This window comes from Rosistilla ulvae, from assembly GCF_007741475.1.
In the GTDB taxonomy this organism is placed as follows: Bacteria; Planctomycetota; Planctomycetia; order Pirellulales; family Pirellulaceae; genus Rosistilla; species Rosistilla ulvae.
In genome coordinates this window covers 2,422,204-2,479,874 of record NZ_CP036261.1, presented here as the reverse complement: position 1 = coordinate 2,479,874, position 57,671 = coordinate 2,422,204, and the positions used below count along the sequence as shown (strand labels likewise).

General features: G+C 58.2%; 47 protein-coding genes (1 of these 47 running past the window's edge). 25 read left to right on the top strand and 22 right to left on the bottom strand.

Annotated features, from left to right (window positions below):
- Nucleotides 1-382: 382 nt before the first annotated feature.
- The 6 genes from EC9_RS08925 to EC9_RS08900 all read left to right on the top strand — a co-directional run bounded on the left by EC9_RS08925 (nt 383) and on the right by EC9_RS08900 (nt 8,665).
- On the top strand, nt 383-2,344 hold the full coding sequence (locus EC9_RS08925; RefSeq protein WP_145344207.1) for a CHASE4 domain-containing protein: 1,962 nt from the start codon (nt 383-385) through the stop codon (nt 2,342-2,344).
- A 2-nt stretch (nt 2,345-2,346) separates the two neighbouring features.
- Nucleotides 2,347-4,374 (top strand): putative bifunctional diguanylate cyclase/phosphodiesterase, encoded by a 2,028-nt coding sequence (locus EC9_RS08920; protein WP_145344205.1) that lies wholly within the window; start codon nt 2,347-2,349, stop codon nt 4,372-4,374.
- 225 nt (nt 4,375-4,599) lie between these two features.
- Complete coding sequence (locus tag EC9_RS08915; protein ID WP_218934686.1) at nt 4,600-6,765, top strand: LamG-like jellyroll fold domain-containing protein; 2,166 nt, start codon at nt 4,600-4,602, stop codon at nt 6,763-6,765.
- 109 nt (nt 6,766-6,874) lie between these two features.
- The gene (gene proC, locus EC9_RS08910; RefSeq protein ID WP_145344201.1) at nt 6,875-7,690 is read left to right on the top strand and encodes a pyrroline-5-carboxylate reductase; all 816 of its coding nucleotides are present in this window, start codon (nt 6,875-6,877) and stop codon (nt 7,688-7,690) included.
- 90 nt (nt 7,691-7,780) lie between these two features.
- Complete coding sequence (locus EC9_RS08905) at nt 7,781-8,023, top strand: hypothetical protein (protein ID WP_145120092.1); 243 nt, start codon at nt 7,781-7,783, stop codon at nt 8,021-8,023.
- Between the two features lie 78 nt (nt 8,024-8,101).
- On the top strand, nt 8,102-8,665 hold the full coding sequence (locus tag EC9_RS08900; protein ID WP_145120090.1) for an elongation factor P: 564 nt from the start codon (nt 8,102-8,104) through the stop codon (nt 8,663-8,665).
- Between the two features lie 9 nt (nt 8,666-8,674).
- Here EC9_RS08900 and EC9_RS08895 read toward each other — a convergent pair whose 3' ends face one another.
- A complete protein-coding gene (locus EC9_RS08895; RefSeq protein ID WP_145344199.1) occupies nt 8,675-10,348 on the bottom strand; it encodes an alpha/beta hydrolase in 1,674 nt (557 codons plus the stop codon).
- A 483-nt stretch (nt 10,349-10,831) separates the two neighbouring features.
- Between EC9_RS08895 and EC9_RS08890 the strand changes: the two genes are divergently transcribed.
- Nucleotides 10,832-11,356, top strand: coding sequence for a gamma carbonic anhydrase family protein (locus EC9_RS08890; protein ID WP_145344196.1), 525 nt, complete (start codon nt 10,832-10,834; stop codon nt 11,354-11,356).
- 4 nt (nt 11,357-11,360) lie between these two features.
- On the opposite strand, the gene EC9_RS08885 is transcribed toward EC9_RS08890, so the two are convergent.
- Together EC9_RS08885 and EC9_RS08880 are read right to left on the bottom strand one after the other, a co-directional pair.
- The gene (locus tag EC9_RS08885; protein ID WP_218934685.1) at nt 11,361-14,324 is read right to left on the bottom strand and encodes a PVC-type heme-binding CxxCH protein; all 2,964 of its coding nucleotides are present in this window, start codon (nt 14,322-14,324) and stop codon (nt 11,361-11,363) included.
- Between the two features lie 61 nt (nt 14,325-14,385).
- Entirely contained in the window at nt 14,386-14,889 is a 504-nt protein-coding gene (locus EC9_RS08880) for a hypothetical protein (protein WP_145344192.1), read from the bottom strand.
- A gap of 461 nt (nt 14,890-15,350) precedes the next feature.
- On the opposite strand from EC9_RS08880, the gene EC9_RS08875 reads away from it, so the two are divergent.
- From EC9_RS08875 to EC9_RS08860, 4 genes are all read left to right on the top strand, one after another.
- Nucleotides 15,351-16,337 carry an HD-GYP domain-containing protein gene (locus EC9_RS08875; RefSeq protein ID WP_246106033.1) on the top strand — a complete coding sequence of 329 codons (987 nt, stop codon included), beginning with the start codon at nt 15,351-15,353 and terminating at the stop codon, nt 16,335-16,337.
- Nucleotides 16,298-16,741 (top strand): hypothetical protein, encoded by a 444-nt coding sequence (locus tag EC9_RS08870; RefSeq protein ID WP_145344190.1) that lies wholly within the window; start codon nt 16,298-16,300, stop codon nt 16,739-16,741. The genes EC9_RS08875 and EC9_RS08870 overlap by 40 nt, the downstream gene beginning before the upstream one ends.
- A 221-nt stretch (nt 16,742-16,962) precedes the next feature.
- Nucleotides 16,963-18,138, top strand: a complete 1,176-nt coding sequence (locus EC9_RS08865) for a GTPase family protein (protein ID WP_145344188.1) — start codon at nt 16,963-16,965, stop codon at nt 18,136-18,138.
- On the top strand, nt 18,135-19,724 hold the full coding sequence (locus tag EC9_RS08860; RefSeq protein ID WP_145344186.1) for a GTPase family protein: 1,590 nt from the start codon (nt 18,135-18,137) through the stop codon (nt 19,722-19,724). Before EC9_RS08865 ends, EC9_RS08860 begins: the two co-directional genes overlap by 4 nt.
- A 51-nt stretch (nt 19,725-19,775) precedes the next feature.
- Here the strand turns inward: EC9_RS08860 and EC9_RS08855 are convergent, their stop codons facing one another.
- The gene (locus EC9_RS08855) at nt 19,776-21,755 is read right to left on the bottom strand and encodes a DNA methyltransferase (protein WP_246106032.1); all 1,980 of its coding nucleotides are present in this window, start codon (nt 21,753-21,755) and stop codon (nt 19,776-19,778) included.
- A gap of 410 nt (nt 21,756-22,165) precedes the next feature.
- Between EC9_RS08855 and EC9_RS08850 the strand changes: the two genes are divergently transcribed.
- The 4 genes from EC9_RS08850 to EC9_RS08835 all read left to right on the top strand — a co-directional run bounded on the left by EC9_RS08850 (nt 22,166) and on the right by EC9_RS08835 (nt 28,049).
- A complete protein-coding gene (locus EC9_RS08850) occupies nt 22,166-22,474 on the top strand; it encodes a hypothetical protein (protein WP_145093946.1) in 309 nt (102 codons plus the stop codon).
- 799 nt (nt 22,475-23,273) lie between these two features.
- Nucleotides 23,274-24,380, top strand: a complete 1,107-nt coding sequence (locus EC9_RS08845) for a glycosyltransferase family 4 protein (protein WP_145344182.1) — start codon at nt 23,274-23,276, stop codon at nt 24,378-24,380.
- A gap of 152 nt (nt 24,381-24,532) precedes the next feature.
- On the top strand, nt 24,533-26,728 hold the full coding sequence (locus tag EC9_RS08840; protein ID WP_145344180.1) for an amylo-alpha-1,6-glucosidase: 2,196 nt from the start codon (nt 24,533-24,535) through the stop codon (nt 26,726-26,728).
- A gap of 188 nt (nt 26,729-26,916) precedes the next feature.
- Nucleotides 26,917-28,049 (top strand): IS630 family transposase gene (locus EC9_RS08835; RefSeq protein WP_145124286.1). Its coding sequence is split into 2 segments (ribosomal slippage): nt 26,917-27,352 and nt 27,352-28,049, totalling 1,134 coding nucleotides; the frame shifts between segments, so codons are not numbered across the junction.
- Nucleotides 28,050-28,347: 298 nt separating this feature from the next.
- Here EC9_RS08835 and EC9_RS08830 read toward each other — a convergent pair.
- From EC9_RS08830 to EC9_RS08820, 3 genes are all read right to left on the bottom strand, one after another.
- A complete protein-coding gene (locus tag EC9_RS08830; protein ID WP_246106031.1) occupies nt 28,348-28,662 on the bottom strand; it encodes a hypothetical protein in 315 nt (104 codons plus the stop codon).
- A 35-nt stretch (nt 28,663-28,697) separates the two neighbouring features.
- On the bottom strand, nt 28,698-28,997 hold the full coding sequence (locus EC9_RS08825; protein WP_145344178.1) for a hypothetical protein: 300 nt from the start codon (nt 28,995-28,997) through the stop codon (nt 28,698-28,700).
- Nucleotides 28,998-29,314: 317 nt separating this feature from the next.
- Nucleotides 29,315-29,983 (bottom strand): DUF2293 domain-containing protein, encoded by a 669-nt coding sequence (locus EC9_RS08820; RefSeq protein ID WP_145344175.1) that lies wholly within the window; start codon nt 29,981-29,983, stop codon nt 29,315-29,317.
- Nucleotides 29,984-30,127: 144 nt separating this feature from the next.
- Here EC9_RS08820 and EC9_RS08815 point away from each other — a divergent pair, with 144 nt between their 5' ends.
- Complete coding sequence (locus EC9_RS08815; protein ID WP_145344173.1) at nt 30,128-30,913, top strand: 3-keto-disaccharide hydrolase; 786 nt, start codon at nt 30,128-30,130, stop codon at nt 30,911-30,913.
- A 132-nt stretch (nt 30,914-31,045) separates the two neighbouring features.
- Here the strand turns inward: EC9_RS08815 and EC9_RS08810 are convergent, their stop codons facing one another.
- A complete protein-coding gene (locus EC9_RS08810; RefSeq protein ID WP_145344171.1) occupies nt 31,046-31,855 on the bottom strand; it encodes a ParA family protein in 810 nt (269 codons plus the stop codon).
- A gap of 629 nt (nt 31,856-32,484) precedes the next feature.
- Here EC9_RS08810 and EC9_RS08805 point away from each other — a divergent pair.
- Complete coding sequence (locus EC9_RS08805) at nt 32,485-33,885, top strand: DEAD/DEAH box helicase (protein WP_145344169.1); 1,401 nt, start codon at nt 32,485-32,487, stop codon at nt 33,883-33,885.
- Nucleotides 33,882-35,003, top strand: coding sequence for a bifunctional diaminohydroxyphosphoribosylaminopyrimidine deaminase/5-amino-6-(5-phosphoribosylamino)uracil reductase RibD (ribD, locus tag EC9_RS08800; RefSeq protein ID WP_145344166.1), 1,122 nt, complete (start codon nt 33,882-33,884; stop codon nt 35,001-35,003). The genes EC9_RS08805 and ribD overlap by 4 nt, the downstream gene beginning before the upstream one ends.
- Before the next feature lie 193 nt (nt 35,004-35,196).
- On the opposite strand, the gene EC9_RS08795 is transcribed toward ribD, so the two are convergent.
- The 4 genes from EC9_RS08795 to efp form a co-directional block, all read right to left on the bottom strand.
- Nucleotides 35,197-36,531, bottom strand: coding sequence for a L,D-transpeptidase family protein (locus EC9_RS08795; RefSeq protein WP_145344164.1), 1,335 nt, complete (start codon nt 36,529-36,531; stop codon nt 35,197-35,199).
- A 188-nt stretch (nt 36,532-36,719) separates the two neighbouring features.
- Entirely contained in the window at nt 36,720-37,730 is a 1,011-nt protein-coding gene (locus EC9_RS08790; RefSeq protein ID WP_145344162.1) for a DNA polymerase III subunit, read from the bottom strand.
- A gap of 45 nt (nt 37,731-37,775) precedes the next feature.
- Entirely contained in the window at nt 37,776-38,390 is a 615-nt protein-coding gene (gene tmk / locus EC9_RS08785) for a dTMP kinase (protein ID WP_145344160.1), read from the bottom strand.
- A gap of 116 nt (nt 38,391-38,506) precedes the next feature.
- On the bottom strand, nt 38,507-39,076 hold the full coding sequence (gene efp, locus EC9_RS08780; protein ID WP_246106030.1) for an elongation factor P: 570 nt from the start codon (nt 39,074-39,076) through the stop codon (nt 38,507-38,509).
- A 122-nt stretch (nt 39,077-39,198) separates the two neighbouring features.
- Between efp and epmB the strand changes: the two genes are divergently transcribed.
- Entirely contained in the window at nt 39,199-40,230 is a 1,032-nt protein-coding gene (gene epmB / locus EC9_RS08775) for an EF-P beta-lysylation protein EpmB (protein ID WP_145344156.1), read from the top strand.
- A gap of 137 nt (nt 40,231-40,367) precedes the next feature.
- On the opposite strand, the gene typA is transcribed toward epmB, so the two are convergent.
- Complete coding sequence (typA, locus tag EC9_RS08770; protein WP_145344153.1) at nt 40,368-42,188, bottom strand: translational GTPase TypA; 1,821 nt, start codon at nt 42,186-42,188, stop codon at nt 40,368-40,370.
- Between the two features lie 550 nt (nt 42,189-42,738).
- On the opposite strand from typA, the gene greA reads away from it, so the two are divergent.
- The 3 genes from greA to EC9_RS08755 are packed head-to-tail and all read left to right on the top strand — an operon-like array spanning nt 42,739 to nt 45,432.
- Nucleotides 42,739-43,218 (top strand): transcription elongation factor GreA, encoded by a 480-nt coding sequence (gene greA / locus EC9_RS08765; protein WP_145344151.1) that lies wholly within the window; start codon nt 42,739-42,741, stop codon nt 43,216-43,218.
- Nucleotides 43,202-43,909, top strand: coding sequence for a hypothetical protein (locus EC9_RS08760; protein ID WP_145344149.1), 708 nt, complete (start codon nt 43,202-43,204; stop codon nt 43,907-43,909). The genes greA and EC9_RS08760 overlap by 17 nt, the downstream gene beginning before the upstream one ends.
- Nucleotides 43,910-43,917: 8 nt before the next feature.
- Entirely contained in the window at nt 43,918-45,432 is a 1,515-nt protein-coding gene (locus EC9_RS08755) for a serine/threonine-protein kinase (protein ID WP_145344147.1), read from the top strand.
- 46 nt (nt 45,433-45,478) lie between these two features.
- On the opposite strand, the gene EC9_RS08750 is transcribed toward EC9_RS08755, so the two are convergent.
- The 7 genes from EC9_RS08750 to EC9_RS08720 form a co-directional block, all read right to left on the bottom strand.
- Nucleotides 45,479-45,910 carry a hypothetical protein gene (locus tag EC9_RS08750; protein ID WP_145344145.1) on the bottom strand — a complete coding sequence of 144 codons (432 nt, stop codon included), beginning with the start codon at nt 45,908-45,910 and terminating at the stop codon, nt 45,479-45,481.
- Nucleotides 45,911-46,066: 156 nt separating this feature from the next.
- A complete protein-coding gene (locus EC9_RS08745; RefSeq protein ID WP_145344143.1) occupies nt 46,067-46,354 on the bottom strand; it encodes a hypothetical protein in 288 nt (95 codons plus the stop codon).
- Nucleotides 46,355-46,600: 246 nt separating this feature from the next.
- Nucleotides 46,601-46,906 (bottom strand): hypothetical protein, encoded by a 306-nt coding sequence (locus EC9_RS08740; RefSeq protein WP_145344141.1) that lies wholly within the window; start codon nt 46,904-46,906, stop codon nt 46,601-46,603.
- A gap of 257 nt (nt 46,907-47,163) precedes the next feature.
- Nucleotides 47,164-48,543: a DUF1501 domain-containing protein gene (locus tag EC9_RS08735; protein WP_218934684.1), complete on the bottom strand. Its 1,380-nt coding sequence runs from the start codon at nt 48,541-48,543 to the stop codon at nt 47,164-47,166.
- 309 nt (nt 48,544-48,852) lie between these two features.
- Nucleotides 48,853-50,478, bottom strand: coding sequence for a sigma-70 family RNA polymerase sigma factor (locus EC9_RS08730; RefSeq protein WP_145344138.1), 1,626 nt, complete (start codon nt 50,476-50,478; stop codon nt 48,853-48,855).
- 322 nt (nt 50,479-50,800) lie between these two features.
- Entirely contained in the window at nt 50,801-51,142 is a 342-nt protein-coding gene (locus EC9_RS08725) for a phosphoribosyltransferase (RefSeq protein ID WP_145344136.1), read from the bottom strand.
- Between the two features lie 118 nt (nt 51,143-51,260).
- Nucleotides 51,261-52,520, bottom strand: coding sequence for a 3-hydroxyacyl-CoA dehydrogenase family protein (locus tag EC9_RS08720; protein WP_218934683.1), 1,260 nt, complete (start codon nt 52,518-52,520; stop codon nt 51,261-51,263).
- Nucleotides 52,521-52,660: 140 nt separating this feature from the next.
- Here EC9_RS08720 and EC9_RS08715 point away from each other — a divergent pair, with 140 nt between their 5' ends.
- The 3 genes from EC9_RS08715 (at nt 52,661) to EC9_RS08705 (ending at nt 55,575) form a co-directional block, all read left to right on the top strand.
- Nucleotides 52,661-53,713: an acyl-CoA desaturase gene (locus EC9_RS08715; RefSeq protein WP_145344133.1), complete on the top strand. Its 1,053-nt coding sequence runs from the start codon at nt 52,661-52,663 to the stop codon at nt 53,711-53,713.
- A 220-nt stretch (nt 53,714-53,933) separates the two neighbouring features.
- The gene (locus EC9_RS08710; RefSeq protein ID WP_145344131.1) at nt 53,934-55,196 is read left to right on the top strand and encodes a beta-ketoacyl-[acyl-carrier-protein] synthase family protein; all 1,263 of its coding nucleotides are present in this window, start codon (nt 53,934-53,936) and stop codon (nt 55,194-55,196) included.
- A 196-nt stretch (nt 55,197-55,392) separates the two neighbouring features.
- Nucleotides 55,393-55,575 (top strand): hypothetical protein, encoded by a 183-nt coding sequence (locus EC9_RS08705; protein ID WP_145344129.1) that lies wholly within the window; start codon nt 55,393-55,395, stop codon nt 55,573-55,575.
- A 150-nt stretch (nt 55,576-55,725) separates the two neighbouring features.
- On the opposite strand, the gene EC9_RS08700 is transcribed toward EC9_RS08705, so the two are convergent.
- Together EC9_RS08700 and EC9_RS08695 are read right to left on the bottom strand one after the other, a co-directional pair.
- Nucleotides 55,726-56,934, bottom strand: a complete 1,209-nt coding sequence (locus EC9_RS08700; protein ID WP_145344127.1) for a hypothetical protein — start codon at nt 56,932-56,934, stop codon at nt 55,726-55,728.
- Nucleotides 56,935-57,310: 376 nt separating this feature from the next.
- On the bottom strand, nt 57,311-57,671 hold the 3' end of the coding sequence (locus EC9_RS08695) for a 3-dehydroquinate synthase (protein ID WP_246106029.1). It continues 791 nt past the right edge of the window; only the last 361 of its 1,152 coding nucleotides appear in the window; its start codon lies off the right edge, out of view — the gene reads right to left on this strand; the stop codon is at nt 57,311-57,313.

Here is a 57,671-nt window from a genome sequence, read left to right as displayed (position 1 = left end):
CGATTAAAGCAGAAGCTTAGAAAAGACGCAAACGGCGGCTGCGATTGCTGCAGGGCGAATCAGTGTTTGGGTTTAGGAGAATACGCCGACACGCGATAGCGCGGCGTTGTCCAAGGGAACCGGACGCTAGGCGTGCGCCGGCGGATCCCCAACGGAAGACCGATTGGCCCAGGCTGCGGCGGTCGGTTTGGAACGATCGTGCGGCTTGCAACGGCTCGCTTCGGTAGGGGGCTTTTGAAAGCCGGAAATTGCTTTGAAACCGACCGGCACGCAAGCGTTTGAGGCCTAGTCTTCGGAGGGTCGGAGTAAACCAACGCCGGGTATCCCCTTGGAAGGGAACGAAACCTGAAGCGCCAAGCGACTGCCTGATGGGCCTCCAGAAATGAATCTGCGTCTAAAAATCTTGCTAAGTCTGATCGCTGTGTTTTCGTTGTATGTCGTGATCGACGCAACGATTCAGCAGTTGGTGGTATTCCCACGGTTCGTCTCGCTGGAACAACGCGAAGCGACGCAGAACCTGCAACGCTGCCACCAGGCGATCCAAAGCGACATCGAACATCTCGACTTTTTTGTCCACGATTTGGCCTCCTGGGATGATCTGCATCGTTTTGCTGTCGACCCGACGCGGCAAGTGGGTTCGGAGAAGTACGTCGATTCGATGTTTCGCGACACCGATCTCAATCTATTGGCAGTGATCGACAACGATGGCAACGTCATCCACCGCAGCTTTTGCAAGGCCGACAGCGAGAAATCACTCGCTTCGGATGTCTTCCCCACCGACCAATGGCCCTTGCCCCATCCACTGTTGCAGCACGCCGACGATTCGAAATCCCCCAAGGATCGCAAGATCGGGGGCTTATTAATGACTCAATACGGCCCGATCCAAGTGGCTTCACGGCCCATCTTGCGAACCGGCGGGAAACTACCGATCCATGGCACCTTGGTGATGGGGCGTTTCTTGGATTCGAAAGCCGTTCAATCGGTCGCGAATCAGATCTCGGTCGACTTTACCGTTTCGCCGATGCTCGCGGAGACAGATTCCCCCATCGCCGCAAACGACATCGCCGGGGCGAACAAGACCGAACTGCCACGCCACGTCACAGCGATGCGCCCCCAGCAAGCTCGCGATGTCCCCGTCGTCATCACCGAGCTGGACGAAGCTCGGCTGTCGGTTGAATCGATCCTACTGGATCTCAAGGGGGAACCCATTCTACGCACCCACGCGATGGTCTATCGGAACATCTCGCAAACCGGACGCGTCGCGATGCAATATGCTCTCGGTTCGCTGTTGGTTGCCGCGTTTGTGGTGTTGACGATCTTGCTGCTGTTGTTGCAAAGCATTGTGATCTCACCGTTGACCCATCTTTCGGATCGCGCTAGCCATATCGGCGAGACCGGCGATCTGTCGGTCCGCGTCAACGTCCGCCGATCGGATGAATTTGGCAACCTCGCTAGGCACTTTAACGGCATGGTCGACAACTTGGCCGATACGCAGAGTCGCTTGATCGATCTGTCGCGTCAGGCGGGGATGTCGGATGTCGCAACCGGTGTATTGCACAACGTTGGCAACGTGATGACCAACGTGAACGTATTGTCCAGTTCGATGTCCAATCGGCTGGAGCGATCGAAGTTGTTGGGGCTGAAAAAATCGGTCGATCTGTTGCGAGAGAACGAACATCAGATGAACGACTTTTTGCTCACCGACCCACGCGGTCAAAAACTGCCGAAATACATCTGCCAGGTCACCGACCACTTGGAAACCGAACACCTCGAGATTTTGCAGCAATTGCAATCGATGTCGACCAACCTGCAGCATGCCGGCCAAATCCTGGAATCCCAACAGAAACTGGCAACCGGGGCGCAAGTGATCGAATCGGTTCGCCCCAACAAGCTGATCAGCGATGCGATCGGCATGTTGCAAGCTTCGCTAGACAGCCACGATGTGGTCCTTAAGGTTCACTGCGAGAACCTGCCCGAAGTGCGGATGGATCGTGGAAAAGTGATCCAGGTGTTGGTCAACTTGATCGCCAACGCGAAGGATGCCATCAAAGATATCGACGCGCGGAATCGCGAAATCGCGATCAACGTGTTCGAATCCGAAAACGAAGAACTTTGCATCGAGGTAGTCGATCACGGGTGTGGGATTTCGGCAACAAACATCGACAAAATCTTTTCGAGTGGATTTACGACCAAACCGTTGGGGCATGGACACGGTTTGCATTATTGCGCAAACGCGGCAAAGCAGATGAAGGGTTCTTTGACCGCCCACAGCGAAGGGGCTGGACTGGGGTCGACCTTCATACTGTCGCTGCCAATAAAAAACTCTGTCCCAGAGGCAGTCTAAACATGAACAACGAGTCTGCAAACCGGCCGGGTCGCATCCTGTTGGTCGATGATCAGCAATCGATTCACGATGCTTACCGGACCGTGCTGTTGAGCAACGACACCCAGAGTTCGGAGCTGGATGATCTGGAAGCTGAACTGTTTGGCGATGCCCCCACAGCGCCGGCATCCACCGGCACGACGGGGTTGATGACGTTTGAATTGACGCACGCGTTGCAAGGCGTCCAGGCGGTCGAATTGACGTCTCAAGCGATCGCGGCGAACAACCCGTTCGAAGTCGCCTTTGTCGACATGCGGATGCCTCCTGGGATCGACGGCCTAGAAACGATCGTCCGGCTGTGGCAGGTCGATCCGTCGCTGCAAGTGATCATCTGCACCGCGTTTTCCGATTACTCCTGGCCGCAGATCATCGAACGGTTAGGACATCGCGATAACCTGCTGTTTGTCAAAAAGCCTTTCGCCAGCGAAGAGGTGCTGCAACTGGCGATGGCGATGACGCAAAAGCATCGCACGAGCGTGGCCAGCCAACTGCGGCTGCAACAATTACAAAACGCCAACGACAAGTTGCAGGAAGAGATCGGCCAACGCAAGACGGCCGAAAGCGAGTTGCAGCACGCCGCGACGCACGACCATTTGACCAAGTTGCCCAATCGCAATTACCTGAAGAACATTCTGGCGGAGCAGTTTCGTCGTCGCGAACAGAACAGCGACAAGTGCGACGCGCTGATCTTTCTGGACCTGGACAACTTTAAATTGATCAACGACAGCCTCGGGCATATCGTTGGCGATGAATTGTTGGTGCAGATCGCTCAACGTCTGCAAGATTCGCTCACTTCGATTTGTAACGACGCGGCGACGGACCTCGAGCACGATTCGCACACGCCCCACAGCTTGGTCGCTCGACTCGGCGGCGACGAATTTGTCGTCTTCTTGGCCAATGTGGAAACCGAAGCGTTGGCGATCCGGTTCGCCGAAACAATTCGCGACGATCTGATCAACTCCTACGTCCTGACGAACCAAGAATTGAGCGTGGGAACCAGCCTGGGAATCGCGTTCGCCAACGCCGATGTGACGACTCCCGAAGATCTGATGCGGAATGCAGATCTAGCGATGTACCGCGCCAAATTCTCGGGCAAACGCTGCTTGGCGGTCTTCGATCGCAACATGCATTCGTCGGTCCTGAAGCAATTGGAGATGGAAGCATCGCTCCGCACCGTGCTGCAAGAGGAAGCCTTGCGGATGGTCTATCAACCGATCTTCAGCGTAAAAGACGGAACGGTAACGGGCGTCGAATCGCTGCTTCGTTGGCACCATCCCGAACACGGATTGATCAGCCCAGCCGAGTTCATTCCCGTCGCCGAAGAAACCGGATTGATCGTGCCGATCGGTCGCTGGGTGCTCGAGGAAGCTTGCCGAACGGTCAAACGATTGAACCGCGTGGCAGGACAACGCCCGATTTCGGTCAGCGTGAACGTTTCCAAACGACAGATCATCGACCCCGGATTTGTGTTGATGCTCGACAAGATCCTGAAAAGTTTCGATGTCTCTGGAAAGTTGCTGAATCTCGAGATCACCGAATCGTTGATCATGGAGAACCCCGAACACATCGTCGATCGTCTACATGAAATCCGCAACTTGGGCGTCGAACTGCACATGGACGACTTTGGCACCGGACACTCTTCGCTCAGCTGTCTGCATCGGTTTCCGATCGACGTCCTCAAGATCGATCGCTCGTTTGTATCGACGATGGAATCCAACGTCGACTACGAGTCGATCATTCACGCGATCATCACGTTGGCCCACAATTTGGGCGTCACCGTAACGGCCGAAGGAATCGAAACGCAGCGACAACTGCGACGGCTGCGCGATCTGGAATGCGACCTGGGCCAGGGGTACTACTTTTCAGAACCCAAAAGCCTCGATGAAGTGATCGGGCTGATGCTGCGTCTGGAACAATCGGCAGCGTCAGACCGCACCGCGCTCACCTCGTCGCAACTCACCGCGGGCCGCTCCGATCTGGAAACCTGCTGAACACGGTTGCGATAGCGGTCCACAGCGAGACTGCTGTGGCAACGATCTCGCCACAGAATAGCACGGCGGGAAATCTCTCTGCGCGAAATCGCCGCGTCCCGGGCGTAGATCGAACGAAGCGAAGTGGAAAAACATTTGCATTGACGGCGTTGGATGGGTAAAAACGGGCTGCCCTCCAACCGTCCTGCCTTTGCAATCCCTCCACTTTCTCGCTTCGGTAATCTAATGAGACCACTCTCTGTTTGTGTTTATGGCATCTTGACGATCCTGCTGGCCCTGCCTGCTTCGGCCGATCTGCGCGTGGGCGCGGTGGTCGTCGACGTGACCCCGCCCGACATGCCCGTGATCGTCAATGGCGGAATGTTGTCGCGAACGGTCAATCAAGTAAAAACGGCGGTCAACGCCCGCGCGATGGTCTTGGACGATGGCCAGGAACGGATTGCGATCGTGGTGGTCGACAGCTGCATGGTGCCACGTTTTCTGTTGGACGACGCCAAGGCGTTGGCATCTCAGCGAACCCAGATCAAGCCCGACCGGATGATGATTTCCGCCACCCACACCCACACCGCTCCTTCGGCGATGGGGGCTTTGGGAACCGATGCCGATCCACGCTACGTCCCCTATCTGCGAGAAAAGCTAGCCGAAGCGATCGCCAAGGCCGAGGCCAACCTGGCCCCCGCGCACGTCGGTTGGGGAACCGTCGATGCCGATAAATTCACGGCATTGCGACGTTGGATTCGTCGTCCCGACCGAATCGATAACGATCCCTTTGGCAACCCCACCATCCGTGCCAACATGCACGCCGCCCGCGTTCCCGAAAACGTGACAGGTCCGTCGGGTCCCGAAGATCCCGAGGTCACGTTGATCTCGTTCACATCGCCCGAAGGTCGTCCGATCGCCGTCCTGGCCAACTTTTCGATGCACTACTTTGGCGACTCCCAGATCAGCGCCGACTACTTCGGCCTGTTGTGCAATGCGTTCCAAGATCGCGTCGCGCAGTCGGAAACGACGGCCAAGGAAGAATCACCCAAACAAGACAACGCAACGACACCGTCGATGGTCGCGATGTTGTCGCATGGATGCAGCGGCGATATCTGGCGCCGCGACTACACCGCCGGCCCCGATGGCAATTACAACCCAACGCTGGAAACCTACACGACCGAATTGTTGGACCTCATTTACGGAGCATACGAAAAGATCGAGCACAAACCTGTCGATTCGATCGCGATGGCCGAAACCCGTCTGCCGATGATGTACCGGCTGCCCGATGCCCAACGCTTGCAGTGGGCCCAGCAGATCGTCGATTCGCTGGAAGGCGAATTGCCCAAAACGACCCAAGAGGTCTACGCTCGCGAGCAGGTGAAGTTGCACGAATTACAGTCGACCGACGTGGTCGTCCAGGGGATTCGAATCGGCGACATCGGGATCTCGACAACGCCTAACGAAACCTACGCGCTGACCGGTTTGAAGTTGAAGTTGCAAAGTCCGTTTGCCAAACAGATGGTGATCGAATTGGCCAACGGCGGCGACGGCTATATCCCGCCGCCCGAACAGCATCACTTGGGCGGATACAACACTTGGCCAGCGCGTTCGGCCGGTTTGGAAGTCCAGGCGGAACCGAAGATTGCCGAAGCGAATCTGCAGTTGTTGGAACAGTTGGCGGGCAAACCGCGACGTCCGTTTGTGCAGACCGCTGGAGAGCTGACCCAAGCGATTCAGGCAGCCGATCCATTTGCGTTTTATCGACTGGATCATATGGGCGGATCGATCGCGATCGACAGCTCGAAGCATCACCGCGACGCCAGCGTCTCGCCGGGCTACGCGTTGTTTCTCGAAGGGCCTGCGCAGCCAGGTGTCTGCGAAGCCGATGAGGTCAACCGCGCGATCCACCTTGCGGGCGGCCGGCTGCAAACGCGGCTGCCGAGCGGCCAAGCCGACTACAGCGTGGCGATGTGGATCTGGAACGGGATGCCCAACGATGGCCGCGAGACAACCGGCTGGATCGTCTCCCGCGATCGCCCCTATCAAACGAGTTCGTTCGGCGAGCATCTGGGGATCGGCGGCACCGCGACCGATCCTGGCAAGTTGATCTTCGTCAACGGCGACAGCAAGCCGGTGACGGGGCAGACGACGCTTGAACGTTGGAGCTGGAATCATGTCGTGATGACTCGCAGCGGCGACAAGGTGCGGGTCTATCTGAACGGATCGAAGCAGCCCGAGATCGAGACCACCGCAGCGGCGGCTGGCGTTTCGCAAGTCGGTGAACTGTTCATCGGGGGCCGCAGCGACAACGATTCGAATTTTGAAGGCCGCATCGACGAGGTCGCCATCTTCGATCGGGCGCTCGAGCCGGCGCAGCTTGAAACGCTGCTGGTCGAACCGATCCAATAGCTGGATCAAGGGGTGTTGAGTCGGTTGCCGAGGAACCGGTACGCTATAGGCGCGTCCTGGAATGTACCGGTCCGCGACCTACTTGCACTCTCTTAAAAGTTCACGATCCATGGAAAGTACCAAACCGCAACTTGCACTGATCGGTGGCGGAAAGATGGGGCGGGCGTTGGTCCAGGGAATGATCGACGCAGGTTTCACGACAGCCGACCGGGTCACCGTGGGAGATCGGAACACCGATTCGCAGGCTTGGTGGAAACAGAACGTTCCGCAGGCCAAGGTCACCGCCGACAGCAAGACCGCTGTGGAAGCAGCCGATGTCGTCCTGTTGGCGATCAAGCCGCACGGCGTTCCGGCGGTCGTTGCGGAATTAAAACGAACAGCCCGCAAGTCGCTGCTGATCTCGGTCGCGGCGGGGATTCAATTGGGGACGCTGGTCCGCCAATTCGGCTGCAGCCGCGTAGTCCGCGTGATGCCCAACACTCCTTCTCTGGTTGGTGCCGGTGCCAGCGCCTACTGCTGTGGCGACGATGTCAGCAGTGAAGACGCAGCCTATGTCGACGGAATGCTCTCCTCGGTCGGCAAAGCGTTCCGCGTTGACGACAAATTGATGGATGCGGTCACCGGAGTCAGCGGCAGCGGGCCGGCCTATGTCTGCATGATCATCGAAGCCTTGGCCGATGGCGGCGTGTTGTCGGGGTTACCACGCGACCTGGCGATGCAGCTGGCGACGCAGACGGTGCTAGGAACCGCAACCCTTATCCAACAGACCGGCTCGCACCCCGCAGTCCTCAAAGACGCTGTCGCCAGTCCCGGCGGGACCACGATCGCCGGGATCGCCGCCTTGGAGCGCGGTGGACTGCGAAACACCTTGATCTCCGCTGTCCAAGCCGCCGCCCTTCGCGGTGAAGAACTGGGCAAAGGCTGATCGCAATTTTTTTGTCTCGCAATCGACTCTGGCGGCTTGCTGAACCCCGTTCGGTTACGCGATATTCTTGTTTTTGGGAGTGTTACAGTCATGAATAATTCAATCACCATCTTGATCGACGACAAACATGTTCCGCTGTATCGGATCATGTGGGTCGCTGACACGCCGCACTTTTGTGGCGAAGAGGACTGCACCCGCGAAGGCCAATACGAAGTCCGCCTCGAATTGGACGAATCGGTTTGGGCTTCGCGAGCCGAGCGCGACAGCGTCCTCGAATCGATCAACGGCTCGCGCGATGGCGTCGATCCCGGTGAGGAAGACGGCCCCTGGTAGCCCCCAGCCGCGAAGACCGCCTTCGCTGGCGAATCGCGTTTTTGTCCCCAGCTCCTCTCTCCCTTTCGTCAGCAGAACATGCAAGCAAAAGAAATCAAAACCGGTACGGTCGTCGTTTACAATGGCGATCCTTTGTTGATTCTGGGGATTCAGGTGCAGACGCCATCGGCGCGGGGAGCGGCAACGCTGTACAAGTTTCGCGGCCGCAATCTGGTCAGCCGGCAGAAGGTCGATCTCACACTCAAGGGGACCGACGCGTTGGAGATGGCCGATTTCCACAAACGCGATGTCCAGGTGATGTATCGCGACGCCGAACAGATCCATCTGATGGATACCGAAAACTATAACCAGTACGCAATGAACCTGGATGATGTCGGCGACCAATTGCTCTACTTGTCCGAAGGACTCGAAGGGATCCGCGCTCTGATCTACAACGACGGTCCGGTCGGCTTGGAATTGCCCGCGTCGGTCGAGATGGATATCACCCAGTGCGATCCAGCGGTCAAAGGCAATTCAGCCACCTCGCGCAGCAAACCGGCAACCTTGGAGACCGGGTTGGTGATCCAAGTTCCCGAGTACATCAAAGACGGGGAACGGATCAAAGTCGATACTCGGACCGGCGAGTTCCTGTCGCGAGCTTAAGTATCCGCGTTAACGGCCCGTTGCACCTTGTTGCTGGGCCAACTGCCAATAGACCAGCTCGCCAGCTTCGCGCGCGATCAACATCGCGCGCTGCGGCGCTGGCAGACGTTGGCGGACGAGTTCATACAGATCGCGAAGCATCGTTTCGTTATCGCCGTAGTAGCTGTGGCCCAGCAGACTTAGATCGATTCCGCTGACGTCGATCGTTTCGATCCCCTCGACCACCACGATCTGATCGCCACTCTCTCCCGCTCGCGGATGGCCGTGGACTTTCTTGCTGGCGATCAACGCTTGATCATCGCTCGACGCATACAGCGTCACTTGGTTGGCAACGCGCAACAGCGGCGGAACCAGATCGCGGCGGAACCGATCGGCATCGACATCGGGAGCGGCCAGCACGACCCGATCGAATGGAGCTGCGGCGTCATCATTCAACTCCCAACCGATCTGCTGCATCACCGCAGTCATCGGGCGATTCCCCATGCTGTGAGCGACCACGTTGACGCTTTTCGCACCACTCTCCTGCACCAATTCCAGCAGGAATTCTTTTAAGTGGGCGATCGTCCATTCGGAGTTGTTTTCGTCGACGGTGTATCCGACCAACGACGCTTGACTGGGCCAGCTGTAACAGACGGGAACTCCTTCAAAAGGAAGATCGACGGCGATCTGAGCAGTCCGTTGCACAGCGGATTCGAAATCGACGTTGTATCCGTGGATGAAGACCAGTAGGTCGCTCTCGGGTGCGCTGGCGACGCGATCGGACAACCGCTGACGAAAGTCTTCCTGTGCGAGTTCGGTGGCACTGGTCAGCACCATGTGTTTGGTTTGATCTTCGCGCAGCTCGAATCGCAGCAGGCTGGGGCGTTCGACCAGCCCGCGTTGGTGCGTGTCGGGCACGGTGACTTCGCAGATCCCGCGGACCAACGTTCCCCGATCACCGTTGTAGGTGACCCCTTGTTTCTCGATATTCGCTTGCCCCATCGCGATCCAGCCGGTCGCCAACACGCCCAGAAAACAAGAGGCCAGCATCGCGACCGTACCGACACGCGCTTGCCCAGTGATCAATTTGAAGAGTCCATACAGGGCGACGACGACCGCCAAACCTGCCAACATCATGAACGCCGACTTCTGTCCGCTGATCTGATACGACGATAAGGGCACTTCGGTCCGCATCCGATCGGTCGCATAAAAGACCTCGACTGTCGCAAAACCGGCCTCGGCATCGTGCTCCGCTCCCGCCGGCAGCCGCTGCAGATGGGCGCCTGTTTCGGGAGCCACCTGCTCGGCTGGGGCTGCGGAATATTCGATCCGTTGTGCCTGAGACGTAACGACGTCCGAACTAGCGGCTGCCGAACCCGCTCTGGGAACGCTCATCGCTTGCGGTTGCGGAGCCTTTGTCATCGTGGGCGCCTTGGCCGAAGGAGCGAACTTCGGCAGCGATTCGGCTCGCGTGATTTGTGGTGGGTCCAATGGAGCAGGTGACGGTGCGGGCAGACCTTGCGAATCAGCGGAAGACCGCATCGCAGCCGCATCCGCCTCGGGGTTCTCGTAGTTTTCATACCGCAGCGGCGTCTCTTCGGCCGCGCGCTCAGAGCATCCGTTGGCGATCGCAAACAATCCGATCATCGCGAGGGCGAAAGCTCGGGAACCGGTGGGCTGTCGGAAGATGTGAGAGCGCAACATCGGCGGAAGTTCTCTGGGCTCGAATCGGATACAAAACTGTCTCCCTCTCCTATAGCAACCCAACGGAGGAGAGGTCGACTGCAAATCGAGGTTGGTCGCCTTTCGCTCCGCGAAAGAACGCCCCCCAAACGCACTTTCGCAGAGCGAAAGGCGACAATCCCCATACCAGCACGAAGCGCTAGCGAGTGATCGCGCACCGCTCCCTCAACCGGTAGGAACACTCGCCCGCGCGTCGTGCTAGTAACGCTAGCGTCCCAACGTTGATCGTCTTTCGCTCCGCGAAAGAACGCACCACAAACGCACTTTCGCAGAGCGAAAGGCGACTAAAAGAAAGAACACTCGCTTGCGCGTCGTGCTAGCATTGCTAGCGTCGCGACTACGCAAGTCCCTTTCATACCGGTCCCCGATTTGAGCTACTGAGGTACAATCGCGGTCGCATCGACTCCGCACCACGAAACTTCACTCTTCAGGAACCATCCACTCATGGCGATCTATCGACTTGGCGACCGCACCCCCGAACTAACTCCCGACTGTTTTATTGCCGAGGAGGCGACGGTGATCGGGCGCGTTGCGATCGGTGCCGAGGCGAGCGTTTGGCCGGGAGCGGTTTTGCGAGGCGACATCGAATTGATCGACATCGGCCCCCGCAGCAGCGTCCAAGATGGGACGGTGATGCACACCGACCCGGGCTGCCCGTTGACCGTCGGCGAAGGCGTCACGATCGGACACCAAGCGACGCTGCACGGTTGCACGATCGAAGACGGAGCATTGATCGGGATGCAAGCGATCGTGCTCAACCGCGCCGTGATCGGCCGCAATTCGCTGGTCGGCGCCGGCGCTCTGATCACCGAAGGGAAAACCTTTCCCGAAAACTCGCTGATCCTCGGTGCTCCGGCGAAGCGAGTCCGAGAACTTACCGAAGACGAGATCGAAAATCTAGCCAAGACCGCCGAGCGCTACGTCTGTCGAGCTCGCGATTATCGCGAGAACCTGGTCCGGATCGGATAAACAGCTACGGCACCGCATGTCGTTGTTGCAGGTATCCGATCAGATCGCGGACATCCGCCTCGGTCATCGGATCCAACAGCCCGCTAGGCATGATCGATACGGGCGATTCGGTTTGTAGATCGATATCGTCGCGCAAGATCGTGCTGCGATCGTTGACCGTGCGAATGGTGATCGATTGGTCGTCGGACGATTCCACCAATCCGGTGATCACGCGACCGTCGATCAATTGCAACACCTGCATCCGATAGTCTTTGGCGACCGCCGCGCTGGGATCGACGATATTCTCCAACAGATAATCGAGGTTGCTGCGTTGGGCGCCGGTGATGTCCGGCCCGATGTCACCTCCGCTGCCGAAGAACTTGTGGCACGTGGCGCAGTTCTTGGTGAACAACTCGCGGCCCCGCGTCGTGTCGGCAGTGGCAATCAATTCAGCGGTCAGCCATTTTTTGTAGCTGGCGATCTGTTTTTGCCGATCTTCCCCCGCCGGACGCGCTTTGCCCCACAAGCGGTCCAAGTCCGCGGAGACTTGGTTGTTATTGAGTGAACGCAATTGGCGAGCGGTAAAGGCAGTCAGATCGCGAGCGGAGATCTGTTTGTCGTCGATAGCCGCCATTAGATCGCTAGCCCACGTGGCGCGCGACGCAAGCGTCTGCAAAACATCCTGTTGTTCGATCGGTTCCCATTTTGGATAGGCTGCGATCAATCTCGCCGCTGTCGTTTCGTTGGCATATCGGGCCAACCCACGAATCGCCGCGCGACGGACTGTAGGGTCATCGAGCAAGGAGAGCAGATCGGTATCCAAACCGGCAGCGCCACGCGCGACCAACGCTTCGATCGCTTGATTGCGATCGACCGCCGCAGCCTGTCGATCGATGGCGACGCGTCGCAACAGCGCGATCGCACCGGGATCGTTTAAGGCCAACGCGACCCGCGTCGCCAGCGACCGCACGTCGCCGCTGTCGCTGGTTTGAAACGATGCGTAGGCGTCGGGCCAATTCGCTGGCAACGCAAGCTTGCGTCCGCGCATCCCTTCCAACAAACCATCCAGCACGTTGGCGGCCACGGCGGCGTCGATCAGTTTCTCCGAAATCCGATCGATCAGCAGCGGAACGCCCGGTTCGGCGAGCGACGACGATGCGATCCGCCGAGCGATGTTGATCCGCAATCGCGGGATTTCAGCTTTTGTTGCCAGCCGGACGTAGCGTGCCAGATCGTCGTCGATCAACGGTTCGGTGGCGTACCATAACATCAACGGTAGATTCTGATCGCTGGCGTCTTCGGATCGCCGTGCCAACGCTTCGACCAGTTCCCAACGCTTCGCTAGCGGCATCCGCTGCAGCGCGCTGGTGATCGATAACCGGACCAACGGCGAGTCACCGGACGCCGCCAGTTCGAGCATCGCTGCCAGCGCTGCGGTGGGCGGTTGGTGATCTTCGCACAACAGCGTGATCGCCCACGACCGGATCGCTTCCTCGGGATCGTCCAGCAATTCGGTCAACCATTCGTCCGACGCGCCATCGGTGACGTGCAGTGCCCAGAGCGCCCGCAATCGCTTCGGTGCCGCGGTTTGCGAAAGAAACATCTGATGTAATTCGCGATGGACCTTCCGCATATCCGCTCCACTGGCAGCCCGTTCCTGCAACCGCCGCCGGGCATGGCGAACGTGCCAGTCGTTATCGTGCAACTGAGCCTCGACCAATTGGTCGTCGGAATAACGCGCTAGATCGACGCGAGGGATCGTCTCCTGCTTGTAGGTGATTCGAAAGATTCGGCCCGTTTGCCGCTGAGTGTTCCGCACGCTGTGGCATTCCCCGGTGTCGCTCCAATCGCTGACATAGATCTCTCCCGCAGCGCCATACGCCAACGTGACTCCCATAAACCAAGGGTCTTGCGAACGCATCAGGTCGGGACCGTGGGAAGCGATGTAGCCCGAACCGCTGCGTCGCGGGATGTCGTTGTTAATCCGGCGGCCATGCAGATTGTTCGTCATCAACGTGTTGCGGTAGGGGGCGGGCAACGCGTCGCCCAGATAGATGATCGTGCCGCAATGCGCGTGTCCGCCGCCGGCGGCATCTTCGTCGGCCGAACCGATCCCGCGACGAACATCGCTGATCCCGACATAGTGCAGATGGTCGGCGATCGTATCGATTCGCTGATACGCATGCTGGCTCGATTTGCGGCCCCGCCACGGTTCGTAATGAGCTCCTTGGATCACTTGAAACAGATGCGGATTGACACAGTTGCAGATGAACGCATGCCCCAGATCGTTCCAATCGATGCCCCATGGATTGGTTGTCCCGTCGGCATACGCTTCCCAGCGATGCTGCACCGGATGGTATCGATAGACGCCGCCGTCGAACCGTTGACGATCGGCTTCGGCGGTTCCCGGTCGACCGATCATCGACCAATTGGTTCGCCCGTGCGTGCCATACAGCCAACCATCGGGGCCCCAGGCGAAACCGTTTGCCAGATTGTGGGCGTTGGCGTGGTTGCCAAACCCATCCAGGATCACCTGCGGCGGCCCATCGGGTATGTCGTCGGCGTTGCGATCGGGAATGAACAACATCGACGGCGGAGACATCACCCAAACGCCACCGAATCCAACTTCGATGCCAGTGACGTAGTTCAGCCCTTCGTAAAAGAGAGTCCGCCGATCGTGTCGGCCATCCCCGTCACTGTCCTCAAGGATCACGATCCGGTCGCTCTTGCCGGTCCCATGCACCGGATAGGCATACGCTTCGGCGCCCCACAACCGATTGCGGTCGTCGATGCAAAAACCGATAGGTTGCTGGACAGCGGGTTCACCCGCGAACAATTCCACTTGGAAATCGGGAGGAACCTGCATCGTCTGGGCCGCCTCGCCCGCTGGCAGCGGACGGTCGGCTTCCTGGGAGACCAACGTGGAGGCGGATAGCAGCACAAAGAGGACGAACAGACCGGGCAATCCGATAGGTGATCGCAATAGCATGGATATCGATGGGGTTGAACGAAGCGGCGGCGCGGGTGGGAATCGAAGCGGCGATGGGTGATTAAACCGGCAACGACTCGATTCGCTGAGAACGCAAGGCGAACGTTTGCCCAAGTTCATCCAGCGATCGTGCAAACGCGCCGATCGCGTCGAGACTCGGCGAATCGTTGTTGGCTAAAGCTGTCGAGATCTGCTCGATCGCGTTGCCATTTTGCAACAACTTGTTTTCCAACTCAGCGAGACGACTCAGCTGAACGTCATCGCACGGGCAAGCATCGAAAAAGGGGCTGCTGTTGTCGGGAGTTGCTCGAATGGTTCGTAGCGTTTGATCGGTCCGCGACTTCAGTCGTTCGCCGGCGGCCAAACTGCTGAGAATCCCGCGATCGACCTGACGCGCCAGATGCCGGTCGAGTCTTTCCATGGAGGATTGCAGCATCTCGGCCAACTTATCGCGGAACAACTGGTCGCTCTCACGTCGATACTGCACGTCTCGGTATCCTCGGAAACAGGGAATCTGATCCGGCGAGCCACTGAGGTCGCTGATGGGAGTGGTATCGTGATTCATGTCGCTGCGTCGTGGCCATCCTTTTCCGGTAAGCAAAAGCGCGATGGTCCCTCACAAAACTTCCTTCCAGCATAACCTATTTCCGCGTCGCTTGTGCCGGGGCGAAACCGCGGATGCTGCAACGATCAGGGCGATTGCTTTCGCTCACACCGAACCGTCCAAAAGGACGGGTACGCACGTCTCGCATAGGAAAACTTTGACAAGTATTGAAGGCGTGCTAGGTTTGAGTGAGCCGAAGTTAGGACGGAGAGACATTTTTCGGTTCGGTAATCGAATCGGTAACGTAGCGACAGTCGCGTGCCAAAAGCAACGGCGAGTCTCCGCGATGCCAACGGCGCACCCGAGGCTATTGAAATGAACCAATACAATACTTGCAATCCGCACGAGCCCCTGGTGTCCGCTTCGACTCGATTCAATCCGTTCCCCTCCATGCTCCAGAGCGCACATCGGGAGCGAGACTCATGGCGATAACATTGCAGGGATCCGAAGTGATGGATGACCTCGTTTCTGGGTATATTCCGATCAGCGTTTCGACGCTGGTTCCGTCGTCGGTTGTAGGGATCGAGCTGTTTCAAGAGGAACGAGACGAACATCGGTATGTTCTGTATCGGGGAAGTGATTATCCGCTGGAACAAATCGATTTGGTCAAATTGCGCAGCCGTGGTGTCAACAAACTCTATATTCGCAAGGCCGAACAGTCGTCGTACCAGACCTATCTGCGCAAGATGATCGACGATCCCGGGGACAACGTCCCCGTCTCGGCTCGCGCGGGAGCGTTAAACGAAGTTGTCCGCGACCTGTTAGAGTCGGCGTTTAAATCGGGAGATCCCGACGCGTCGGTCGACACCGCGACCTATCTGGGCGAACAAACCGCAAACATCGTCTGCAACGATCAATTCGCCAGCGTCGATCTGTTCCGCGTGTTGCACCACGATTACGCCACCTTCACCCATTCGGCGAACGTTGCGTTCTACGCGGGAATGCTGGCGGCGGAAATCGGTTTCAGCCAGGAAGAGGTCGCACTGATCTCCTCCGGTGGCCTGATCCACGACCTCGGCAAGCTGCAAATTCCCGACAAAATTCTGTGCAAGCCGGGGCGGCTGACCGAACTGGAGTTTCGCGAGATCAAGAAACACCCCGTTACCGGATTTCGCCAACTGGCCCACCGCGAAGATCTGACCGTGGGACAGTTGATGATGGTCTACCAGCATCACGAACGCGTCGATGGTGGCGGTTATCCCGTCGGGCTTTGTGGCGATGAGATCCATCCCTGGGCCAAAGTCTGCGCCGTGGTCGACGTGTTCGAAGCGTTGACCAGCAACCGTCCCTATCGAACCCCCATGCCCAAACGTCGCGCGATCGAATTGTTGGAACACGAACGGGATGGATACGAACAGGAATTCTTGGAATGCTGGAAAAAAATTACAAACAGACTCTGGCGGAGCTGATCGAGACGGTCCATTGGGACATCGAACTCACCGAAGGGGACGAAGCGTTTTTTAGCGAAAACGGTACCACATCGCCGTGCGCTTATGAGTCGCGGTCGTCGCCGCGGATGCGGGCTCGCGGTCGGGGGATCTTGTACTACGAAGAGGCTCTCCGCGCCTTTCCTCGCTCCTCCGATCCGCTGGGAATCTATACCATGGATTTTTCCAAGGTCGGAATCGGCTTCGTCGCCTCTCGGCAATTTCTCCCCGAAGAGATCGTGCGGATCGTATTGCCGACGTTTTGGGCCCGGTTGAGGATCACCCGATGTCAACGCAACAACGCCCAACGCTACGATTCCGGTGGCGTTCTGATCTCTTGGCACGAACCGAGTCCCGACGCTTTTGAATCGCTGCTGGTCTCCTGATTCGGACCTTCACGCCGCATCGGCCCACCGTGGCGAAAGTCCACGCTCGAACGACGCCGCTCCGTTTTGCACCAAAAGCTCGGAGAAGTGGTGTAGCGTGGGGTGCTGGCGGTCGCCACAACTGTCACAATTGTCGATGGAGGTTCCCGCCGACCAATCCAACGGTCGCGGAGCTGTTTACGATCACCTTCGGTTCGACCATTGGACTCCCCTGAAATTCGATGAGCTCAGTTTGGCAGCGTTGGCGGAACAAGCTTCCGCAATCCGAAAGTGAATACCAGCAACAGATCGATCCGCTGCGGGCCGCCGCCCCAATCCCCGTGCTGTGGTTGTTTGGTAAGACCGGCAGCGGCAAAAGCTCGGTGATCCATTCGTTGACCGGCGCCGAACAGGCGACGATCGGCGAGGGCTTTCGGCCCGAAACCAAGTCGTCGCAGCGGTTTGATTTTCCCGATCCGGTCGAACCTTTGCTGACCTTCTTGGATACGCGCGGTTTGGGCGAAGCGGATTACGATCCCGCTGCCGACATCGCAAAATACAGCGAATCGACTCAGTTGATGATCGTGACGGTTCGGGTCGCCGACCACGCGTTGGCTGATATCTTGCAACCGCTCCGCCAGATTCGCAAATCGACACCCGAGCGCCCGGTTCTTCTGTTGCTGACCTGCCTGCACGAAGCGACCGGCGAGATCGATCTGTCCGAAGGCGTCGATCCGTTTGCCACCGAACATCCAAACCACGAATCGCCGTCGCCGATCCCCGACGCGTTGCAAACCCTGATCGATCGCAAGACCGAACAATTTGCGGGGCTCTACGACCAGATGGTCCCCGTCGATCTGACGCGGCTGGAAGACGGGTTCGCCGATCCCGATTTTGGCGGACCGCGGTTGCGGCAAGCGATCCTGCAATACCTGCCGCACGCCTACCGCCAGGCGCTGCTGTCGTTGGGAATGGAAGACCAAGGGCATCGCAGCAAGCGTCAGCGACGGGCCCGTTGGCAGGTGTTGGCGTCGAGCAGTTTGGCCGCGACGGCCGGCGCGGTCCCGGTTCCGTGGGTTGATATCCCGGTCGTGCTGGCGATCCAGTCGCATCTGGCGATGCGGCTGGGGAAGATCTACGAACAAGAACTGACGGCGTCGCACTGGGCCGCGCTCAGCAGCGCCGCTGGTTCGCGAATCGCCACACGGATGGCGCTGCGTGAAGTTCTCAAATTGATTCCGTGGGTCGGCATGGCCGCGGGAGCCGCCAGCGCGTTTGCTTTCACGTACGCGTTGGGGATGTCGTGGGATTGGTACTTCGCCAACCTGCGCGATGGTCGCACGCCCAGCACCGACAAACTGCGTGAGATCTTTGCCGACGAATTGCAACGTGGTCACGAACTGTGGACGGCAAAATGAAGTTTCTGCGTTTGCTGCGTCCTCGTGCCATCGTGTTGGTTGTGCTGTGGCTTCTCCCCGTGGCGACCTATCTCGTCGTCGGCACCCTGGCGGTCTATCGCGCCGGTTGGTTGGCATGCCTCGCTTGGGTGCTGCCCGTGATGGGAGCGGCTGCCTGGATCGTGGGGCGGTTGTGGAAGCCGCGGCGGTTATCCGAATCGGCGACCGGTGTGCCGTTGACCGCTCCCGAATTTTGGACGCCTCAAGATACTGCGGCGATCGCGGTCGTCGAGCAGTTTCGCAGCGAGCTGCCCGAGATGAACCGGTTGACCATCGCCGATACCAACCGCTATCTGGAAGATGCCCAATCGATGGCCAAGCGGCTGGCAGGGCATTATCACCAGGGTAGCTCGTCGGGCGAATTACATCGGCTGACGCTAGTCGAAGTGCTGGCGGTCGTGCATCTGGCGGTGGAGGACATGGAAGCTTGGGTGCTGGAAAACGTGCCGTTGAGCAATGTCGCGACGGTCGGGCAATTGCAGACCCTGCCTGGAATCGCCCGCGCGGTGGAATTGGGACGGATCGCCAGTTTCTGGACCACGACGATTGCCAACCCGGCCAAACTGCTGACCTATCCGCTGTGGCGTCAGGCGGGGCAGATCGGTCTGGATCTGCAAGACGAACTGATCGGCGTCTTCTACCAAGCCTATCTGCGGCGGGTCGGATATTATCTGATCGAAATGTACAGCGGCCGGTTGAAGGGAGGCTCGCGACGCTACCGCCAACAATTTGGGACGCTGGCATCGGCGATGCACCACAGCGGCGGCGACGTCCAAGCGTTCCAACAACTCGAAAACGTCAGCACCACGATCGCGGTGATCGGGCAGGTCAAAGCGGGCAAGTCGAGTTTGATCAATGCGCTGATGCAAGACCATGTCGCCGCGACCAGTCTCCTGCCCGAGACGCGTGCGGTCGCCCGGTTTGAATATAAATTGCCCGGCGTGAACAACTCGATCACCCTGTTGGACACCCCCGGCTACAGCGAAGCCGATGTCGATCGACAGCAAGCGAAAGAGATTCGAACAGCGGCCGAAGCGGCCGATATCGTGCTGTTGGTGATGGCAGCGAATTCAGCCGCGCGACGCAGCGATGTGCAAGCGATCTCGGAATTGACCAAACACTATCGCAACAAACCCCATCTAAAACCGCCAACGATCATCGCCGTGCTGACGCATGTCGATCGCTTGCGGCCAGTCCGCGAATGGTCGCCTCCGTACGATTGGACGACGCCCACCTGTTTGAAAGAGGAATCGATGGCCCAAGCTGTCGCCTACTGTCGCGAGCTGTTTGGCGACGCGATCGCCCAGACCGTTTGCGTCTATACCGGCGACCAGCATCCCAATCAGGAGAGCGTCGCCGACAACTTGGTCCCCGCGTTGCTCGGTAACCTGGACCACGGGCATGCCGCCGCGATCCTGAAGGCGTTCTACAAACAACTCAGCGCCAATCGCATCGATCAGCTCCGCGGGCAATTCACCAGTCTGTTGAAGTCGGTCGGCCGCACCCTGTTCGATTCGGCCGTCGGCGATCGCCCCCCCAAACCGTAATCGGGGCGAGCCGGAAACCTCTCCGATGCAAGCAGGATCAAGCGGCAACCATTAAAACAGAAACAGTTCCGGTTGCCGCACTTTGGGTGGCGTCTCGACCGGCTTGGGACTTTCGGTCGCCACGGGATCCGTTGCCAACGGCTTCGATTCGGCTGGGGTTTCACTTTCCGGCCGTTTTTCGCTTTGCTGGGCCTTGGGTGGAACTCGCTTCGCAGCTCCCTTCTTCTTCGTTTGCCGTTTCTTCGTCGGCTTCGTTTCCGCAGGCGTCGTCTCGGCAGCCACTTTCTTCTTCGTCGTCACCTTAGCGACCGCCGACTTTTTCACCGTCCGTTTCTTCACCGCAGCTTTTTTGGGAGCGGACGTTTTCACAGGCTTTGCCTCGGCCGCGACCTTCTTTGGCGCCACCTTGGCGGCGGACGACTTTTTCGCCGTCCGCTTCTTTACCGCAACCTTCTTCACAGCCACCTTCTTGGTCGGTGGCGTTTGGGGCGCTGCCCCCTTCGACTTCTTCACCGCAGCGGTCGCCGTTTTCGTCGCTCGCTTCTTTACGGCAGCCTTTTTGGTCGGAACCGATTTGGGAGCGGGCGTCTTCTTCGCCTTTGCGGTGGCCGACTTTTTCGCTCCCCGCTTCGTCGCCGTTGCTTTTGAAATCGGCTCGGTCGGCGTCACCGCGGTCGATGCGACGGCTTTCTTCGCCTTTGCCTTCACCGTAGCGGACTTCTTCACGACGGCGGTCTTCTTAACGGCGACGTTCTTAACGGCAACCTTCTTCTTTGTCGGACTCTTCTTCTTCGCCGAACGCTTCGTGGTCGCGGGCGGTTCTGTCGGCGCCCCCTTGGCGGCGACCTTTTTCGTCTTCACCTTCTTGGTGGCCGACTTGGGAACGGCCCCTTTCTTGGACGTCGCGCGCTTGGTCGCTGCTTTTTTCGTAGGCGTCGCCTTGGCCGCGACCTTCTTCGACTTCGACTTCGCGCCCGTCGACTTAGTCACCTTCACAGCCTCCGCCGCGGCCTGCTTGGTTCGAGCTTTCTTCGCAGCGACTTTCTTGGCCTGCTTTTGGGTCGCTTTCTTTTTGGCGACAGCGGTCTTCTTTTTAGATGCCGCCGCCGATTTCACCTTCGGCTTTCCGTTGGTCTGCGGTTGGCTATTGGATGCGCCGCGATGGCGTTTGCCGTTGGCAGTGTTGGGAACACTGGTCAGCGGGTTTTCGACACCACTCAACGAATCGCCAATTTGCGTCTCGTCGAGCCGTCGAGCGATTCGAGTGGCATATTCCTCAGATAGCTCCGCCCCCAACCACTGCCGCCCCAGCTTCTTGGCGACGACCAGCGTGGTGCCGCTACCGGCAAACGGATCCAGTACCGTGTCGCCAGGGTTGGAGCAGGCGCGGACGATTCGGCCCAACAGCTGTTCGGGCATTTGGCAGCCGTGGAAACCTTGGCGTTCCTTAAAGGTTCCCGCCACGCGGGGGAAGTACCACGTATCGCCATCGCTTTGAAAGCCCTCGGGGAGATCCTGAGGTCTCAAAACCCAAGTGTTATCGGGCAGGCGGCCCTTGGGATTAGCGCGACCATCGCCATAGACCAACTGCCGCGCCGACGGGACGCGGATCGCCGGATCGTCGGAATTAAACGTGAACGAATTGGGATCTTTGACAAAGTGGAACAGATGGGTGTGCGAGCGGCTGAAGCCATTCTTGCAGTTCACGCCAAAGGTGTAGTACCAGATCACCCAGCTGCGGCAGACGAAACCGAGTTCGCGCGTCGCGCGGACCTTCAGTTCCGCCGCGTATTCGTCGCCGATCGCCAACCAAAAGGTGCCGTTGGGGCGGAGCGCACGATGCACCCCTGCCATCCATTGCTGGCACCAATCGAGATAATCAGCATCGTCTTGGCGATCGTCGTAGACGTCGTATTTGTAACCGATGTTGAACGGTGGATCGGCGAAACAGAGGTCGATCGTCCCCGCTTCGATCTCCGCCAGCTTTTCGACACAATCGCCTTGATGCAATTGATTTATTTCCAGTGCCACAGAGTCTCCCTGGTTTGCACGTTTCTGATTGGTTTGTTGATGTTTCATGGTCTTCCGAGCGGGGGGCGATGATCGATTCGCCTCATGGGATACGCTCGGTTCCGCAGCACGTTGGTTATCGTAACCGATGATTTCGAGGCATCAACAGCGTGCCCGCAGGCAGGTCGATGCTGGCGAAGCTCGCCCGCGCCCCCCACCGTTGGGGAGGGTCCGGTATCGCGGGTCTCGACATGCCAGACCGGTTTTGCGTGGAATGACGCCACAGAACAATCGAGTCATTGTATTTGCTAGCGTCGGCCGATGAATAGAAAGTGACGGTTGAAATCGCGTTTTAAATTCTCCCTTTCCATGAGCGCGTCGCAGGTCGTCACCCCTTCCTTCCATCCCAGCGAAACCGCTAAGGAGGCGTCATGGCCCATAAAGACACATTTCGAATCGTAACACGTGCCAGCGATGGCAATTTACAAATCCGCGACTTTCCCAACGCCGATCCGATTTTGCACATGCATTCTCAGATCGGGATCGACGACTGCAGCACCGATCTGGGGCTTCGCGGGATGCCCGTTTTCCGTGGCCTGGTCGGCCCGATCCCCGAGGGGAAAAACGTGGTCCGTTACGAATCGCCCGAAGTCTTTGAGTCGTTGACGAAGGAATGGGGAGCGGAGAAGAAGAAACGCCGCACCCGGCTGCGAACCGCCGCGCCAACACCAGCCAAATAGGTTCCCATTTAGCGCATCACACTTTGCAGCACTTCGTTTGTACTTCGACGCGGTTTGGAACTTCCACCGTGCTAGGCCAGCATCGTTCTGCCACGTCGAATTACAAGTGTCTCCGACGACATACCACCCTCCCATAGCAATATGTCGTCGTCGAGCGAAAAGAGACCGCCGAGTTAGCTCGGCGGTCTCTTTTTTTGCGCGCGTCCTGCGATCGTCGCGGCTGAGCAACGGCCGGCATGCAACGCTTTTCTTCACGCCGGGTTGCTTGGCCCCAACATCGACGCAAATCCCAGTCCCCGCTGGCGACGTTCCATTCCGCAATCTGCCTGGCAAGCGTCACCGCGGGCACGTCGTTCAATGTGATTGGACTCGGCCTCTCTCACGAGTTGTATGCCTGGTGGTTGCACCACGCCCCTTCTAGCGAGGCATCGTCGTGTTACCCCGCAGGAAGCAAACGTTCTCGCTTTCGGGGTGTAGGTGAAATATATCGTGAATAACGGCGGTCGGTTCCCGTATAATAAGGCCGAACGCCGCATACAAGACTGGTGGCCCGCTCTCGCAACGATCATCGATGCGAATCGGGTTGAGCCGTGTCGCTGCTGTTGACCGGTTCGTCGGGATATCGCCATTGGATGGCGTCGCGCTACTTTGGCACGCCCGTTGCAAACTGCGGTTGCGATCTGATTTTCGATTGTTTGACGTGAGCCGGAGAGAGGATGTTGATCGCATACCGGTCACCGCCTCTCTTACGCTGGTCGCTAAACGAGCTTTCCAAGGACTCTGATAAGGGAACCAATCAATGAGAATTGCTCAGGTCGCTCCACTGACGGAAACCGTTCCGCCGAAAACCTACGGTGGTATTGAACGGGTCGTCCACTACTTGACTGAAGAACTGGTTCGACAAGGGCATGACGTGACCTTGTTCGCCAGCGGCGACTCGCGAACCACCGCCGACCATGTGGCCGTCGTTAGAGAATCGCTGCGATGCAGTCGGGTGCCTCAAGATCCTATCGTTTGGCATCAGCGACAATTGAATCAGGTGCTGCAGATGGCGGACAAATTCGACATCATCCATTTCCACACCGGCTTCAGCCACTTCGACTCGATGCGATACCTGAGCACGCCCCACGTAACGACCCTGCACGGTCGGCTCGACCTGCCCGAATTCCAATCTGTCTTGGAGGAATTCCCCGACATTCCGGTCGTTTCGATCAGCGATTCCCAGCGGCATCCGATCCGGATCGCAAACTGGGTCGACACGGTCTACAACGGCACCCCGGGGGAGAACTACATGTATCAACCGATCCCCGAACCAAGCGAGTACTTTGCGTTCCTCGGCCGCTTCTCTCCCGAAAAGGGTCCCGAACGAGCGATCGAAATCGCCAGGCGGTTGGGCGTCAAGCTGAAGATGGCGGCGAAGATCGACAAAGTGGATGTGGAATATTTTGCGGAACGCATCGAACCGCAATTAACCGATCCCTTGATCGAGTACATCGGGGAGGTCGATGAGGCAGGAAAAAACAAATTGTTAGGAGGAGCCAAAGCGTTGTTGTTCCCGATCGATTGGCCCGAACCGTTTGGATTGGTGATGACGGAGTCGATGGCGTGCGGAACGCCGGTGATCGCATTCCGAAACGGCAGCGTCGACGAAGTGATGAAGGATGGCGTCAGTGGCTACATCGTCGAAAGCGTCGATGAAGCCGTGGCGGCCGCCGCGAACATCGACAAGATCAGCCGCCGCCGCTGTCGACTTTATTTCCAGGAACGATTTGACGTCGAACCGATGACCAAGGGCTATCTTGCCGTCTACGAAAAATTACTCGCGCTGCAACCAACGATCCCGATCCCATCGCGGCCTGGCATCGTCAATCCGGGCGATCAACCGTTGACGATGGAAACGGCATAGCGAACGCCTCGACCGCTGACCTGATACGCGTCCAGGAATCTTCTGGTTGGTTCGCGTCTTGGAAATCGAGTGCGTTCCTATTCATGTTTTCCTGGCCTCTCTTCGTGAGATGATTCAATGGTTTTCTACCCTCACTGCAATGCGAGATCACAATGAAGACGCCTCCGCCAGCGAAAGTCGAAAAGGGGACCACCGATTGGGACGTTCAAGCCCAAACCAATCGCGCTCCGGCCGACATTCAAGTTCTCAAACAAGGGGACACGTTTGCGATCTTCGACCGACTGGGGGAAATCGGTACGGCGGGTGAATCGGAACAGGGGCTGTATCATCTCGGCACGCGTTTCCTTTCCAATTGGGAACTGTTGATCAACAGCAAGCGACCGCTGCTGCTGAATTCGACGATGAAAGAGGACAACAGTTCGCTGGTCGTCCAGATGACGACACCGGAGCTGCCTCAAACCGGCCACGTGCTGCCGCAGGGAACGTTGCATGTTTTCCGCAGCATGCTGCTCGACGGCGGCGGATTCTATGAACATCTGCAGCTGAAGAATTATTCTCGCTGTCCGATCGAACTGACCGTCGAGTATCGTTTCGATGCCGATTTCCGCGACATCTTCGAAGTGCGAGGGGAACGCCGCGAGAAGCGGGGCGAATTCCTGGCCCCCGAGATTGTCGACTCGATCGTCAAGCTGGCGTACCGCGGACTGGACGATCAAAAGCGGCACGTCAGTCTCGCGTTCGAAGGGCAGATTGAATCGATCGATCGTCACCGCTGCATCCTGCGCGTGCGGCTCGATGGCGGTGCCGAGACGACGTTGCACGCGATGGCGGAATGTCGGACGGAGAAACCGGGGCATGTCAAAAAGCCGGAAACGCCCCCTCGCAACCACGCCGAAGCCGTCGCCGGTTGGACATCGCGAATCCGAGAAACCGAATCCGAACGAACCGAGATTTTTACGTCCAACGAAGAGTTCAACGGTTGGTTGAATCGCAGTAATGCCGACCTAGACATGTTGATTTCCGACACGATCTATGGGCGGTATCCGCATGCCGGTGTCCCCTGGTTCGCCACGCCGTTTGGTCGCGACGGGATCATCACCGCGTTAGAGACGCTGTGGGTACGGCCCAAGTTGTCGCGCGGCGTGTTGAGCTTTCTGGCGGCGACTCAGGCGACGGAGGTCGATCCCAATGTGGAAGCCGAACCGGGAAAGATCGTTCACGAGATGCGTGATGGCGAGATGGCGACTCTCGGGGAAGTGCCATTCAAACGCTACTACGGAACCGTCGATGCGACACCATTGTTCGTCGTACTCGCCGGCCAATACTTCCGCCGCACCGGGGATCGCGAATTCATCGAATTCATCTGGCACAACATCCGCCGTGCCGTCAACTGGATCGACGAGTATGGGGATGTCGACGGAGACGGTTTCGTCGAATATCAATCGCATAACGGTCGTGGCCTCACGCACCAGTGTTGGAAAGACAGCAACGATTCCATATTTCACAGCGACGGCCGAGCCGCCGGCGGCGCGATCGCGGCCAGCGAGGTGCAGGGCTATGTCTACGACGCAAAACTGCTGGCGGCGGAGCTTGCCGATGTCATGGACGATGGCGTTTGGGCTGACGAACTGAGACGCCAAGCGGCAGAATTGAAACTCAAGTTCAACGACGCGTTTTGGGTCAATTCACTTGGCACCTACGCGATCGCATTGGACGGCGACAAGCAACCGTGCGAGGTGCGAAACAGCAACGCGGGACATCTTTTGTTCAGCGGGATCGTCGACGAAGCTCATGCCGCTTCGGTCGCCGCGACATTGATCGATCCGCGAACGTTCAACGGTTGGGGCATTCGCACGATCAGCGACGGCGAGGTCCGGTTCAACCCGATGTCGTATCACAACGGTTCGGTCTGGCCGCACGACACCGCGATCTGTGCCGCCGGCCTGGCACGCTATGGTTTCCGCAACGAGTGCGCTCGTGTGACCGCAGGCCTGTTCGACGCCTCGCTATTTAACGACCTGCATCGTCTGCCCGAACTATTCTGCGGCTTCGATCGAATGCCAGGTCACGCACCGACGTTGTATCCGGTCGCCTGTTCACCGCAAGCCTGGGCAACCGGAGCGGTCTTCCTGCTACTGCAGAGTATCCTTGGTCTTGAGTTTTCGCCCACCAAGCCACAGATCCGATTCGAGAATCCCCGTCTTCCCGACTTCCTGAACTGGGTGCGAATTCAAAATCTGCGCGTCGGTGATGGCGTGGTCGACCTCGCCTTTCACCGCCACCCTCGCGATGTCGGCATGAATGTCGAACGCAAAGAAGGAGACGTGCAGATCGTCGTGATCGGTTGATCCCACAGGGATCGCAAAAGCAACGTCGCAGCGGAACTCGTCGTAGCGGAACTCGTCAACCGGCCGTCAACGGCCTGTCGATATAAGTGGTCTAGTGCTTTGTCAGGCTTAGGAATTGGGGTTTCCTAAATTGGAAGAATCCGGGAGTTTGTAGGTCGATTGCCCCACGAGTCACGGAGGATTCGATGATTAAGAAGTATATCGTTCGGCTTTCGGATACAGAACGGGAAGAACTGAAGGCGATTGTAAAGAAGCTGAAAGGCTCCTCGCAGAAGGTACGGCGGGCGCTGATCCTTCTCAAAGCTGACACGGAAGGACCTGGCTGGACCGACGCCAAAATCGCGGAAGCTTTGGCGTGTCGGATTCAGACCGTGGAGAATCTTCGCAAACGTTTGGTGACCGAAGGGTTCGATACGGCGCTGCACGGGAAACCGCGTTTGAGCGCCCCGCGAGAGAAGACGCTTGACGGAAAGCAAGAAGCGAAAGTGATCGCCTTGCGGTTGGGGAAACCTCCCAAAGGGTTCGCGAGTTGGTCGCTGCGTCTGTTGGCAGACCACGTGGTAGAACTGGGGATCGTGGACTCGATCAGCTACGAAACCGTTCGCCAAACGCTTAAAAAAACGGCATGACCAATCGCAAGATCCAGTATTGGGTGATTCCACCCGACGCCGACTCCGAATTTGTAGCGTGCATGGAAGAAGTCCTAGATACCTACGAAGAACCGTATGATTCGGACTATCCCGTGGTGTGCATGGACGAACAGCCGGTCCAGCTTCACAAAGAGACGCGAACGCCGATCCCGGCGACCCGCAATCATGCTCGACGCGTCGATTACGAGTATGAACGGTGCGGAACCGCCAGCGTGTTCATGTTCACCGAGCCGCTGGCCGGATGGAGAGAAGTCACCGTGCGTCCAAAGCGAACCAAGGTCGATTGGGCCATCGAAATGGAGGCACTGCTGACGACACGCTACAAAAAGGCGAAGAAGATCATCCTGGTATGTGACAATCTCAATACCCACACCAAAGGCGCCTTCTACGAGGCCTTTAAGCCAGAAAAAGCCCGTGCCTTGGTTCGTCGCATCGAGTTCCGTTACACACCCAAGCATGGAAGTTGGCTCAACGCGGCTGAGAACGAACTCAGTTCAATGACGCGGCAGTGTATCAACGGTCGTCGATTCGCGACGATTGCGCCGCTGAGAAAGGAAACACAGGCGTGGTCCTCACACTCAAACAGAAGACAGCGTGGCGTTGACTGGCAATTCCAAGTCAAAGATGCGAGAACAAAACTAAAATCCCTCTACCCCAAAATCAAAGCCTGACAAAGCACTAGCCCGTTCCGCTTGAATGACTGGCGATGAACTTTGGGTCGATGCGTGCCGGCGACAGCTGATTCGCGGCACTAGACCAACGCATCGAGCGTTTTTGTCGCAGGTGCGATGGAGCGAGCAGCGGAGATCTTCGAGAGGGCGTCGGCCGCAGATTGCGATCGGCAATCCGCGGCTGTCGCGCGACAGAGAGGGCGGCGATCGAATCAGCCGCCGAGTGGCAGAGACGCCAAGCACCGCGTGATCGAAGTGCTGGCGAAGGGGAGCGTCGTCGCGACGCTCCGCTGCGAAACTATCGCTTCTTTTTCTTGGTCGTCTTTTTAGCCGCAGCCTTCACTGCAACTTTTTTGGTAGCCGTTTTCTTGGTGGCAGCCTTCTTCGTGGCTCGAGCTGTCGTTACTTTCTTGGTCGCTTTCTTCGTTGCGGCTTTCTTCGTTGCCTTGCCGCTACTGAATGCTTTGCTCCAGCCATCGGCATAAGCTTCATTGCTGCCAACTCGCGTGATCGTCACTTTATTCTTCTCCCTGATGATTTGGTAACACGGCAATCTTCCGCTGCCGCGATCTATTTGTAGCTGTTTGTTATCGTAGGGATTGGAATTGGTCAACCACTGGTGCGTTGCTAACGCAGCGGTTGGACACATCAATCCTCGGCAGAGACCGTTCGTTTGACGACCGCATTGGCGCGGGCGACCGCGAGATCGATCGCGTTGCGGAAGTCGTCGCTGCGGGCGTTGACATAGATCCAACCGCGAGGGAAGAGCTTCATGTCGATGTCGCATACGCGGCCGCGATCGGGTTGCGTCGGATCATCGTGAAGTTCGGCTTCGACATATTCCAGGGGATGTTTCAGCGAACCGATCGCCGCCGAGATTCGATCGCGTAAGTAGTCCGCCAGTTCGGCTTCCGAGGGATCGTTGACGAGATGGATCTGCATGGGCATGTGGGAGGCAACCTCTGCCGCACGGCAAGTAGATTTGAAGGCTCGAGTTAGGAAGTCGAAAGACTATAGAGCGACGTCCATCCCTTTTACACGCCGCATCTTTCGTGCCAAAGTTCGGTTAGTTTCGGTGCACGTGAGAATCTCCGCTCCAGGCAATTGAGCCGCCGCCACGCACTACGGAAAGTGGGGCTTGTCGGCACATCGAAAGGATGTGCGGCGTCGGCCCGAGCGCGCACGTTTTCGTGCCATACCGCTCAATCTGTTGCTGTTGTTGGGGAGGTTTTGGCCAGCGCAGCCGATTCGATACGTTGTCTGGCTCAGGCGGCGGGAGGGTTGGTAAGCGATTTGAACAACGGACAATGAGGGGATGGGGAATCGCCGCGGCGGTATTGGGCGAGCAGTTCGTTGGACCTCGCTGCTAGCATCCGCCGGACCTCGCGCCGCTTCCCCTTTTCTCGAGGGATCTTCATCGAATCGTAAGCTGTCGTTTGGTGCCGCATCCAAGCGATCACGGCGGCTTGGGCGCGCTGCTGCACCGGAATCCGCTGGGTCCGCGCGACGGTGCCGCTGCCGACGGGAGTCGCATGGTCGGTGACCGCTTTGGCAAACCGATCGGCTAGCGTTGCGTGGCGATCATGAAAGTTCAAGAACTCGACGACGGCAGCAAAAAAATCTTCGACGTATTCGGTCTGCACTTTCTCCCGGCGGCGAGCGCTCGACGCTTGCCGTTTGGCATAGGCGTCGGTCGATCGTTCGGCGACAAGGTCGGCCCGAATCCGCGCGATCGTTGCGGCGGGAGCCCAGACGCCGCGGGAGAACATTTTTCGCCCCTTCTTCTCTTGGACAACCCAGTGGGTTCCGGCAGCTTTGACACGGCGGGTCAGCCCCGCATCGCCCGGCGGCAACAGTTCCCAGCCCTCGGGGGCCGACATTATCGTGCCATCGGGCGTGCGAACCGTATCGGGGCGGGGACCGGGGCTAAACATCTCGATATTCTTCCTAGCGTGACCATGTTGCGGTGTTTATCTTGGTGGACCACGCGGCGTGGGAGGGCTGGGAAAAGCAAGCCGCAGCCGCGTCGCCTCGATGATTCACCTTTGAAGCCCAGCAGGATAACCCAAATGAAACCAATGAATCAAACCATCCTTTGCAGCGTCGCCCTGGCTGCATCGATCGCACCGTTGGCGTCGGCCGACGAATACCTCAATGGCATCAAGTGGCAGCCGCCAGCTGTCGTGACTCCAGGCGAAGAGAACAAACCGCCATCGGATGCGATCGTGTTGTTCGATGGTACCGATCTGTCGGCTTGGAAGGGGACCGACAATTGGAAGATCGTCGACGGCGCGGCCGTCTCGGGCAAGGGGGACATTCGAACCAAGGAAGCGTTTGGCGATTGCCAGGTGCATATCGAATGGTCCGCCCCAACGCCGGCTACCGGCCGCGGTCAGGGCCGCGGCAACAGCGGGCTGTTTTTAATGGACACCTACGAATTGCAGATCCTTGATTCGTACGACAACGAAACCTACCACGATGGCCAAGCCGGGGCGATCTACAAACAGACGCCGCCGCAAGTCAACGCGACTCGGCCGCCCGGGCAATGGAACGTCTACGACGTGATCTGGACAGCGCCACGGTTCAATGAAGATGGATCGCTGAAATCGCCAGCCTACATCACCGCGCTGCACAACGGTGTCGTGATTCAGAACCACTATGAACTGAAAGGGGACACGCCCTACCATCGTCCGGCGGAATACAAGCAGCACGCCGATCGATTGCCGATTCGTCTGCAAGACCACGGCAATCCAGTTCGCTTCCGCAACATCTGGGTTCGCGAACTGCAACCCGCTCAAGGAGAGCAGGTTCGCGAGCCGTATTTGAAAGACGGCAAGGGGAACGAGAAACCACTCGAGAAGTAGCCGTGCGATCGAAGCAACGCTTCATTTGAAGACGTTGGATCCAGCATTCGCCCTTCGCGGTCTTTGGCATCGATTGCCGGAAACCTCGCGGGGCGATTTGCATTGGCGGCAGTCTGGTATCGTCCGCGGAGGTTAGGCTGCCGCGGTGGCGCGGGCGATCTGTGCTTGGACTTCACCCGCCAGCGATCGGTAGTCTTCGGCACCGTTGGAAGCCGAAGCGTATTGCAAGATCGATTGTCCAAAGCTGGGAGCTTCGGCCAAACGAATGTTGCGGCGAATTCGCGTGTCGAAGAACTTGGCGCCATCGAGAATGTGGCGTCCACCTTGGGAGCTGTTAAAGAACTGTTCGACGTCGCTGGAAACTTCCGCCGCCAGTCGCGTGGTCGAATCGTACATGCACAGCACCACGCCGCTCATCCGCAGCGATTCGTTCAACCGCATCGAAACGATCTCGACAGTTCGCAACAGTTTGCTGAGTCCGTGCAACGCCAGGAAGTGAGGTTGCAGCGGCAGGAAGACCTCTTCGACCGCGACCAGGGCGTTGAGCGTCAGGACGCCCAGCGATGGCGGGCAGTCGAGGATCATGTAATCAAATTGTTCGTCGTCTTCGGCGACCTTGTCGCGCAAAATCATCTCGCGACCGACTTCGCCCGACAATTCCATTTCGGCAGCGGCCAGATCGAGGTGCGCCGGAACAACGGCCAGATTAGGGCTGACCCATTGCCGTGCGTGCGCCAGGCTGATCTCGCCGCAAAGGACTTCGTAGGTGCTTGGGTTGCCATCGAGAACCGAAATTCCCAAGTGCAGCGATGCGTGGGCTTGCGGGTCCAGGTCGACAACACAAACGCGGTTGCCCGCTTCGGCCAAGGCAGCGGACAGATTGACCGCGGTGGTTGTCTTGCCGACGCCACCCTTCTGATTAATGATTGCGATCGTGCGCATATCCGACGACTCCTCCGTGAGCGGTGTGGACCGATTGACTGATGCGGCCACTTATAACAGCGCCGGGCGATCCCAAGCCAGAGCATTTGCGAGGCCGGTTAGTTTACCCAATCGGCAGCTTATCGCTTGCAGAAACCCTGTTCTTGGTGTACTCTTTTCGCAGACGATCACTCTAGAGAGAGCGATCGATCGCTGGCCTCGGAACAAACGAGTAACGTCGTTCATCTGAATTGAAGACGTTTTCCTGGCCAACAGGATATGCTGTGATGGGGCTGGACGCTCCTGCAAACCCTGCCAAACGCGTGCTGGCAAATTCGCCGCACTCCGCATACCGCGGCCTCCACCGGTTGATGTAAACCGCTCTGGAAAGTCGCCTGCGTTCACACGGGACGCAAAATTCTGTGACTTTCTTGTTTGTCCAGAATCGCCGCTCGTGCGGCAAATGCGTTGGCTAGTCCGCCGGTTTCAAATATGCCGCCCGCGTTCCAAGTTCGTCGCATCGACCGCTTTGCTTGCGGTTTCATTCAGACACACCCCTCGCTGCCGATTTTTGACGGCGCGAACCCGCGGATCGATTCGCCCCATCGGGCCCTTTCGATCGGTCCACGACATCTTTGCTAGGAACAACCTTGAAAACTTTCCAAGAACTCGACCTGATCGCTCCATTACAACGCGCTTTGGCCGACGAAAATTACGAAATCCCGACGCCGATCCAGGCGCAAACGATCCCCGCCGCGCTCGATCAACGCGACGTGTTGGGATGTGCTCAAACCGGCACCGGCAAGACCGCTGCGTTTGCATTGCCGATCCTGAACCGCTTGGGAGCGGAACCGCGCAAGACGCAACCGGGACGTCCGATGGTTCTGGTTCTGGCACCAACTCGCGAGTTGGCGATCCAGATCGGCGACAGCTTTGCCACCTACGGCAAGCATCTGAAACTTCGCCACGCCCTGGTTTACGGTGGTGTGGGGCAACATAAACAAGTTCGCGATATGCAGCGTGGTGTCCACGTTCTTGTGGCGACCCCCGGCCGCTTGTTGGACTTGATGAACCAAGGGCATATCCAATTGGATCGCTTGGAAGTCTTTGTGCTCGACGAAGCCGACCGGATGCTCGACATGGGATTCTTGCCCGATCTGAAACGGATTATCAGCAAGCTGCCCACCCGTCGCCAATCGCTCTTCTTCTCGGCCACGATGCCGCCGAAGATCGTCGAATTGACGCAGCGTTTGTTGCGCGATCCGGTCAGCGTCAACGTGACTCCCAAGACGACAAGTGTCGAACGGATCGAGCAACGCGTGATCCATGCCGAACGGAGCGACAAGCAGTCGATGCTGCGAAAGATTCTCTCGGGAGACGATGTCGACCGCGCGATCGTCTTCACACGCACCAAGCGTGGCGCCAACACGTTGGCTGAAAAATTGGTCAAGAGCGGAATTCCATCGGCTGCCATCCACGGCAACAAATCTCAAGGCGCACGCCAGCGAGCGTTGGATGCGTTCCGCCGTCGCCAGGTCCAGGTTTTGGTCGCCACCGACGTCGCCGCTCGCGGCATCGACATCGATGGCGTCACGCACGTCGTCAATTTCGACCTGCCGACCGAACCGGAAAGCTATGTCCATCGCATCGGCCGAACCGGGCGAGCGGGAGCTGAAGGGTTGGCGATCTCGTTCTGCACCGCCGCCGAACGTGGCGAGTTGCACGCGATCGAAAAATTGATCGGCCAGAAGCTGGAGGTCAGTGGCGAACAGCCCAAACCGGTCTCAGCGGCCGAACGGCACGAGATGCGGACCAATTCGCGTCGTCCCGGCGGCTCGCGTCGCTCTGGCGGTGCTCGCTCGGGAGCTCCCGCATCGGGGCAGCCTCGATCGGCTAAGCCACGATCCAATAAGCGTCCGGCCGCCGCAGGCCAAGCCAGTGGACAGCAAACCGGAGCGGCGGCAGTGATTGCCGCGGCAAAGTCAGCTGCAAAACCGAAGGCGAAGAAAAAGCGTGTCCGTCCTGCAAGCATGTGGGCTGAAGTGGTATGACCCAATCGATCCTTCCCATCGATCAGCAATGGATGCGTCACGCGCTTGCATTAGCCGCTCAAGGGAAGGGCTTGGTCGAGCCCAATCCAATGGTCGGCTGTGTGATCGTTCGCGATGGCAAGCCGTTGGCCGAGGGCTTTCACCAGCGGTTCGGCGGTCCTCACGCCGAACGCCAAGCGTTAGCTGCCTTGCCAGCGGATTGCGATCCCGCTGGCGCCACTTGGTATGTGACGCTGGAACCCTGCTGCCACACCGGTAAGACGCCGCCATGCAGCGACGCCGTGATCGCCGCTCGTCCCAAACGGGTCGTGATTGCGGCTGTCGATCCATTCTCGGAAGTCGCCGGGCGTGGGATCGATCAGATACGGGGTGCCGGGATCGATGTCGAAGTCGGCGTTTGCGAAGCGGAAGCCAACCGCTTGAACGCTCCGTTTATCAAACGCGTGCGACAACAAAAGCCTTGGGTGATCGCAAAGTGGGCGATGACGCTCGACGGCAAGATCGCAACCTACAGCGGCAACAGCCAATGGATCAGCGGCGAATCGAGTCGCCGCCGAGTTCATGAAGTCCGCGGTCAAGTCGACGCGATCGCGACTGGTATCGGCAGCGTTCTGGCCGACGATCCGACCCTGACCGCGCGGCCGCCCGGCCCACGAACTGCCGTTCGGATCGTGATGGATGACAAAGCGGAACTGCCGCTCGATTCCAAGCTTTTAAAGACACGCGACGCCGCAGCGGTCTATGCCGTGGTGCGTGGCGACGCGCCGCAACAGCGGGTCGATGCATTGCGGCAAGCTGGTGTGGGCTTGATCGTGAACGAATCGGGAACCCGAACCGGCGGCGTCGACCAGCTGCTCAACTGGTGCCACGATCAAGGGATGAGCAATCTTTTGTTGGAAGCGGGAGCGGGAGCGATGGCCAGCTTTTTCGAAGCCGATGCGATCGATGAATATCACGTCTACATCGCCCCGAAATTGATCGGTGGTTCGGCGGCACCGGGGCCGCTGGGTGGAATCGGCCTGTCGCAGATCGCTCAATCGCCGCAGTTGGAACCGTTGCAAGTCGAATCGATCGACGGCGACCTGTTTGTCACCACGCGTCGCGTCAGCCGCGGTTGATCGCAGTCGTTGTTTGCTGCCATCGTCGAAACCGATCCGTCTCAGGGCAAATCGGCGCTGCGATTGGAGATATCAGCCCCAGACGCGTTCGCATCGGGTTCAGCAAGGAACCGTGAGCAACCGCTGCACAGCTTATTTGGATCAACGCAAAAACGGATTCGCCTTGCGAATCCGTTTCCATTGCGTTGACGATCTAGCGACGAATCGTGACCGAAGAGCCTTCGGAAAGGATGCCGTAGATGTCGCGAGCGTCCGCGGTATTCATCTGGATGCATCCCAAGCCACTGACGCCCGGTTGCATGCTGGGGCTGCCATGGATGCTCAACCGGTCTCCCAGGTCGATCCAGAATTCACCATACGGATTGCGTGGATCTCCCGCGGCAAAGGTCGTCCCGTCCATGCCGTAGTAGGCGCGAGCCTTCTGTTTGGCTTGGATCGCAAAGGTCCCTTCGACCGGTGCTGGGCTGGTTCCGGTTTTCACCGCAAACGACCCGGCATAGAGATCGCCCAGGAAGAGGGCTAGCTTCGAATTGGAGAGATCGATCTCGGCGCGAAACGGGCCGGTAAAGACTTTTAATTCGGTGCCAGGAACGAGGCTGGCTGGATCGGTGATACCGTTGATGTTCGCCAGCACCTGCACCGGCACGCGGCGAGTCGATGCGATCGACTGCAGCGTGTCACCCGGTTGAACGCGGTAAGCCGATTCGACCAAGTGGCGTTGCGAGTAGACGACTTCGCCAGCCAGGGCGTTGAGGCGTGGCATCAGTTGGGCAGTTTGTTCCGCGGTCAGATCGGGGCTGCCATAAAACAGGCTCAACGTGAAGAGTGCTTCTCGCAACTCTCCGGCTGCGACTTGACGATCGGCGGTTTGGATTGCATTGTCGATTCCGGCGGCCGAATCGGAACTTGGGCTCTCCGCTGCGGGAGTTTCTGTTGGCGAAGCGCTCGGATCCGACGGCATCTGGAAACCACCGGCGGAATCGGAGAGCGAAGCTTCGGCCGGTTGCGGTGTTTCGGGTAGTTTCAGTTCGTCCTGCGACGTACCGCTAGGCCCACTTAAGGACAGGCCAGCCATCGGTGTTTCGGGATAATCTTGTCCTGGATCGGCTTGAACCGCGGGCCCTTGGTCCTCGGGCTTGGGGAGCGCCAGGGTCATCAGCGGTGCTGCCGATGGATCGTCGTTGGTTTCGGCTGGCGGCGCAGCGGGATCGGAACCAAAGTCCAGTGGCGGCAGGCTGTTGAGCGGATCGGAGCTGGCCGTTGCGGCGTCCGATTCAGGCTCCGAGGAGAGCGAAGCAACGACGCCCTCTTGAGTGGAGCTGATCGTTCCGCCGAACGAATCGCCAAATGGCGGGACTTCGATCTCGGGAACGTCGATCGCACCATCATCGATTTGCAGACCATCCTGTTCGACCAATGCCTGCAATTCATCAGGCATCATCACCGGTGGCGTGTTGATAGCAACATACGCTCCGTACAAGACAACAAGCAACAATACGGTTACGACGGCAGTTTTTATCGTTTGCACGTGCGTCCTCCCTGACACCCGGCAATGGTTCAAAAATCACGGACACGATACGCAGCGTCCAGTTGGGAACGTTAGACAATTTCCCAAGTTTGCGTCCAGTGCAAAAATCGAGCATTTCACCACCTCGTTGCTAGCGGCATGATCTCGATGGGGGCTGAGTCCAACGCATTGCTTTTCGCCGCCGCGAGTTAGGCCAGCGGTTTGCCACGCTGCAAATCCCAGGACCAACTTTCGACCAGCGTCTGCTGGTTCGCATTGCGATCGACTTGGTTGATCGCTTCGACGCAGCGATCCATCCGGTACAGGGTCACGTCCATCGCGGGTTCCGATACTTTCTGCGTCTGGCAGGAGTCTCGCATCTGGGTTCGATAGAATTCGATCACCGTCCGAAAGACCTGCCGCATCCGCCCGCGCCGCGCCGAAGCATCTTGGCCGGCGGCGTTAACGTAGTCCGAAACCAGACTGGCCAGTTCGATCGCGGCGGGTGTTTGCGGTTGCAGGATTTCCGCCAGCGCGCCGCGGAACGCCTGCGATTCTTCGTTCAAGATATCTGCGGCTTGCGAAAGATCGCCGCCGGCCAGTTGAAGCGCCTGTTCGATCGCTTCCTCTTCCGCTTCGATCTCGCTGCGCTGCAGTAATTGTTTGGCTTGGGAAGGTGTCAGTTCGGCAAACCGAATCACTTGTGCGCGGCTGCGGATCGTGGGGAGCTGCCGCTGGAGACTGGTCCCGATTAGGATCACGATCGATCCGACCGGCGGCTCTTCGAGCGTTTTCAGCAGGCAATTGGCCCCCTCTTGGTTCAAGTGGTCGGCATCGTCGAGGATCGCAATTTTGCGGCGTCCATAATAGGCTCGCAGACGGATGTCGTGGCAGAATCCCTCCTGCATACGCGCCTCGCGAGGGCCGACCAATTTTTCGACGGGGATCACCGACTTGTCAGCTGGTTTTTCAACCCGCAACAGATCGGGGTGTGTCTTGGCATCGACCAGTCGACAGCTTTCACAGTGGCCGCAGGGCTGCATTTGTTCGGGCGGATTGGTAGTGCACAGCAGCGTTTTGGCTAACAAAGTGGCGAAGGTTTGCTTGCCGATCGAAGCGGGCCCGACGAACAGAAACGTGCTCCCCAGTCGGCCATTGCGGAGTGCCGTGGCAAACCATTCCCGCTGTTGTTCGTGGCCAATATAGTCGTCCCATTGCATCGAAGCTGCCTTCCGAGGTGATCTGAGAATTCGCCGCCGGCGTCGTTATCGATCCTGCCGGGGAATCGCCGCTTGGACCGCATCACGAATGTCCGACCAGACACCATCGACGCTTTGCCCGGCATCGATCACGACGGTCTCTCCCTGGCATCGGGGCAACTGTTGCAGGAACGCTTGCCGGACCTGTTCCATATATTCGACGCCGCGTCGTTCCACGCGATCGGCCGGTCCGCTGCGACGCTCGGCTGCCGCGTCGGCTGGCAGATCCAACAGGATCGTCAGATCGGGATAGATCCCTGCGGTCGCAATCTGCCCCAGTTCCCACAGCAGTTCGGGATCCGCTTCGCCACCCACACTTTGGTAGACGACGTTGGCTAACAGATATCGATCCGAGACGACGGTTTTCCCGGCGGCGATCGCTGGTCGAATGCGAGCTTCGACCAATTGGGTCCGAGCCGCCATGTAGAGCATCGCTTCGCAGCGGCGATGCATTTCCAGATCGCTGTCCAGCAACAGCCCGCGAATCGCTTCGCCAGCTGGCGTGCTTCCCGGATCGCGGACGAATTCGACATCTTCCCCCGACTCACGCAGCCATTTGCACAAACGCTCCAACTGAGTCGTTTTGCCGGCACCATCGATGCCATCGATCGACAAGAACATGAGACGTGAAGGCCTTTGAAATCAGGAAGCGTAGGGGAGCCAAAACGATAACGCCGGCTGCGACCACAAGGTATCGCAGCGCAGTGTTGGCGCTCTGGCAACGAGAGGCTGAAAACTTAGTTGTTGACGCGTTCGACGTAAGCGCCCGTACGGGTGTCGATCTTGATCACGTTCCCCTCTTTGATAAAACCGGGGACCGTGATTTCGGCTCCCGTTTCCACCTTGGCTGGTTTGGTGACGTTGGTCGCCGTGTCTCCCTTGGCACCTGGTTGGCATTCAATGATTTCCATCTCGACATGGTTCGGAGGGCTCATCACGATCGGGTTGCCGTTGTAGAGCGTCAACGTGCAAGCGATGCCATCCTTGAGGTACTTCCAGGCATCGTCGACTTGTGCGGCAGTCAATTCGTATTGATCGAAGGTCTTGCTGTCCATGAAGACAAATCCATCGCCTTGGCGATACAGGAATTGCGTGTCAATTTCTTCGACATCGGCCGACTCCAGCGAATCGCCCCCTTTGTAGGTGCGGTCCAGCGACGTGCCTCGGACGAGATTTCGCAGCCGGCATTTATACATGGCGTTCCCCTTGCCGGGCTTGACGAACGTCATCTCGGTCATCAGGTAGGGTTCGCCGTCGATCTGAACCTTGAGGCCCCTACGGAAATCGCTTGTGTTGTACGTTGCCACTGGTCCTAAACTCCCAAATTGATTTGAATACAGGTCGGCATCTCTCGCCTGCGAACCCGTCGTCCAGTTCCCACGCGGGAGCTTCAAGCCCCACCGCTTCATGTTTCAACGAGAACTGCGAAATGAAGGTCCCGATTCTAGCGAATCCGACAAATTCTGTCCGCGCCCGGTCGGAGAGTTCTGTTCGCTGGCAAGTTCAGCTGAAAAATGCAGTTCGTACGGGGCAACAATTGGTCGAACTGCTAGGCCTGCAAGATGCGATCACCCCATCGCATCAGGCCGCCGCTGATTTTCCGGTCTTCGTAACGCGCGAGTTTCTGTCGCGGATCCGTCCCGGCGATCCAAACGATCCGCTGCTGCGGCAGGTCTTTCCGGCGGCCAGCGAGACCGCGGCGGTCGAGGGCTTTGGCAGCGATCCGTTGCAGGAAGCTAGCTTCACGCGATGCGGAGGTTTGATCCACAAATATGCCGGCCGCGTGCTGTTGGTCACGACGGGAGCCTGTGCGATCCACTGTCGCTATTGCTTCCGCAGGCATTTCCCCTATTCGGACATTCCGCACTCGATCGACCAGTGGCAACCGGCGCTCGATGAAATTGCCGCCGACGAATCGATCGAAGAAGTTTTGCTTAGTGGCGGCGATCCGCTGATGCTGGCAGATCCGGTGCTGGAGCGATTGATCGACGCGTTGCAGTCGATTCCGCATCTGCGGCGGCTGAGGATTCACAGCCGGCTGCCGATCGTGCTGCCGTCGCGCGTCAACGATGCCCTTGTCGGGATGCTGACCGCTTCGCGGCTGACCGTCTGGATGGTCGTCCATTCGAATCACGCCAACGAACTCGACGAAGCCGTCGGGCAAGGACTGGGGCGTTTGATCGATCGCGGCATCCCGGTGCTGAACCAGGCGGTGCTGTTGCGCGGCGTCAACGACGACCTCGATGCGTTGACCGATCTCTGCCGGCGGCTGATCGATCTCCGCGTGACGCCTTATTATCTGCACAAACTAGACCAGGTCGCCGGCGCGGCTCACTTCGACGTCTCAAAAGAACGAGGTTGCGAGCTGATCGAAGGCTTGCGAACGCGGTTGCCCGGATATGCGGTCCCGCGTTTTGTGATCGAACAGCCCGATCAACCGTCGAAGACCACGATCGTTTAGACCCAAAACCGTCCACTACATCCCGCCGCTAATTCTTGCGACGGTCCGAGGCTCCTTCGTTGAACGGTATTGCGGTTAGACCGCCGGCCATATTTGCTCTGCCCGCGATCGGGCAGAGGCTTCCGTTTCGGTTCGCGTTAAGCCTTGGAGCCCGAACGGCCGATGCGGCGGCGATCCGATTCCCGCAGAACCGCTTTACGCAACCGGATGCTCAACGGAGTGATCTCGACAAGTTCGTCGTCTTCGATGAATTCGAGAGCCGCTTCGAGGAACAGTTCGCGAGCCGGTTTGAGGACGACGTTGTCATCGCTTCCCGAAGCTCGCATGTTGGTCAGCTTCTTCTCGCGGGTCGGATTGACGGTCATATCGTTGTCACGAACGTTTTCGCCAACGATCATCCCCTCGTAGATTTCGTCGCCGGGGCGGACGAACAATTCGCTGCGATCTTGCAATGTAAACAGCGAGAACGGAACCGCTTTGCCGCTGGTCATCGAGACCAACACGCCGTTGCCACGCGAGGGAACTTCGCCTTCGACGGGACGGTAGCTGTCGAAGCGATGGTGAATGATCGCGGTCCCTTGCGTTGCGTTGAGCAACCGGGTTCGCAAACCGATCAGACCGCGAGCGGGAATGTTGAATCGCAGCAATTGGTAGCTGCCGCGCGGCGAGATGTCTTCCAACAATCCGCGGCGGTGACCGACCAATTCCATCACGGGTCCCATCCGTTCTTCGGGGACTTCGACGTTCAGGATTTCGTACGGTTCGTGCTTCTTGCCGTCGATCTCCTGGAAGACCACGCGCGGCTTACCGACGCTCAATTCATAACCTTCGCGACGCATCGTTTCGATCAACACCGACAGGTGAAGGACACCGCGGCCACGCACGGCGTAAGCTTCGGTTCCTTCGATCGGCGCGACGCGGAGGGCGACGTTTCGTTCGAGTTCCTTTTCCAGACGCGTCTTCAATTGACGCGTGGTCACGTATTTGCCTTCGCGTCCGACCATCGGGGATGAATTGATGCTGAAAACCATTTCCAACGTCGGTTCGTCGACTTTCAATCGATCCAGCGGCATCGGGTGATCGGGATGGCAGATCGTATCGCCGATCTCGACGTCGTCCAGACCAACGATCGCGACGACTTCGCCGGCCGAGGCCTTCTCGACTTCGACGCGTCCCAGCTTGTCGAAGATATGCAATCCGCCGACCTTGCGTCGTGCGATTCGGTCGCCCGATTGATGCACGGCGACGGTCTGTTCGGCCGACATCGTTCCCGAAGTGATCCGTCCGATCGCGATTCGGCCGACGTATTCGGACCAGTCGAGTGTTGTCACCAACATTTGCAACGGCGCGTCGACTTCGACATCGGGACCGGGCAGATCGTCGACCAAACGATCCAACAGCGGTGTCATGTCGGTCCCCGGTTTGCTCGGGTCGTCGGTGGCGTAGCCTTCTTTGCTGGAAGCGAAGACATAAGAAGCATCGTCGAGGAAGTGGTCGCCGCCAAGTTCAGCCAGCAATTCGAGAGCTTCGTCGAGAACCTCCATCGAACGGGCGTCGGGACGATCGATCTTGTTGATCACGACGATCGGCTTGACTCCCGCCTCCAACGCCTTTTCCAACACGAAGCGTGTTTGCGGCATGGGGCCTTCGGCGGCGTCGACTAGGACCAACGCACCGTCGGCCATCCGGACGACGCGTTCGACCTCGCCGCCAAAGTCGGCGTGACCAGGGGTATCGATGACGTTGATTTTCACGCCGCGATAGGGAATCGCGATGTTCTTCGAAAGGATCGTGATCCCACGTTCTTTTTCGAGATCGTTCGAATCGAGAATCCGTTCACCGCGGAGATCGGATTCACGTTGTTCGCTGCTTTGCCGCAGCAAACAATCGACGAGCGTCGTTTTGCCGTGATCCACGTGAGCGATAATGACGACGTTGCGTAGATCGTTTCGACGCATAAGACAGGTTGCTTTCCAGAAAGGTTTGTTCGCCGCGAACGCATCCACGGCAAGCATCCGCTGTTTCGCACACCGAGTTTGGTGGCGACATCACCGCGAATCCTATTCATAGAAATTGTGCATATCCCTTCGACGCTGACTAGGCCAGATCGGTTCTTTGGCACAAGAATTGCCTCCGCGCTGCAGCGATTCAGGGGATTGAAACGCCCTCGACCTACCAACTGTTTTGTTCGGCTGTTTTTGCCGGGCGGCATCGATGTCGCGGCGAATCAGTCCGTTGGTGGAGCAGTTGGGGCCCCCAATCGGCATGGCAAACAGTCCCCGAACAACCGGGCAAAGGCGGATAATCGCGCTGCCATGTCGCTGCATCGGCGGCATTCGCTGCTTTGGCTCTCCTCTGACATCCGAGCGGGTTGCACAATGGATGCAAAACCTTGAAAATGTGTTGAAACGACAGTTTCCGTCTATTGAGCGGTCGACTTCTTGACTCAAGAGTCGATCGCTTTAATTTTGAATGAACCCAACTTTAAAGCAGGAAGGAACAGGTGCCATGAGTGGATCGGTACCAATGACCCGCGACGGTTATAATCGATTGAAAGCGGAGGTCGCCCATCTGGAAGGGGTGCTGATGCCCGAGATCACTGAGAAATTGGCGGCTGCGCGGGAAGAGGGAGACCTGAAGGAGAACGCCGAATACCACGCCCAACGCGAAAATCAGGGGTTGCTGCAGGCGAAGATCAACGAACTGAAAAGCAAGATCGCCCGGGCCGATATCGTCGATGTCTCTCAGTTGCCCAAGGATGAGGTCGTTTTCGGTTGCAAGGTGACAGTGAAAGACCTGACCTACCACGACGAGGAGGAGTTTATGCTTGTCGGCGTGGGAGACGATGATCTGGATGCCGGTAAGATTCTGGTGACCAGTCCCATCGGGCAAGGGCTGTTGGGCAAAAAGGTCGGTCAGGTTGCGGAGATCAGTGTCCCCGCGGGAATTCAAAAATTTGAAGTCGTGAAGATTGAACACCCAGAATAAAACCGACCCGTCAAACGCACCTCCGACGACAGCAGAGCCGGCCGGGTGCGCCGCCTGGGCTCCCGCATTGATCGCTGGTGGTGCGCTGCTGGGCATGCTGTTTTTCATCAGCTGCGCCGGCGGTACCTATTACCTGTTTCAACAGCGAGGCGAATTCGCCTTGCGGACGATCGACGGGACGTTGATCCCGTTGATCGAACAATCGCGATTGGAACCGGATGACAAAGCGACCACGATTGCGGAGCTGCGCGACTTTATCGTGCGTGGCCAGTCGGGAGAGCTGGAAGATTGGCAGATCGCTGGCGTGATGCAGCGTCTGGTTCGTGCGCCGATTGTCAGCTGGGGCGATATGCAGTTCATCGGCTCGGTCATTGCCCAACGCGAATCGTTTACCGACGAGGAGAAGGTCGCCTTCCTGCGCGATCTTTCGCGTTTGCAACGTGGCGCCGAACTGGACAAAGTCACTCAGTTGGAAATGGCCGATATCTTCGAGCCGATCTCGACCAAGGCCGATCACGAATCGGGGTATTCGTTGGATCAAGAGTTTTCCGACGAAGGGCTGCGTGAATTCATCGCTCGGGTGCGATTGGTCGCTGCCCGTGCCGAGGTTCCCGAGAAGCAATACGATGTGACGCTGGTTGCGATCGTCAAGCGACAGATTGCCGCCGGTATTAAATCGGGTATGAAGTAACCTGTGCAATGACCGACACCACCAACGCCCAGCCTGACGACTCGTTCACCGCTCACGAGATCGGCAACGATCTGACCGGCGGTCAGTTGGGGGACCTGCAGATCTTGCGACGCTTGGGGCGAGGCGGGATGGCGGATGTCTATCTTGCGACTCAAGTTTCCCTGGAACGCCAGGTCGCTATTAAGATCTTGCGCGCCTCGTTGGCCAACGACAATAACTACGTCGAACGCTTTCGGCGCGAGGCGCGGGCCGCGGCCAAGTTGTCGCATCCCAACATCGTACAAGTCTATGATGTGGGGCGATCCGAGGGCCGCTATTTCATCAGCCAAGAATTCATCGATGGACGCAATCTGCGCGAGCAGATCGATCGCGAGGGGCCGCTGTCGCTTCAGCAGGGCTTGGCGGTGATGATGGGGGTGGCGTCGGCGCTCGACGCGGCGTGCGAGCAGGGGATCACGCATCGCGACATCAAGCCCGAAAACATCATGCTCAGCAACAAAGGGGATGTCAAAGTCGCCGACTTTGGGCTGGCGCGGATTGCGAACCCCGATTTCCAAAGCGATCTGACGCAGGTCGGGCTGACGCTTGGGACGCCGTTGTACATGAGTCCCGAGCAGGTGCAAGGCAAGCCGGTCGACGTGCGCAGCGATCTTTATTCGTTAGGCGTGACGATGTTTCATGTGCTGACGGGACGTCCGCCGTTCGAAGGGGAGACACCGCTGGCGATTGCGGTGCGTCATCTGCACGAAGAACCGCCCCGTATCAGCGGGTTGCGGATGGACGACCATATCCCCGGTTGGATCGATGAGGTCGTCGCGCGGTTGATGGCCAAAGATCCCAAGAAGCGGTTCGATACACCGGCGCGGTTGGTCGAGTATCTGCAGAAAAAGGTCGCTGAATCGGGAGGGCAGGAGTCGCTTGGAACGCTGCCAGTTCGGTTGGCCGCCACCAAGACGTTGCAAAGCGTGATGTCGGCCGAACCGACCAGCACGGCCCGGCGGTTGTTGTGGTTGGCGGCGATTGTGTTGCCGGTGTTGGGGCTTGCTGCGGGGATCGTGTCGGCGCGGCATCGCAGTGATGTGGCCGACCTGTTGAGCACTGAAGCGGCGACTGTCGAGCCTCAGGAATCGGTTCAGCGCCAGTTCTTTGAAGCGATGCGAATCAACACACCGGCGGCCTGGCAAGCGGTTTGGGTTAGTTTTCCGGCGGCTGATAGTACGGAAAACAAAATCTATGCCGCCAAAGCACGGATCCAGCTAGCGCGTCTTTACGACCAGCAGGGCTCGCCCGAAAGCGCTCAACGCGTCGCTCGAGAAGTCATGAACGACCCCGATCTGCCGCCGCACCTGACCGCCGTCGCGATGGCTCAGTGCGAAAATGCGCTGCGCGGGATGGGCAAACATGACGAAGCGGCTCAGTTGGGCGATTCGCTGAATCGTAAATGGAAGGAACTCTCCCCCGAGGGGCAGGGGCTGTTTCGGCTGGCTGTCCCGCGTGGCGTCTTGGATCGGTTGGATCTATAGATCAGCAACCGTTGGCTGCCCTGCCGGTCTCGTTCGAACGACGACCTTAAGGGGTCTCTCTCTTCATCTCCGACCGCTTCGACTGGGACGTTCGCGTTGCCCGCGTTAGTTCCAGGAAGTTTTCGTCCATGAATTCCGTGATCGTGCCGTCGATCGTCCAATGGCTGTCGGCATGGTCGCGGCGGAGCGAGCGGACGATTCGCTGCAGGGCCAGGTTTTCGTGGATCCGATACGTTCGTTGGTCGCTGCCTACAAATACCCATCGATTGCCAACCGGCATCACTTCACCCGCGACTTCCGCAAGCGTCGATCCTTCGCGTCGCAAGGTTCCCCCTTTGTTGTCGTCGAAATCCGCACCCCGTCCGACTGAGCAGGGGATTCCGAAGATGAACAATGCGCTGAACATCAGGCTCAGGGCCGAGCGTTGTTCGCAGGGCGAAGCGCGAAACAGATAGATGGCGATGGGCAGCAAGAACATGGGGTGAAGGACTCCGATGGTCAATCGCACAACACGGACGGTTGTTGGGATTGCTGTCTCGGTGGTTCGTTCCTTCGAAGCCACGTAGAGCGATGGTGGGGGGGGCAGCGGTTCCTTGCTGCGTGGGGCCTTTTTCTGGGGTGGGGAGGACGCGATTCAGTGGCGTTTGAGGGCAAAGCTGTGCAGGGTGACGACTATTCCACTGACGACCATCGCCGCGCCGATCCAGCGTGGCGGCCGCACGCGTTTGGTCGGGTTGGGGTGGACCTGCATTGCGAAAGCCGAAAACGCATCGTTGCTTGCGACGGGAGTCTTCCGCATCACGCGATCTAGGGCTCGGGTGCATCGCTCGTTGATCACAAACGAATCGACTAACCGAAACTGAATTCCGAACAAGATCAGCAGGATGCCGATCAAAAAGTAATGGTTTCGTGTGAATTTCATCGCGGGACAAACCTCATTGCGGCAACCCTGCCTGGGACGCGGCCCCGGTGCCTGGCGGGACAACCGGCATCAGGCGACGCGAATCGCCCTGGGGCGCGGATCGCTGGGACGGGAGAGGGGGCTTGCGAAGCGTTTTGCACGCTAGCAAATCGCTCACAAGAGAGGGATCGACCAGGGGAGAGGTCGTTCGCTAGTCCGTCGTAAAGAGTGTCCGTTGTGCTGGTGGTAGCGGTCGCAGCACGCAGTTTATTGTCGATGTCCCAGTACGCCACCGAAGAGCGAACCAACGCGTTGCTGCAGGCTCTGCGTGGGCGAGTTGGGCATTAGGTCGGATCGTTGGGCTTTGAGCATCGCTTGGGTTAGCTGAGGTCGATCGCGCCAATCGGTGATGCTGAATTGGCGGATGTCAGCGAATGTGCCGTCCAGGCCGACCTGGGTCTTGCGAACCAAGTGGGTCCCGCCATCGGAGCGGACGACGTGGTAGTTCATCGCGGTGTACAGCGTGCCAGCACCCACGGCGACACCCAGTAGAAAAGATCCAACGCGTCCCATCGATTCCATCCTCCAAACAGCCAACATCTTCCACTTCGTGCGGAGCCAATGTGCCTATCGGCACTTCGGTCCGGCTTCGCGGCCACGTTAAGCCGTAAGCGGTATACATTAAGGCAGGGTTCGCTAGCAAGTGAGATTCACTCGCTCGTGTGAACGCTGCTAAGCGAAGTATTCGCAGATGTCGCGCTTTGGGCAACCCCGACCTTGTCAAAGCGAAGGGGAGGGAGGCCCAAACAGTTGTCGGGCGTCGGGGCTTGTTAGATCAATTCCGAGATTGGTCGCCCGTTTTCTTGGACCGCGAAGTGGGGCCGCCCGCGGGTGTCCTCGTAGGTCACGTTTTGCGGCACGCCCATGTGGTGATAGATCGTTGCCGCCAAGTCGCCCGGTGTGACGGGACGGTTCTTGATTTGGCCCCCGTCCTTTTCGGTGGCGCCGATGATCTGGCCGTGTCGCATTCCGCCGCCAGCCAAACACATCGACATCACTTGCGGCCAGTGGTTGCGACCGTCGGTGCTGCCCTGGGTTCCCATGTTCGGCGTTCGGCCAAATTCTCCCATCGCAACGACTAATACATCGTCGAGCATGTTGCGTTGATCGAGATCCGAGACGAGCGTCGTGATCAAGCGATCGAACAGCGGCAGCAGTGGCTTCAAGCCCCGTTCGATTCCACCATAAGGCGGAATGTTGTCGCCATGATTGTCCCAGGTTCCCGAGGAGGGATGGTAGCTGAGGTCGATCGTGACAAAAGAGACTCCCGATTCGACAAGCCGTCGCGCCATCAACGCCTGCTGGCACCACAGGTGATCGCCGTAGGCGTCGCGTGTTGCTTGGGATTCCTGCCCTAGGTCGAATGCTTTCTGGACATGGCTGCCGGTCAAGGTCTGGATCGCTTGCTGCTGGTACTGATCCAATGTTTGCACGGCGGGGGAATGGTCCAGTCGTCGCCGGACCTGATCTAATTGCTTCAGCAGTTGTTGCCGCTGCTCGATCCGCTCGAAGCTCAAGTCCTTGGCGAAGTTAAACATGGACGCGTCGGAGATCCGTCCGCTGTCCTTCCCCACGGTGTCGTAGATCGGCAGCTTTGCCGCGGCGTTCCCTTGAAACGGGTCGAACGCGTGGCCGAGATACCCGGCGTGTCCGACGTGCCCCGCAGCTTTTTGGAAGGCGACGTAAGCGGGCATGTTCGGTTGGTTGGGGCCCCGTTCCTTGGCGATGATCGAAGCGATCGAGGGATAGTTGGCTCCCAGTCGATTCGTTCGCGGAGCCGCGTCACGGTTGCCAGTCTGCATGACCATGTTCGGTTCATGGCTGCTGCTGCGACAATCGACCGATCGGATAAGCGTGAACTTATCCATCATCGCCGCTTGTCGCGGCAGGTGTTCGCAAATGAATTCGCCCGGGATCGCCGTCTGGATTGGCGAGAAGGGGCCGCGGTTGTTCAGCGGCCGATCGGGCTTCATATCCCACATGTCGATGTGGCTTGGGCCGCCGGTCATCCACAGCAGGATCACCGATTTGTTCGATGAAATGCTGCGGCCGGCTTGTGTCGCCGCAGCGCGTTGTTGCAAGAGCGCTGGCAGGGAGAGCCCGGCGATCCCCGCGGCGCTCGCCTTCACAAAATTGCGACGGCTGGCCAAACAAAGACCTTCGTGGGTTGTCCCTCCAAACGACTCGAATGCATGGCGTTCATGAGCCGAGCCGCAAATGCCTGGTTTGCGCATTTGTTCAATACCTCGTCAAAAATGGTGAACCGCCTTCGTTCGTTTTCGAAACGACATTGTAGCCGATTTGGTCCAACATTCCTAACGCATTTGTTCGGTCGGCGGGCAATCGCGCCGAGAATTCCGCTGCCACCTCCCTCTGCCACGCGGACGCGGGGGCGTCCGCCGCGAACCGTTTCGCGGCGACGGCAACCACGCCGCCCCAGAGGGCTTGTTGAGGGGGCGTTAGACTTCGCTTTTCAGGAAGCCCTCCAAGTGGTCGGCGCGGTTTGGGCTCTGCAGTTTGCGGACAGCTTTTGCTTCGATTTGCCGAACGCGTTCCCGGGTGACCTTGAAAATCCGTCCCACTTCTTCAAGCGTGTAGCTGTAGCCATCGACCAGGCCGTAACGCAGTTTGATGATCTCCCGCTCGCGATAGGTGAGCGTCTTCAGCAGGTCCTCGATCTTCTGTCGCAGGATGCCGTTGCTGGCACATCGGACCGGGTTGTCGCTCTCGTTATCTTCGATGAATTCGCCAAAGCTGCTGTCTTCGCCTTCGCCAACAGGGCGGTCGAGGCTGACCGGATGGCGACCGATGTCCATCACGCGGCGAACTTCTTCGACCGGGATCTCGGTCTCTAGTGCGATCTCTTCCATCGTTGGTTCGCGACGCAATTCTTGCAGCATGCGTTTTTGAACCTGACGCAGCTTGCTGAGCACATCGATCATGTGAACCGGGATGCGGATCGTGCGAGCTTGGTCGGCAATCGCCCGGGTGATCGCTTGGCGAATCCACCAGGTTGCGTAGGTGCTGAACTTAAAGCCGCGGCGATATTCGTATTTGTCGACAGCTCGCATCAGCCCGGTGTTCCCCTCCTGGATCAGGTCGAGGAAGCTGAGCCCACGGTTGCGGTACTTCTTGGCGATCGAGACGACCAGACGAAGGTTGCCGCTGGAGAGTTCGCGTTTGACTTTTTCGTAAGCATCGAAGTGCTTGCGGAACTTGGCGACGCGGTTGCGTAGCGATGTGGGGCTCTCTTGCGTGACGCGGATCAGTTCACGCAGTTCTTGTCGCAGGTCGGCGTCTTCGTCTCGCGACAACGCATCGTTGCCCAGTTGGGTCATGCGTTGTTTGATGTAATCCATTCGCGAGGAGAAGTTTTCCAGTTGCTTCATCAGCGGCGTGACGCGGCGGCTGCGAAGGCTTAGTTCTTCGACCAGTTGCAGGCACTTGCGACGGCGGCGGATGAAGTTGCATCGTGCGATGGCACGATCCTCTTCATTGCTGCTTTTACGCACGATCACGTCGAAATCTTGTTTGTTTTGGTCCATCAAGATGCCGACGGTTCGCAGGTTGTGCGGCATCCGAGCGCTCACCTGTTCCTTGGTCAGTCGTTCGGTCAAAGAGACCTTGATGGTGCGATCAAACGGCAGTTTGCCCTCATGGACGTTGCGGAGCGTTTCGACGGTCGCTCGCAGTGCAAAGTCCGATTCGAGGATCGCGCGGCGGAATTGCCGGCGGGTGACTTCGATCTTTTTCGCAAGATTGATCTCTTCGTCGCGAGACAACAACGGGATCTCAGCCATTTGGCTCAGGTACATGCGAATCGGGTCGTCGCTCGCCTTTGGCAGTTCCGACGACGGAACAAATGGGTCGACATCCGACAGCTTGCCTTTGGCCAGCAAGCCGCCTGCGAGCGATTCGTCGACGAGTTCGATTCCCTGGTCTTCGATCGCCAACAGGAGGTTGTCTAGCTTTTCTGGACTTGCGTCCTCGTCGGGAAGATAGTTATTGACCTCTTCGTAAGTCAGATAACCTTGGGACTTCCCTTTAGCGATCAGATCAACGAGTTCCTTCTCCATCACTTCCATGACAAACCTCCATTTTTGTCACCGACACCACTGATTCGGGATATGGGTGTCGGCCCCTTGCGGGATTGGGATTGAGTTGTGACTTGTGCGGACAAGTTCACAACAGTTGGGTCGCACTTCCTTGGCGTACTCAGGAGCGATATTCTACGCATATCTCTCTTGCAGACTAGACATGATTCAACCTAAACCGAGTCCTTTTTCTCAAAAATACAAACTTTCACTCAATGCTTGCAAATCGATCTACCGGATAAACTTGGTGAGTGAGGGTTAGCTAGCAATTAGAAGATTATAGAGACCGTTCGCGGTGAACCTCACGTCGACACTAAGCTTTCGAAAACAGTTGTCCCAGGCCGTGATCGAGTTGGCCGCGGGTTAACACCAGGTCGAACCCGGCGTCGCGAGCCGCCGACAGTCGGCCGGTCTGAACGTGGGGCCCAAAAGCGATCAACCTCGCGGCGGGCGTCTGCTGGCGAACATGTTGGGCGATCGCTTCGACAGTGCTGCCGGTGGTCGCTAGGTCGACAATCACCACCTGCAGCCCTTCGTTCAACGTGACCTTTTCGATCGATTTGCCCATCGACATTTCATACCCTGCCTCGACCGCGGCCGACTTGATGCGGCTGGCGAAAAACAGGTCGGTCGATAATAAGAGGGCTTGGGACATCGTTTGGGATTCCATATGTAGTGTTGGGGAATTGATTCGTTGTGTGAATGGTGGCGTGCTGCGAACTTGTTCGCGGTCGCCGCGGTTGTGTGCCGATCTGGCCTCGGATGCAAGGGGCTTATTGTTGCGGATCGTTTGCCGGCGAGCGATTGTCCACGGTGCAAAGCAATTCCAACGCATCGCTGGCCGAATCGGCGGTGGCGAGGGCCGCCAGTAATTCTGGCGGCGCGGCGAAACGGCGGCCCAGTGTCGCCAGTTCTGTTAGTTCGGCGACGCATTGTTCGGTTCCGATGCGATCGAAGCGATCGAGAAAGCCTGCGGGATCGCGGAAGCCCAGCCCACCACCGATCGCTCGCTGGATCGATTCGAGGTCGTCGACGACATTTTGCAGCAAGATACAGGCGGCTTCGATCAGCATGGGGAAAAAAAGTCTGGCGGCGACTTGGCTGTCCGATTGCGTGGTCGCGTCGCGCGTGTAGCGATCGACCAACGTCTGCGCGGTCGGTCCGAGGAGGGCCGATCGGCGATCATCGCGATAGGTGTAAAAGCCTTCGCCGCCGGCGCGGCCGGTCAGCTTGGCTTTGACCATCGCGGGGGTTAGCGGTGACGGTTCGATCCGGCTGGGGAACGCTTGCCAAATCGCTCGGCCGGCGTGAAAACCGGTCTCCATTCCGATCCAGTCCATCAGCTCCAGCGGGGACATCGGCATCCCACGCTCGGTCGACACACGTTCGATCTGATCTGGCGACGTGCCGCTGCACAGCAGTTGGACCGCTTCATTGAGATAAGGAACCAGCATTCGATTGACAACAAAGCCCGGCGCGTCGCGAACGATCAGGTGTTGCTTGCCCAAGGCGGCGGCGTAGCGTTTGGCGATCGCAACCGTCGCGTCGTCCGTCGCTTCGGTCGTGATGATCTCGATCAACGGGCGTTGGTCGACCGGCATAAAGAAGTGCAGGCCGCAGCAGCGGCGGCGATCGAGAACGCGTTGGGTGACGTCGGCAAGCGGGATCGTCGAGGTGTTGGTCGCCAGAATCGCGTCGGGGGGCGACAACTGTTCGGCGGTGGCCAAGACCTGCTGCTTCGGTTCGCGACGTTCGACAATCGATTCGATCACAATCGCTTGTTGCCCGCGGGGGGAGGTTGTCGCGCCGGGCGGAGTCAATTCGGTCGCCCAAGCGTCGTCCCCCCAGCGAATCGGATCGGACTTGGTACCGCCGGCTTGCGCGATTAAAGAGTCGACCGTTGCGGCAAGCTGAGCCGGATTGGAGTCGATCAGGCGGATCCCGATGCCCCCACGCAGATGGTCCCAAGCGATCGCGCGGCCGACGATTCCGGCCCCGATCAGCGAGATATTCCAGTCAATTTGCTCGTTCAATGAAATCGACGCTCCAAGAAATTCCAATACCCGACCCCGGAGCTCTCGTGCCCCCATTGGGCTGGAGTCCCTTCTCCGCGTACTGTATAGGTTAAACGCAACCGCAAGATTCTCCTACTCGCCCCAACGCAAGGCAATCGATGAGCACTCGTGCCGCCGTGACCGACAAACCATCCATCGATTCCAATGCCGTTGCCCAGGAGGATCTGAATCGGGAACCACCCGCTGCGACCCCGTTGACGAGCTTGGAATATCCCAGTGGCGTCGACTTGAACGATATTCAGTGGGGTTATTCGATCTCGTTTTTGGTGGTTCACGCCGCGGCGCTGTTGGCGCTGTTTCCGTGGTTCTTTTCGTGGGCTGGCGTGATTGCGTTTGCAGTCGGGACGGTGGTCTTTGGTCAGTTGGGGATTCCGATCTGTTACCACCGCTTGTTGACCCACCGCAGCTTTAAGACGCCCAAATGGTTTGAACGGACGTTGGTCACGTTTGCGTTATGCAGTGCGCAAGAGACTCCGGCGCGGTGGGTTGCCTGGCACCGAATCCATCACCAGCACAGCGATCATCGCGAGGATATGCACAGTCCCTTGGTCAACTTTCTGTGGTCGCACATCAATTGGCTGGTCTACCGGAACAACAGCGTGCAGAACTTTTCGCTGTATCAGAAATATGCCCGCGACATCCTTAGCGATCGTTATTACATGTGGCTGGAGAAGGTTCCCTACCCGATGACACTGTTTTACGTCGGGCATGCGATCGCCTTTTTTTTGATCTCCTATGCGATTTCGATCGCGATCTTTGGCGCGAACATGCAAGCATTCCAGATGACGGCCAGTCTTTTCGTTTGGGGTGTGTTGGTGCGGACCGTTTGGGTTTGGCATATCACATGGAGCGTGAATTCTCTGTCGCACATGTTTGGCTACCGAAATTATGCGACGACCGACGACAGCCGGAACAATTGGTTCGTCTCATTGATCACCGGGGGCGAGGGGTGGCACAACAATCATCATGCCGATCAAGCCTCGGCTTCGGTTCAGCATCGATGGTGGGAGTTTGACCCTAATTACTACGTTATTCAGCTGTTTGGGGTCTGCGGGTTGGCGACGAACATCGTTCCACCGATGCATCAACGTCGTCGAGCAACCGAGGGGACGGCGGGGACCCCTCGCGATCCGAGCGAAGCGGTACGGTGATTTATTGCCCCGAAGATTCAAATAATTCGCGTGGCAATGGCTGACTCGCGGCTTCAACGCCTTGTCACCACGCGCCAGCAAAGGTCATACTAGTGCAGCGGCGTTGGAGCAGCTTGATGCGCCCGATGGGGAATGGATGACCTTTGCCAACTGAGCTGTCGTCGTAAGCAAGCCGCTATTGCTGTCCTCATCCACGCCGAATCCTACGCACGTAACACTGATGGACCTTCGCAAAGACGTTGTTATCACTGGAATCGGGGTTGTCTCGCCGATCGGAACTGGCGTCGATCGTTTTTGGTCGAGCTTGATCCAAGGGCGGAGTGGGGTTCGCGATCTAACGCATGTCACCCCCGAAATGCTCCCCTATACCTATGGCGGGCAATTGGATGATTTCGATCCGAAGGCCTATGTTCGCCCTCGCAAGACGCTCAAGGTGATGAGCCGCGAGTTGCAAACCGCCTTTTCCGCTTGCGTGATGGCAACGCAGCAGAGCGGATTCGACGCTTGCGATACTCCGAAGGAACGGATCGGTACGGTCTTTGGTTCGGAGATGCTTTACGGCGAACCGGAAGAGATTCAACCGACGGTTGCCCGCAGTAGTCCCGAGGGCCGGTTTCAGCCGGAACTGTGGGGCCAGTCGGCGATGAGGGAGATCTTTCCGCTGTGGATGCTCAAGTACCTGCCCAACATGGCGGCTTGCCATTACGGAATCGCGATCGGTGCGCTCGGGCCCAATAATACCATCGTCATGGGGGATACGTCGGGATTGTCGGCGGTTGCCGAATCGATCAGCGTGATCCAACGTGGGGCTGCCGATGTCGTCGTCACCTGTTCGACGGGAACTCGGATCAGCCTGACCCGTTTGCTTTATCAAGGGGCCGTTCCGTACGGTTCCCTGCGCGATCCGGTGGGATCCAGTAGCCGGCCGTTTGCTGTCGATCGCGATGGCTTGATCGGTGGCGAAGGGGCGGCGGCGGTGATCTTGGAGTCGCGCGAGCATGCCGAGCGGCGAGGGGCCAAACCGATCGTCAGCGTGGCTGGGACATCCTGTAATTTTGGCGCTCCGGCCCCAGGGCGTCGCGGATCCTCCGAAGCCCTCTCCCTGGCGATCGGCAATGCGATTCAGCGTGCCGGTGCAACGCCCGATGAGATCGGGATCGCGGTCAGTCATGCGATGGGGGATCCAATGCTCGACCAGATCGACGCGCAGGTCCATGCAACGCTTGTCCCGGGAGCGATCGTGACTGCCCCCAAAGGGGCAACCGGTCACACGGGGGCGGGGTGTGGTGTGATGGAGATGTGTATCGCGGCGCTGTCGCTACAGAATGGCATCGTTCCGCCAACGGTCAACGCGCACTTGAAAGACCCCAGCTTTGGGATCGATTTGGCCGACTCGCCGCGCAAAACGGATGCTTCTCTGGCGGTGCAATCCAATCACAGCGCAACGGGTAATGCGATCGCCGTGGTGTTGCGGAAGGAATAAGATCCGCCGATTCGCGGCGGGGAGAATTCCCATCAAACATTCAATGCGGCATTATTCGACTTGGCGCAAAACCACGCTCGCCTAAAATGGGTTTGTTGTCGCCAGCAAGGTGCCTGCCGATTTTGATCGGGGCGCGTTGTTGCTCTTTGTGTGTGTGTGAGCATCGGCGTTAAATTCATTTTGAGGGAGGTGTGTGTTGCTATCCGAGTCGTCCGTTGAAGCAAGTGTCCGTCGATTATTGAGCGATGGCGGACAGAACGAAGAGACTTTTGATCGGGCTGAGGAGATGTTGGACGAGCTGCGTCCAGAGAGTCCTTTGCGCCATCGGTTGTCGCAAGAGTTGGATGAATTGCGTGCCTTGGCTGCCAGCAGCAAGTAATTGACACCAAAACAGAACGCTTCTCCTTCACAGCGCCGCAGTCCTGCCGGTTGAACCGGCGGTTCTTAGCAAACGAAATCAGGGCGTCTATCATCGGTCGATGATAGACGCCCTGAATCTTTAGATCAGCATGGTCGTCGTTGCTTGGGGCTAGCGATTGATCGTGATACCGAAGGTGTATCCGACCAGCCAAACATTCTGGTCGGTGATCGCGTTGGTGCCTTCAAGCTTGGTCGTGTTGCCACCGCGAACAGGACCTCGCAGAATGCCTTGGGCAAAGTCGATCAATTGGACGCCCCCTCGCAAGTTGATGTCGCGAGTCAGTTGAAGCGACGTCTCGGCACGCAGATCGAAACCGAACACAAATTCGCTGCCATGTTTGTAGATCGTGGTGCGGTTGGAGTCGTCGAATGCGATCTCGCCGTCGATCTCTCCCTGCAGGTCGATGTTGTAGTACGTATCGGTACTTCTGTTGATGTAAGAACTGTTCTGGAAGTTCTGCATCGCAAAGGCCCGCAGATCGAACGAGTGGGTGAATCGATTTTGGAACTTGATGTATCGAAATCCAAACTGCCCACCGTACATCTCGTTGTCGTTGAGATCGATCTGTTCGTTGAAGTTTTCTTGGATCAGTTCGGCAAGTGAGCCATCGGCTTGCTGTGCCGTTCCGGGTTGAACGCTGTAGCTGTCGTTTTCGGTGTGATCGCGGATCTTTACATATTTCAGACCGATCATCGGCTCCAATAGTCCTCCCTTGCGATACGATTCCAATCGCCAGGTCCGGTTCAGTTCGAAGCCCTTCATTTCGATCACGTTTAAGCTGTCTTTGACTTCATAAACTCGCTCGAGAAACTCGTGGTCGTCCCGATCGCGACGTGGCAACAGCTGGCCATACTGGTCGAACACCTCTGGGGGTTCGGCACTTGGAACCTGAGGGTCTTCCGTGTTGATAACGTTGGCACGATAGACCGTGTTGATGTCGTAGGCGTTGGGGCCCGTCAGGCTCCAATAGGTCATCGCCCAGCCGCGATCATCGTCTCCCATGTATCCGAAATCGAGGCGGTTGCCCCAACCGAAATCTCCCTGTGTGTAGGAGCTTTCGGTCTCGGGCCGGTTGACCATCATGTAGGCCCGATCAAACGTGCCGTACCAACCGTGGTTGGCCCGGTGTTTGGGACTCAATTCCTCGATGTCCGCGTTGTACGCAGTCTCGAACCAACGAAAGTCGGTATCGAATTCCAAGATTCCGTCGGGCTCACCCCACGTGCCAGGTGGCTGCTCCTGAGCTCCGACCTGATGTCCTCCTGCCACCGTTGCTATAACGGCGACCAAGAAAGCGGCGAGTTTACGTACTGGCATGTCTCTGTCCACTTGTGATGTATGCACGCGGTGCATTTCAATCCGCACGGCAGCATTTGCAGCTGCTGTTCCCAATTTGACGCCCCATGCTGATGCGCCGTCGTATAACGCAAAAGTTCTGGTTGTGCGGGTAGTATCGGTTGGGATCGAAACGAAAATCCAACGAGAATGACGTCACTAGCGTCAAAATCGGCAAAACCTAGCAATCGCCGGCCGCTAGCACGCTGTCGAGACGTGTTTTTAGGGGTGCGACGGTTCCCGATGGTGCGTCGTGCACACCGTGAGGACCGGTGGTTTTGTCCAGTAGTTCGGCCGCCCGCCGGTGTCGTGCGGAGCGGAAAGACTGGCAGATGGGATCGAACAGCGCGTTGCGATCCTAGCGGGCGAAGGCAGCGGTTGCGGCGATCGCCTCCCGCATCGCGGTGGTTTCGATCTGGTGGACATCGACAGGGCTGCCGATCGCATCGATCAGCGTGATCGTCAGACGACCGCCCAAATGCTGCCGGAACTCTTCCAGACCTTGCAGCAGAGCATCTGGGTCGCGGAGCGCGGGGTGATCGATCGGCAAGCCCAATTGTTGCAGACAATCGAGGATCCGCTCGCAATCCGATTGGGGCAGTCCCAGGACGCGGCTGGAATAAAGGCAATCGATCGCCAGGCCAATCGCCACCGCTTCGCCATGTCGGACCTGATACTGGGTCAGCGATTCCAGGCGATGGGCCGACCAGTGGCCGAAG

What these genes read in the sequence shown, in the direction of transcription:
- proC (WP_145344201.1), top strand. Translation starts at nt 6,875, where the DNA reads ATGGAAAGTACCAAACCGCAACTTGCACTGATCGGTGGCGGAAAGATG.
- EC9_RS08925 (WP_145344207.1), top strand. Translation starts at nt 383, where the DNA reads ATGAATCTGCGTCTAAAAATCTTGCTAAGTCTGATCGCTGTGTTTTCG.
- EC9_RS08920 (WP_145344205.1), top strand. Translation starts at nt 2,347, where the DNA reads ATGAACAACGAGTCTGCAAACCGGCCGGGTCGCATCCTGTTGGTCGAT.
- EC9_RS08745 (WP_145344143.1), bottom strand. Translation starts at nt 46,354, where the DNA reads ATGAAATTCACACGAAACCATTACTTTTTGATCGGCATCCTGCTGATC.
- EC9_RS08865 (WP_145344188.1), top strand. Translation starts at nt 16,963, where the DNA reads ATGAGCTCAGTTTGGCAGCGTTGGCGGAACAAGCTTCCGCAATCCGAA.
- EC9_RS08915 (WP_218934686.1), top strand. Translation starts at nt 4,600, where the DNA reads ATGAGACCACTCTCTGTTTGTGTTTATGGCATCTTGACGATCCTGCTG.
- EC9_RS08700 (WP_145344127.1), bottom strand. Translation starts at nt 56,934, where the DNA reads ATGCCAGTACGTAAACTCGCCGCTTTCTTGGTCGCCGTTATAGCAACG.
- EC9_RS08860 (WP_145344186.1), top strand. Translation starts at nt 18,135, where the DNA reads ATGAAGTTTCTGCGTTTGCTGCGTCCTCGTGCCATCGTGTTGGTTGTG.
- EC9_RS08730 (WP_145344138.1), bottom strand. Translation starts at nt 50,478, where the DNA reads ATGGAAGTGATGGAGAAGGAACTCGTTGATCTGATCGCTAAAGGGAAG.
- EC9_RS08845 (WP_145344182.1), top strand. Translation starts at nt 23,274, where the DNA reads ATGAGAATTGCTCAGGTCGCTCCACTGACGGAAACCGTTCCGCCGAAA.
- greA (WP_145344151.1), top strand. Translation starts at nt 42,739, where the DNA reads ATGAGTGGATCGGTACCAATGACCCGCGACGGTTATAATCGATTGAAA.
- EC9_RS08790 (WP_145344162.1), bottom strand. Translation starts at nt 37,730, where the DNA reads ATGCAATGGGACGACTATATTGGCCACGAACAACAGCGGGAATGGTTT.
- EC9_RS08810 (WP_145344171.1), bottom strand. Translation starts at nt 31,855, where the DNA reads ATGCGCACGATCGCAATCATTAATCAGAAGGGTGGCGTCGGCAAGACA.
- EC9_RS08710 (WP_145344131.1), top strand. Translation starts at nt 53,934, where the DNA reads ATGGACCTTCGCAAAGACGTTGTTATCACTGGAATCGGGGTTGTCTCG.
- EC9_RS08715 (WP_145344133.1), top strand. Translation starts at nt 52,661, where the DNA reads ATGAGCACTCGTGCCGCCGTGACCGACAAACCATCCATCGATTCCAAT.
- EC9_RS08755 (WP_145344147.1), top strand. Translation starts at nt 43,918, where the DNA reads ATGACCGACACCACCAACGCCCAGCCTGACGACTCGTTCACCGCTCAC.
- typA (WP_145344153.1), bottom strand. Translation starts at nt 42,188, where the DNA reads ATGCGTCGAAACGATCTACGCAACGTCGTCATTATCGCTCACGTGGAT.
- EC9_RS08750 (WP_145344145.1), bottom strand. Translation starts at nt 45,910, where the DNA reads ATGTTCTTGCTGCCCATCGCCATCTATCTGTTTCGCGCTTCGCCCTGC.
- EC9_RS08885 (WP_218934685.1), bottom strand. Translation starts at nt 14,324, where the DNA reads ATGCTATTGCGATCACCTATCGGATTGCCCGGTCTGTTCGTCCTCTTT.
- tmk (WP_145344160.1), bottom strand. Translation starts at nt 38,390, where the DNA reads ATGTTCTTGTCGATCGATGGCATCGATGGTGCCGGCAAAACGACTCAG.
- EC9_RS08870 (WP_145344190.1), top strand. Translation starts at nt 16,298, where the DNA reads ATGCTGGAAAAAAATTACAAACAGACTCTGGCGGAGCTGATCGAGACG.
- EC9_RS08820 (WP_145344175.1), bottom strand. Translation starts at nt 29,983, where the DNA reads ATGTTTAGCCCCGGTCCCCGCCCCGATACGGTTCGCACGCCCGATGGC.
- EC9_RS08905 (WP_145120092.1), top strand. Translation starts at nt 7,781, where the DNA reads ATGAATAATTCAATCACCATCTTGATCGACGACAAACATGTTCCGCTG.
- EC9_RS08840 (WP_145344180.1), top strand. Translation starts at nt 24,533, where the DNA reads ATGAAGACGCCTCCGCCAGCGAAAGTCGAAAAGGGGACCACCGATTGG.
- EC9_RS08740 (WP_145344141.1), bottom strand. Translation starts at nt 46,906, where the DNA reads ATGGGACGCGTTGGATCTTTTCTACTGGGTGTCGCCGTGGGTGCTGGC.
- EC9_RS08900 (WP_145120090.1), top strand. Translation starts at nt 8,102, where the DNA reads ATGCAAGCAAAAGAAATCAAAACCGGTACGGTCGTCGTTTACAATGGC.
- epmB (WP_145344156.1), top strand. Translation starts at nt 39,199, where the DNA reads ATGAAGGTCCCGATTCTAGCGAATCCGACAAATTCTGTCCGCGCCCGG.
- EC9_RS08815 (WP_145344173.1), top strand. Translation starts at nt 30,128, where the DNA reads ATGAATCAAACCATCCTTTGCAGCGTCGCCCTGGCTGCATCGATCGCA.
- EC9_RS08725 (WP_145344136.1), bottom strand. Translation starts at nt 51,142, where the DNA reads ATGTCCCAAGCCCTCTTATTATCGACCGACCTGTTTTTCGCCAGCCGC.
- EC9_RS08895 (WP_145344199.1), bottom strand. Translation starts at nt 10,348, where the DNA reads ATGTTGCGCTCTCACATCTTCCGACAGCCCACCGGTTCCCGAGCTTTC.
- EC9_RS08850 (WP_145093946.1), top strand. Translation starts at nt 22,166, where the DNA reads ATGGCCCATAAAGACACATTTCGAATCGTAACACGTGCCAGCGATGGC.
- EC9_RS08890 (WP_145344196.1), top strand. Translation starts at nt 10,832, where the DNA reads ATGGCGATCTATCGACTTGGCGACCGCACCCCCGAACTAACTCCCGAC.
- EC9_RS08880 (WP_145344192.1), bottom strand. Translation starts at nt 14,889, where the DNA reads ATGAATCACGATACCACTCCCATCAGCGACCTCAGTGGCTCGCCGGAT.
- EC9_RS08825 (WP_145344178.1), bottom strand. Translation starts at nt 28,997, where the DNA reads ATGCCCATGCAGATCCATCTCGTCAACGATCCCTCGGAAGCCGAACTG.
- ribD (WP_145344166.1), top strand. Translation starts at nt 33,882, where the DNA reads ATGACCCAATCGATCCTTCCCATCGATCAGCAATGGATGCGTCACGCG.
- EC9_RS08875 (WP_246106033.1), top strand. Translation starts at nt 15,351, where the DNA reads ATGGCGATAACATTGCAGGGATCCGAAGTGATGGATGACCTCGTTTCT.